Genomic DNA, 49,760 nt, shown 5'->3' with positions numbered 1-49,760 from the left:
GATGAACGAGTTCCTCTTCGTCATCGTCCCCTACCTGTGCCTGACGATCTTCGTGGCCGGTCACCTGTGGCGCTACCGCTACGACAAGTTCGGCTGGACCACCAGATCCTCCCAGCTGTACGAGAACCGCCTGCTCCGGATCGGCAGCCCACTGTTCCACTTCGGCATGCTCGGCGTCGTCGGCGGCCACGTCATCGGTCTGCTGGTGCCGCAGCCGCGACGACGCCAGCCTCGGCAGCCACCGCCCCCGTCGCGGCTGGGATCGGACCCGATGAGAACCAGCCCCGAGCTACGGAGAAGGCCCGGCCGGCCTCAGCGTCGGATCGAGGTCTGGCCATCAGGCCTTACTTCCACGCGCCACTCCACACCGACCCCAGCTGACCGAGCGTCACCAGCTTGGTCGAGCTTGGTGGCCGGTATCCCCTGAGGCTGCCGAGGATCGGATCAATTGGGACACAGTGGGCGTGAACGCTTCCGCATCGCGGCTGCGGTCCAGCGAGCCGAGCACGCCGCCGGCGATGACCTCGAGGCCCGTCAGGGCCAGATTTCCGTTGCTAGGCCTGATCTGCACGTTGTGGCGCTCGGTCGGCAGCGACATCGTCATTCAGGTCTGGCGTTGCCTTTCGGCGGAGAACCAGGGCGGCTCCGATCAGGATGAGGGCGCAACCGATGCCTTCGCTCAGGGTGGCCCGTTCGCCGAGGACGACGACGCCCGCACCCAGCGAGACGATGGGCGAGACGTAGATCGTTATCGACGCCGTGGTGGGGGTAGCTCGCTTGATCAGGGAGAAGAACGCCGTGAATCCTGCAGCACTGCAGGCGAGGCCGAGCACGACAAGCGCTGTCCACGTTTCGGGTGAGGGCAGGACGAAGGGCTCGGACAGGAGCGCGACGAGCAGCAGGATCGGGGTCGCAAGCAGGATCATCGCCGCGGCGATGGTGAGCGAGTCGGTGTCAGGGAAGAGGTGCGGGATCGAGGTCGCGCCGATCGCGTAGCTGAGCGCCGCGGCCACAATCAAGAGCGCTCCGGGCCCGGTGAGGTCGAGTCCCAGGAGGGTGATCACACCGAGGATGCCGACAGCGAGACCGGCCCAACCCGTGACGGTCATGTCGCGCCCGCGAGTCAGCCAGAGCGCGATCAGCGCGACAAAGATCGGCTCGAGTGCGATCAACACACCAGTGGTGCCGGAGGGAACGGTTCGCTGGCCCATGGCGATGAGCGTGAAGGGCAGTGCGACCTCCACGACTGCGAGAAGAAGCAGTGAGGGCCACCGTTCGATGATGCTGCGCCAGCGTCCGTCGCGGAGGAGCAGTGGCCCGAGAGCCAGGCCGGCAATCGCCACCCGGACCACTGCAATCCACAGCGGTCCGATCTGTTGCAGCGCGATGTCATTGAAGAGGTACGGCACTCCCCAGAGTACGGATACCAGTACGAACAGTCCGGCGGACGCGAACTTCGGGTGCCGTGCGGTGGCGCGGTCTTGATCACTGGTCACACCATCACACTAGTGAAGCACGGAACCTGGTTGGAAGACAGTTCGCAAGGTTCCGGGCGCCAATTACTTTACAAATCATCAGTCGCAGTACTCTGGCCTGATGATCCAACTTGACGACATCGATTGGCAGATCATCGCGGCCCTACAAGACGATGCCCGGATGGGATACCGGGAGCTCGGGCGTCAGGTTTCGCTCACTGCTCCCGCCGTCACGAGCAGGGTCCGTCGCCTCGAAGAGGCCGGCGTGATCCTTGGCTACAGTGCCCGGATCGACCCCGCGGCCGTTGGATACGGCATCGAGGGATTCATCCACATCGCCAGCGGCGGCCGGCGGCAGTCGTACGCGATCGCCGCTCAGGCCGAGGCGGAGCCACGGGTACTCGAAGACCATCGGGTGGCCGGCCAGAGCGACCACATCATCAGGGTCGTCGCCGAGAGCCTGAGCGCCCTCGAGCCGTTCGTCGACGCCCTCAACGACGACGGCCGCCCCGTCACGTCGTTGGTCTTCTCCTCCCCGAAACGATGGAGCCCGATCCCCCGCCCGCAAGCCTTGTAGCAGGAGCTCAGTGCTCGATCAACGGGCCGGAGATATCGCCAGCCGCGTGACCAGTACGCCGTCGTCCTGCTCGAGCAGGACAGCAGTGATCGATTCCTTGCGCAGGGCTGTCACCATACGGACCCGAACCACCTGACCGGACGCCCCTGTCACACTCCCGCCCATTCCGCGCACCCCGTGCGCGTCTGTCGCCACCAGCCGGTACGACCTGCCGGACTCCAGGCCGGTGACCGACACGGGGATCTCGGTCCCCCAGGGGTGGGTAGTCATCTTGCCGGCCCTCTCGATGACAGCGGCCGACGGTTGAGTGGCCTCGGGCGCCGCGGATCCGGTCAGGAGGAACCCGCCGACAACGACGATTGCAGCTGCCGCGGCAGTCAGCGCTCTCCAACGGTTGGATCGCCTTCGGCCGACCGACCGTGTTTCCGCGACCGTCGCAGGCAAGAAGGCCGGCGAGGTCGCCAGCCCCAAGGTCACGACTGTCCGCCTGATGCCGTCGGCCTCGGCCAAGCAGTCATCGCAGGTCCGAAGGTGCCGATTGGTGGTTTCCGGAAGGGACAGATCCAGCGTCAGTGCCTCCGCGATGATCGGCCGGGCCTCCCGGCACTCGTCCTTCATTCGGCCAGCCATCCGTTCTTCTCCAGGATCGAGCGCATCGTGCGCAGGCCGTAGTACAGGCGGCTTCTCACGGTTGCGGCAGGAATGCCGAGCTCGCCGGCGAGGTCTGCACAGGTTCGGCCGAAGTAGTGAACCTCGATCACGGTCTGCCGGTGCTCCGGTGTCAGCCGTCGTAGAGCCTCACCGACCTGGATGTTGAGCAGCAGTTGCTCAACCGGGTCATTCTTGACCCGTTCCTCCACCCCGGCCGGCCCGATGTCGGAACGAACCGCGCGCCGGCGTACCGCGTCGACGATTCCGTTGCGCGCGATCGCGAACAGCCAGGTCCGAAGCGAGCCTCGTCGCGGATCGAACCGGTCGGCGGCTTTCCACGCCCGCACGAAGGTTTCCTGGACGACCTCTTCGGCCAACTCCCGATCGGACAGGGAATTCACGGCGAACCCCAGCAGTTCCGCACGGTAACGGCCGTAGGCAGCCTCGACCCCGTCAGCGGTTTGCAGCGTCTCGACGCACTCGGCCGGAGAATCGGACGGTTGTTGCCTGTGATCTTCGGCCCCGAGGTTCGTCATCCCTGCCTTCCGCCGTTGGAGCTGCTGAGGACTACGCATCCGTTGATGAGGCCGTCATGGGTGGGCGCGCTTGTACCAACCACCCGTGATTCCACCCGCTCTTCGTTGCTGTCGGCATCAAGAGGTTCTGGCTCAGCAGCAGCAACACCCTGCCAGCGCCATCGTGGCGGCCATTGCGGCGGCGCTGGCCTGGCCACGACTTTCGATGCCGATCCGTTGACCGGTGAAGCTGCTGAAAGCAAGGACCATCGGTGCGTTGCCTGCGGCATCAGTACTGAAGGTGAGCAGTGCGGTGCGGCGCCCGGTCTGATCGACCGAGTACGCCTGGTAGGTCGTGGCGGCCTCGAGTCCTCGCGCTTGAAGCTGAATCATGTCCACACCGGCAACGGGACGGACGGTGGCTTCGAGCGTCCGGCCATGCACCGGATCGAGGGTTTCACCTGCTCGTCCGTCCGGGAGTGTCGTGGGGACGTTACGCGGCTGTTGTCCCAGGCCCTGCCGACCAAGATTCATTGCTGGTCCGGGCGACGCCGCTCGGGGCGCATAGACGACAGCCTGGGGTTCCTGGCCGCCAGGGATCGTCGCGACGACTCTTTGCCTTGCGGTGTCGATGACGTCGACCTCGTCCGACTTCTCCAGGCCGACGTAGACCCGGCTGCCGTCCCCGCTGGGCCAGACGCCATGCGGGGCATGTCCGTGGTTCGCGATCCGCCGCAGCAGCTCCGGCCGGTCGCCGCGGCGAAAGACCAGGGTTTGGTCCAGGCCACCGATGGTGAGGTAGACGAACTTGCCCGACGGCGTGTCGGCGAACTGAGGATGGTTGGTGTCCGGGCCGGTGGACAGCACGTGTGTCACTTTGCGCTGCCGCAGATCGATGACTGAGACCTTGCCGACCCGCTTGTGCGCTGCCCAGAGTTCCGCTCCGTCCGGCGAGATTGCCTGATCAGAGGAAAAGACGTCCCCAAGGCCCGTGATGTGGTCCACTACGCGACGCGAGGCAGTGTCGACGACAGTGATCTCAGCCAGCGCGATGTGGTTCACGTAGGCGAACCGGCCGTCGGGGCTCATCACCACTTTCGACGGACCGGCTCCCACCACGACATCGGCCTTCAGCCCACCGTTCAGGGCGTCGACCACGCTGACCGTGTCTCGCCCCCGATCAGCAACCCAGAATTCCTTGCCGTCCGCCGTGAAGCTGCCTTCATGGGCAGCACGGCCAACGTCGGTCTTGCTGAGAACCTTGTTGGTCGTCGTGTCGACGATATCGACCGTGTTGCTCGTCACGCTGACAACCGCCAGGCGGCGCGTGACCGGCGAGAAGGCGAGACCGTGCACGCCCACATCGCCCAGGTACTGGGGGCTCAGCGTCGCGCCGACCCGTTGGCCTCCCAAGGCAATGGTCCCCAGGGTCTTGTCGGTCGAAGGGTCGATCACGGTCACCGTGTTGGAGGACTGGTCAGCCGTGTACAGCCGGTCCTGCGCGGTGATCGGGAGTGGCTTGGTGCTGTCGGCAACGATTCCGGCTGAGGCGATGCCGACCGGTGAAGTGTCGCCGAAGGCGGGTGACACCAAAGCGGTGGCGGCCAGGCCCAGCCCCGCCATCACCAGACCGATGCTGCGATGGATTCGCACTTGGTTCCCTCCAGAAGACTTTCAGATACGCAGCGGTATACGGGCGTCGTCGCCCATCTGTTGAACAGTCACCGGAACTCCGTTGGATTCGATCCAGCTGCCGGTCGGTAGCGCCGGCGGGTTCTGGCCGATCGTCTTTCGCTGCGGCGGGTCAGCGCGGGCGATGCCGCCCTCAACGGCGCGCCCATGCTCGCTGCGGCGTCGTGATCTCTTCCGCACTCCGGGGACTGCCGTCGAATGCGTCATTGATCGAGTCAGCGGTGACCTGCACCGTCGCACGGTTGCGCCGCCGCTAGGACTTTCTTTCACCGTCGCGGTTGACGAGGAAGGTCGAGGCAGTACTACCTGCTTGCGCGGTCGGCAGACACCCACCCCTGACTCCACGCGCCGGCGGAGTATCGGGTTAGGCGTACGGCCCGGCCGGGCCGTTACTTGGCGGGGTCGATGGTGCCGAAGTCGCGCTCGAACCAGCGTGTGGTGAGGTCGATGGTCTCCTCCAGGTGGTCGGTGAAGAGTTCGAAGTGCGACTGCGGTATTTCGACCAGGTCAAGCTGTGCGACCGGGCGCAGTGCTTGGCGTGCAGCCGAAGCGGGAGTGATGGCATCGTCCGATGCGAGGATCGCGTGAACTGGCGTGGCGATGGCTTCCAGGTTTCCCGTTGGGTGATAGCCGGCGAGATTCCACAGGGAGGCCATGGTGACCTCATTGCGGTAGGTGGGCGCGTCGGCGGTCATGCGCTCCATCCATTGCCACGCGCCGTCGGATGTCATCGCGGCCACTTCTCCGGGCTTGCCCGTGCTGGCGATCATCTGGGGTTCTTCTCCGGCCGCCTGACGCCGGGCTGCGTCCTCGAAGATGTCAAGCAGTCCGGGGGGCAACTGGGAGGTGTCCAGGCTTGTGAAGGGGATGAGCACGACGGTGGAGCGCACGCGGGTGTCGGAGGAGGCTACAGCCAGGGCGTGGCCCCCGGACATACTGGTGCCGAACACGCCCAGTCTTTCCTCGTCGATGCCGGGGCGAGCGGCAAGGTAGTCCAATGCGTGGCGGTAGGCACGCTGCTGGGCTTCGAGGTCCATGTGCTGCCGGGGCTCCCCGTCACTGCTGCCGAAGCCCGCGTAATCGAAGACCAAGACGGCGATGCCGGCCGCGTTGAGGGACGCGGCGTAGGGAGGCATGAGCATTTCCTTGACGCCACCGAAGCCGGGGGCCATCACCACTCCCGGCACCGGTCCGGCGGGGTTGTCTGGCAGGTAGAGGTCGCCGGCCAGACGGACGCCGTCGGAGTCGAAGGTCACGGGTTCCAGAGTCATCACGTTCTCCTGTGCAATAAGTCGGTCGCGGTTGGGTGTGCACCGTGTGCGCGGCTCCACAAGGCCGTAGGGCACTTGCGATCAAGGTGTGCCGTTGAACTCTTCATGGAGTTGCGGCAGGAACGAAGCGAGGTGGTTCATCTCCGCGCCGCAGTGGTAGAGGAGGTCTTGGCCGAAGGTCGGCCCCAGCACCTTCCTGCCCAGCCGTGGCAGCGCGGAGCCGCCCAGCTTCCGGGCAGTTCTTCCGGTGAGGAGGGTTGCTCCCCGGCCTGGGAGGGAGTGGTCCGGCAGGTCGAGGACCTCGGTGCTGTCGAGGAAGAAGCGGCTGCGCATTTCGGCGCCGGCGGAGGTGGGGCGGACCTGGTGGATGAGCCAGCCCTGGGCGACGGGGTATTGGCTGAGTCCGACGCGCGCGCAGATGACGGCATGGCCGGATCCTGGTTCGTCGAAGCCGAGGCGCTTGGGGTCGGTGAAGCGGATCGCGAGCCGCTGGAGGGAGCCTCCGACGTACTCGTCGACATAGGAGACGTTGTCGATGTATCGCTGGCGGTCGGTGAGGGTGCGGTCGGCACTGCGGTCCTCGCCGAGCGCTGAGAACTGGTGGGCATCGGGGTACCAAAGCTTGTAGCGGGCGGTTTCCGTCGAATGCCAGCCGAACCACCAGTCCCACATCTGACCGGTGACGCCCGGCATGTCCGTCAGGACCGAGATCATCAATCCACCCGGAACGCGCGTCCAACCGGTCTCCATCTTGTGGTAGCCCGGGCGGGACATGATGCGGGCGGCATCTTCGATGCCGTAGGCGTACTCGGTCGGTGCCATGCCCGCGACCACGGCTTCGCGGACGTGGTCCTGAACAGGCCGCGTGTCGAGCTGGAAGTACTTGGCGTACGGCTTGGACTCCTCGTCCAGGCGGTAACCGAGGTAGCGGCGTTCAGTCTTGTAGCTGTGCGGAAAGCAGGCCCGGTCGGCGCGGGTTGTGGCGTATCGGATCATCGGTGTTCCTTTCTCGTGGGGTGGCGCCGCGGGCGGGATCTCGCGCCTGTTCCTGTCGGTGGTCGTCGCTGTGGCGGCGGACGCGGGGTCAGTGCGTGCACCACCCCGACCAGGCCCATGCACCAGCAATCGGGCTGGAGGTGAGGCTCGGCGTGTTCACGCACCGGACTCCGAACTCACATCGCCGGCATCTTCAGCGGGGGTGCTGCTGGCGGTGACGACGGGGAGGCGCAGCACGCAGTCGTGGTCCGCGCCGGTGTGGAGGATGTGCGGAGCGGTGTTGTTCAGGAAGTCGTGGCCGTTGACGAAGTGTTCCGCAGGCCAGCGGTAGATGTCCGCGCCGGCGATGGTCAGGCGCAACGTTTCCCCCGGGTGGAAGTGCGCGGTGATCGGCCAGATCTCGATGTCGAGACGGATCGGGCCGTGCTCGGGCAGGGGCAGATCGCGGCGGTGGGCCTGTACCGGCCGCTCGGCTGTGGACAGGGCGGGGTCGAGTTCGCGGCGGCTGGCGCGCATCCAGCCATAGGCCAAGGGCCCGTCGTCAAGGTAGGCGGCCAGCGGGTAACCGACACGATTCCCGGCTGTGTCGAGCTTGTCGAGCGTGACGAAGACGTCCATGTCAGCCGCGCCCGGCGACTCCGCCCAGAGGATCAGGGAAACGGGGCCGGCCAGATCGGTGGTTGCGTCGAAGGTGAGGTCGAAAACGCTTCTTTGGTCGCCTGCGTGCCGGTTGGGCTCGGTAGGTGACTTGGTGGGGTCGTATCCGGCCGTGGCGGCCCGCGAGGGGCTGCTGGGGAGCATTCGGCCGGTCGAAGCATCGAGGTGGAAAGGGCTGTGGTGGACCCCTGCCGGGGGCCACGCGGTTTCGTCGCGGACCGGGCCGGTCTCGGTGCGATCGCGGTATTCGACGCGAACGGGAGGCCAACTGTCGAGGTCGTTGTCGATGCCCTTGAGGAAGTGGTCGAAGAACGTTCGCTGGCGCTCGACGTTGTCCGGCGTGTAGTAGTAGCGCCACTCCTTGCGCCCGTGGACGTCCAGCCATTTCTGCGAGGAACCCGCACGGCGGTACGCCTCCAGGGTCCCGCGTGTGTGGGTGCCGTGGTTACCCATCGAACACACGAAGAACGCGGGTACCTCGATGTTCTCCAGCTGGAATGCCCGGCTTGCCCAGAAGTCGTCCTGCAGTGGATGCGCGAGCAATTCGCTGAACGCGTCCTCGGTCTTGTTCCGGCCGAAGCCGATCAGTTCACCCATGAGATGCAGGGAGAACTGGGTCTCCAGGATGCCGCCGTGGAAGATCGACTCGCGGTACGTGTCGCTGATCCCCTCGCAAGGGTTGATTGCGGCCAGGTGCGGCGGCCGAGTGGCAGCAACGGCGTACTGGGTCATGGCCAGATAGGACACCCCACTCATTCCGACCTTGCCGTTACTCCAAGGCTGCGTCGCCGCCCACTCGACCAGGTCGTGCCCGTCCTCGGCCTCCTGCAGACTCAAGGGGCTGGCGTCACCTTCTGACCACCAGCAGCCGCGCGGGTCGGCATAGACCACCGCGTAGCCGTGCCGGACCCAGTACTGCGCCACTGGCGCCTCGAAGCGGGTACCTGCCGGGAGCGGCGGTTCGATGTCGGCGCCGGCTGCCAGGATCGGAGGAAAGCCGTTGTGCTTGCCATAGGGGCCGTACGCCAGCAGGACCGGCACCTGACTGGCACCTTCTGGCCGGCAGACGTCGACGTAGACGACGGTGCCATCTCGCATCGGCACGGCCACGTCCCGGTCGTTCCGCATACCGTCCTCCACCCAGCTGCCAGGGCGGAACCCCGGGTAGCCTCCGGTCTGCGGCGGCTTGGACTGGGTGAAGAGGCCCTGGGTCGGCGCGATCGCCATGACATCCTCCAACTAGAGTGCATGCTCTGGTTTTGGCAGAATCAGAGTATCTCCTCTAGTTCTGGGCTGTCACCAGGGCTCGACGAAGAGAGGTAAACGGATGGCAGACCGACAAGCCGGTATGCGACGTCCCCAGCAGGCCCGTAGTCAGGACTCGACCGCAAGAGTGCTCGATGCGGCGCTGGAGATCTTGGGAAGCCAGGGACCTGCAGCACTGACGATCGCAGCGGTCAGCAAGGCCTCGGGGGTCTCCAACGGCGCCATCTACCACCGCTTCGCCGACCGCCGGAGTCTGCTCGTGGCAGCCCAGGACCGCTTCCTGGTCAAGATCGAGGACGCCTGGCTTTCGCGTGCCGCAGCAGTCTGGGATATCGCCGAAGGCGAGACCCTGCTGCGCCGGCTCATCGAGGCGTTCGCCGATGTCTTCACCGAGAATCGGCTGATCTTCCAGGCGTTCATGCTCAGTGGCTACGACGACCCACTGCTGCGGGAGCGCGGCGCGGCGAGCACCCGACAGGCCGCGCGAGAGTTCAGCGCCCTACTGGTCGAACGCTTCGGAACCAGCCCGGAAGCCGCCGACACCGCCTACCGGATCCTGTGGGGGCAGGCCGTGTCCACAGCGCTGTTTGCCGACGAAGAGGTCACGGAGTTCGCCGTCAGCTCACAGAGCCGCCGAGACCACCTGCTGCGAGCCCTACGGGCGGTCATAGGGATATGAGCCTGGATCGAGAGACGGGGTGACCGAGGCCGCTGGCCCTGTCTGGTTCGGGCGGCCCCAGGCGATGAGATCCGAGCTCTGCCCACCCTTGAGCGGCGCGGCGGCCGGTTGGTCAGGGACCCTCGCCGAGCGCGTCTCGGAGCGCGGCGCGGGTGGCGATACCTAGTTCGGGGAAGGCCCGATGGAGATGGCCACTGACCGTTCAAGTAGCCAGTGCTTCGCGCAGTCGGGTCCGTTCCTCACCGATCGCGCGTGCGGCTTCGACTTCTGAATGGACGGCGCCGCCCGTGGCTGGGCCACGGGCGGCGGGTGTCAGCTGCTGGTTTCGTCGTCCTCGGATTCGTCGCCGGAATCCGGGACAACGGCACTCCCTGGAATCTCGCAGACGCCGTCGACGCAGCCGGCGGCGATCGGCACATCGAGTTCGACGAGCCTTTGCTTCCGGTTCTCGGCCACTATGACACCTCCTTGCGTCCCGACAGCTGTCGAAGGATGTCGGCGAATACGGAAGGGTCCTGGGCTCCGGAGACTCCGTAGGTGTTATCGAAAACGTAGTAGGGGACGCCTCTGATGCCGAGCTCTTTCGCGCGCCTCTCCTCCGCACGCACGTCCCGCAGGTAGCGATTCTCGGCGAGAGCTGCCAGCGCCTCCGCCCGGTCGAGTCCGATCCCGGCCGCCAGATCGGCGAGCTCCTCGTCACGGCCCACGTGCCTGCCCTCCGCGAAGTGAGCGGCGAGAAGGCGCTCCACCATGTCGAGTTGGCGCCCCTTGGAGTGCGCCCACCGGATCAGCTGGTGCCCCTTCACCATGTTGGTGTGCCTGAGGATGTCGTAGTCGAAGTCCAGCCCGACCGCTTTCGCGGCACCGGCCAATCGAGCCAGCAACGGCTGCACCTCATCGGCGGAGTACCCGCGGATCTCGAGATAGTCCTGCTCGCTGCCCTCGAATTCCTCGGGCAGATCCGGAGCGAGTTCGTACGCGTGGTACTCGATCTCGACCGCGATGCCGGTGTCGTCGAGGGCCGTCTCGAACTTCCGCTTGCCGATGTAGCACCACGGGCACGCGATGTCGGACCACACATCCACCTTGATCGGAGCCGGCACCGTCGGCGCGTCCGGGACGGGATCGGGATCGGTTGTCTGTGAAAGGGTCATGGGTACTCCGTTCTCGTCCGACATTCGCTTACCGGTTGGATGCGGGGCCGGGGAACGCGTGTCCCCGGGCGAAGATCACCACGATCACGGTGGAGACAACGAGCACCGCGACGGCGAGCAGGAGCGACGCCGACCCGAGGCCGGCCAGAAGGATGCCGCCGATCAATCCGCCGAGGCCGATACCGGCGTTCCACATCGTGACCATGAGGGGCTGCGCGGCGTCGGCATGCTCACGCGAGGCCGCCATCAGGGCGCCCTGGAACAACGTCGCGGAGCCACCGAACGCCAAGCCCCAGGCGCCCACGGCCAGGTAGTCGGCGATCGGGTTCCCCGACCAGAGCGTCAGCGCGACCGCGGCTGCGGCGAAGAAGGTCGTGCTGAGCAGTACCAGGCGGCGGTGGTGCCGGTCGACGAAGACTCCCGTCAGCCAGATGCTGAGGATCGAGGCGATTCCGAAGTCGAGCAAGATCCACTGCACCTGGTCCGCGAGACCGGCACCGGCGAGCACCGGAGCGATGTAGGTGTAGAGGATGGTGTGAGCGAGCACGAAGACACCGGTGACCACCAGGATCGTGCGAAGCCCCTTGATACGCAGCAGATGATGGAGGGGAAGTCGTTCGGCGGCCTGCTGGCCGGGAACGTTCGGCAGCTTCCACAGCGTCCATCCGATGAGGAGCAGGGTCAGCGCCGACATGAGACCGAACGTCGACTGCCATCCGACGGACTGACCGAGGAACGCTCCCACGGGAACGCCCAGCGAGAGCGCCACCGGGGTGCCGGCGAAGGCGAAGGCCATCGCCCTGCCCTTCAACGCGTCGGGTGTGATGCGCTGCGCATAGCCGCCGAGAATGCTCCACGTCACCCCGGACGCCGCGCCCGCGATGAACCGCGCGATCATCGTGATCGTGTAGCCGAGCGAGATCGCCGTCACGACGTTCGCGATCAGGAATCCGACGAGCGCGACGACCATCAGATGGCGCCGCGGCCAGCTCGTCGTGAGAATCGAGACGGGGATCGCCGTCAGAATCGTGGCGACCGCGTAGATCGTCACGGTCTGGCCGGCCACCGATTCGGAGACACCGAGCGCACCGCTCATCTGCGGTAGTACCCCGGCAGGCAGTGCCTCGGTGAGGGTGGTGATGAATCCTGCGGTGAACAGTGCGATCAGACCGGCTACGGGAAAGCGATCGGCTTTCTGAGCCCTTAACTGAGTGTCCCGGACTGTAGTCATTGCTTCTTCCTCTTGATCGACCGGGCAGAGCGTGAAGAACTCCACCCGGACCGCGTTTCGGTGCCCGCGATCGCGGGACCTCGACGAGTGTGAAACGTTGACATCAATGTGAACGCAAGGCGGCTCGGGCCTACTCGTGAAGAGGCTTGCCTTCACATTGATGTGAAGGTGTGAGGGTTGCCCTCATGACCGTCTCTGACCTCCTCGAACCGCTGCCCCTCCTGCACGGACCGGCGATGCGAAACCGGTTCATGATGGCGCCCCTGACCAACCAGCAGAGCGAACCGGGCGGCTTCCTGTCCGAATTCGACCAGGACTGGATGCGCCAGCTCGCCCGCGGTGGCTACGGGCTCATCCAGACCAGCGCCACCATCGTCGAGGCGGGTGGGATCGCCTGCGCCCGGCAGCCAGGCATCTTCAGCGACGCACACATCCCTGGCCTCACGGAAATGGCGACCTCAGTCCGGGACGGAGGCGGGCTCTCGGCGGTACAGCTTCACCACGCCGGTCACCGCGCGAACCCGTACTACGGAGGCGTGCCTTCGCCGGCATCCAGCTACACCCTGCCAGGCGTCTCGGCGCTGTCGACGGCCGAGGTCGAACGCATCCGCGACAGCTTCATCGCGGCCGCGCGGAGAGCTGAGAGGGCGGGCTTCGACGGGGTGTCGGTTCACGGGGCCTTCGGCTGGATTCTGTCCGAGTTCATGTCACCGTTGCTGAACGACCGGACGGACAAGTACGGCGGCAGCCTCGAGAACAGGGCGCGCTTCACACTCGAAGTGATCGAAGGAATCCGCCGCGCCTGCGGGCCCGACTTCCAGATCGGCTGGCGACTGTCGATCGAGCGGTACGGTCTGCGACTGGAAGAGCTACGCGAGATGACCGCCGAGATCCTCGACCGGGAACTGATCGACTATCTGGACCTTGCCCTGTGGGACTACAACCAGATCGTTGCCGAAGGCGCCTTCCGCGGACAGACGATGCTCAGCGTCTTCGCCGAACTCCCGCGCAAAGGCGTCCGGCTCGGGGCCGCGGGGAGAATCCGGAGCGCTCACCGTGCCGCGCAACTGCTCGACGACGGCTGCGACTTCGTCCTGATCGGAAGGGCCGGCATCCTCCAGCGGGATTGCCCCGAGCAGGTCCGATCAGACCTCTCCTACGAGAGCCCGGCCCTTCCCGTTCCCGCCGAATTCCTTCGCAGGGGTGGCATCAGCGAACGCTTCATCAACCACCTTCGAGGCTGGGGAGACTTCGTACAGCCCGGCAGCCGGTAGCCGTCAGGCGGCAGCTCCGGGCGAGCGCTGGTCGCCGACCGCGTTCAGGTAGTCGTCCAGTGCCTTCAGGTTCTGCGACAACACAGTGACGCGTTCCTGCAGCCGGTCTCGTTCGCGTGCGATCCGGGCAACGAACTCGGGGTCGTTGTACTTGGAGCACGCCGCCTCGGCCAGGCAGGGCAGGACGTCACGGATGATCTCCGTCGTCAGTCCCACCCCTAGCAGGCCACGAATCTGCTGCACCCGCGCCACGGCGTCGTCGTCGTAGAACCGGTAGCCGTTCTCCTCGCGTCGCGGCGAGAGGAGTCCCTGCTCCTCGTAGTACCGCAGCAGTCGGGTCGAGACGCCTACTCGCTCGGAGAGCTCCTTGATTCTCACCCGTCCATCCCTCCGCGCCTGCCATCACATGGATGTGAAGGTTCGACCCTAGTCTAACCGCCGCATCAACAACGCAACGGAGAGCGTCACATGACCGTGTCCGATCTTTTCGAGCCACTCACCTTGTTGCACGGCCGGTCGATGCCCAACCGGATCATGCTGGCGCCGCTGGTCACGCAGCAGAGCGATTTCGACGGCTCCGCGTCCGAATTCGACCTCGACTGGTACCGCCAGCTGTCCGAAGGCGGCTACGGACTGATCCAGACCGGCGCCACCACGGTCGAAGCAGGCGGAATCGCCTACGGGCGACAGCTCGGAATCCACGACGACAGGCACCTCGTCGGCCTGCGCCAGATCGCAACATCCATCCGGCAAGGCGGCGGCCTGTCGGCAGTGCAACTCCACCACGCCGGCCACCGCGCCGATCCCGACTTCGGAGGAGTGCCCGCCCCCGCCTCCGGCGCCACCTTGCCAGGAGTCGCGGCGCTCACCACGGAGCAGGTGGAGCGAATACGCGACAGTTTCATCGAGGCGGCTCTTCGCGCCGAGCGGGCCGGGTTCGACGGAGTCTGTCTCCACGGGGCGTTCGGGTGGGTGCTCTCGGAATTCCTCTCTCCCGTCCTCAACGATCGGTCGGACCGGTACGGCGGCAGCGTCGAAAATCGAGCGCGTCTGACGACCGAGGTACTGGAGGGCATCCGGCGAGCGTGCGGTGCCGACTTCCAGATCGGGTGGCGACTCTCGATCGAGCGCTACGGGCTGCGCTTGGAGGAGCTGCGCGAAATCACGGCAGAGATCCTCGACCGCGAAATGATCGACTACCTCGACCTCGCGCTGTGGAACTCGGCGCAACTGGTTACGGAGGGCGCGTTTCGCGGGCAGACCATGCTCAGTGTCTTCACGACGCTGCCCCGAAAGGGAGTGCGGGTCGGCGCCGCCGGCAAGATCAAGACCGCTGAACGAGCAGCCCAGATTCTCGACGAGGGGTGCGATTTCGTGCTGATCGGCCGAGCCGCGATCCTGCAGAGGGACTGTCCCCGCCAGGTTCACGCGAACCAGAGCTACACGAGCCCGCCCATTCCCGTTCCCGCGCGGTTTCTCCGGGACGGCGGACTGAGCGAGCGCTTCATAAACCACCTTCGAGGCTGGCCCTACTTCGTCAGCTGAGCCCGCTGACCGGAACTCGCCGGCAGCTCCGTGAGGCTCACGTTCGAGTTGCATCCCGTCCGCTGGGCCTGCGCGAGCAGGGCCTCGATCTCTGCATGCCTTCGGCGCCGCCCTGCGCGGCGACCTCGTCGGGATCGCTGATGCGCTGGTGATCGGTCTTACGAGTCGCGCGACAGGTATGCGGTCCAGCCGCGGGCGGCCTGCAGCAACGATTCGTGGGAGGCGTCGTCGAAGGCGCTCAGCTTCAGGAAGTGCTGCGTGATCGTCAGGCCGAGGATGCCGCTCACCGTGATCAGGGCGCGCAAGCGTGCGTCGTCGCCGTCCAGGGATCTGGCGAGGTTGTCGACGCGTTCGTCGAGATAGGCCCGCATCGAGTCGGCGGCTTCCGGCACCGTGAGCATGGACCGGACCAGTGCGCTCGTCTCCGGAGGCAGATCGCGCAGCCGGTTGGCCAGTACCTCCAGAAGGTGCTCGGCGGCGCTCTCGGCGTCGTCGCTGGGCAGCTGAACAGCAGTGGTGAAGAGCGCCGCCTTCGAGCCGTAGTGCTGCATCACCAGCGAGGCATCCACTCCCGCGATACCGGCGATGCCCCGGATCGTCGCGCCGTCGAAGCCCTTGGCTGCGAATTCCTGCCTGGCGGCATCGAGGATCCGCTGTGCGGTGCGGGCGCGTTTGGCGTCACGGGAGGTCTCGTTCACCACTTCACTCTACAGCGTTGAGCGATTCGTGTATGGTCTCACTCAACAGCGTTGAGCAGAATGCCCGCACCGGATCGGAGGGCCCGCCGTGGTGTTGATCGCGATCGAAGAACACTGGAATCTGCCCGAGCTCACGTCGGCGGTGAAGGCGCTCCCGCAGGACCGTGGTGACGCGAGCGTCGTGTTCGACGAGATGGGCGACAATCTCGAGCGCCTCGACGACATCGGCGACGCCAGGATCGCGGCGATGGACGCCCAGGGGGTCGACCTGCAGATCCTCTCCCTGACGCCACCGGGTAGTCAGCCACTGGATCCAGCGGACGCACGAACGCTCAGCAGGCGGGCCAACGACATCGCCGTCGAGGCCGTCGGCCGGCACCCCACGCGGCTGCGAGCCTTCTCCACCCTGCCGATGGCGGATCCGGAGGCCGCCGGCGCGGAGCTCGAACGTGCTGCCGGTCTCGGGTTCGTCGGAGCGATGGTCTACGGGCGGACCGGCGAGATCCCGCTGGACGACCCCCGGTACGACGACCTGTTCGCCACCGCCGCGGCCCTGCGACAACCGATCTTCATCCACCCGCAGATTCCCTCGCGGGTGATCCGTCAGGCCGTCTACAGCGGCTTCGACCCCGCGACCGACCTGGCCCTGGCGACTTTCGGCTGGGGCTGGCACCTGGAGGCGGCAGTGGCCGCTTTGCGCCTGATCGTCCGTGGCACCTTCGACCGCCATCCCGACCTGCAACTCGTGCTCGGCCACTGGGGCGAACTGTTGCTGTTCTGGACCGACCGCGCCGACAGCCTTTCGAGCATTGCGGGCCTGGATCGGAAGGTGTCGGACTACGTCCGCTCCAACATCCACATCACCGCCTCCGGAATGCTCAATCCCACGCTGCTGCGCCATGCCCTGGAGGTAACCACGCCCGATCGGCTGTTGTTCTCGACCGACTATCCCTTCCAGCAGCCGGACAACACCGACATCGAAAAGTTCCTCACCGAGTTCCCCACCGACCAAGACCGCGACAAGTTCACCGCAGGCAACGCCTGCTCCCTGTTCGGTATCGACATCGCATCACGGAAGGAACAGCAATGACTCTTCAAGGAAATGGCTCACCCACCCGCACGGTCGTTCTCGGCGGCGGCGGAACCGTCGGTGTCGCCTGGCAGACGGGTCTGCTCACCGGGCTACGCGACGCCGGCGTCGATTTGGCAGGAGCCTCGGCAATCGTGGGAACCTCCGCGGGATCCCTGGTCGGCGCGCTGTTGTCCAGCGGCCGCGACGTGAGCGATGCGCTCGCCGTCCTCGCGGAGGTTGGGAAGAAGCTCGACTTCGACAGCTTGGGGGCGGGTTCGCAAAGCTTCCTGGACGCGTCGCGCCAAGCAGTCTTCGCTGCCGACCCGCAGCAAGCGCTGCGGGCGATCGGCTCCGCAGCACAGGAAGCGTCGACCACACTCACCGAAGACGACTACCTCGGCCTGCTCGAGATACTCGACGGCGTCGCCTGGCCCGCCGGGTTCCGCTGCACAGCGATCGACACCGGCACCGGCGAACTTGTCGTGTGGAGCCAGGCATCCGGCGTGCCGCTGCTGCACGCGGTCGCTGCCAGCTGCGTCGTACCGATGCTGTTCCCCACCGTCACCATCAACGGAAACCGCTACATGGACGGCGGAATCGTGAACCACCTGAACGCCGCGGCGGCGCCACCGAGCGACGTTCTCGTGGTCGTGTCATGCCTTCCTGTCGGGGCCCAAGAAGGCGGAGCCGACAGCAATCGATCCGCCTCAACCATCAAAGCCGACGCCGAAATCGCCCAACTACGCGAAACCACCCGACTGGTAGCCATGGAGCCCGATTTCAGCGACATCGAAACGCCAGTCAAAATGCTCGACCCGGAGACCGCCGGCCGAGCCCTCCACATCGGCAAACGCCAAGCCGAACATGAAGCCGCAGCGATCCGGGCCGCCTGGGACTTCTGACACTCCAGCAGGAGCCGTTCTGTCACCGGCGGGTTGGGCGATCCAGCGCTTGCTGACGGCGCAACCCGACGGACACGAATGCAGTTCTGCCCCTGCGCTCAGTCCTCGGCGCCGAGCTCTTCGAGCCGCTTCCGCACCTTGTCTCCGATGGCAGTGAGGGTCTCGAGCTCCTCGGCCGTGAGGTGGTCGATGAACGTGGTACGTACCTCTGCGACGTGCAGCGGAGCGGCTGCCTCGATCAGCGCACGGCCCTGCGCTGAGATCACGATGACCGCGCCGCGCTGATCGGTGAGACAGCGCTCGCGCGCCACGAGGCCGCGCTTCTCCATCCGGCTCAGGTGCTGCGACAGCCTGCTCTTCTCCCAGTGCAGCAATCGGCCCAACTCGAACGGACGCAGCCGGCCGTCTGCTGCCTCTGACAGGTGCGCCAGGACCTGGTAGTCCGGCGTCGACAGGCTGGACCGGGTCCGCAGCTGCCGGTCGAGGTACTCGGTCAGGCCGTCCTGCATCGCCATCAGGCTCCGCCAGGCGCGGTCCTCCCGCTCGTCCAGCCACCGTGTCGTCGTCACGAGACGATCGTACACAACCTGGTTGACATGTGAACTACTCATGCTACGTTTAGTTCACACGTTAACTACATGGAGGAGATCATGACTGCTGTACCTCGGTACTCGATCGTCGGCAGCGGGAACGTCGGCTCGGCGTTGGCCCGGCTCTTCGCCCGGGCGGGTATCGAGGTGAGCATCGCGAACACCCGCGGACCTGACTCGCTCCGTGAGCTCACCGACGAGCTCGGCGCGGGCGTCCACGCCGTACCTCTCGACCAGGCACTGGCGAGCGACGTCATCTTGATGGCGATCCCGTTCCCGGCGATCGCGGAGTTCGGCCGCTCACTGCCGGACTGGACCGGCAAGACCGTCGTCGACGCGGCCAACGCGCACTACGCATCCGACGCCGAGCACATCCTCGGCGGCCTGCCGTCGTCCCAGTACGTCGCAGCGCAACTGCCCGGCGCGACGGTGGTCAAGGCATTCAACCAACTGCCGGCCAAGGTGCTGTCCGAAGCGCTCGACCCCGCCGTCGGACGGCGCGTCGTCTTCGTCGCCTCCGACGACCAGGAGGCCGGCGAGCGGGTCGCTGAACTCGTCAACTCGCTCGGCCTCTCACCGGTCGAGGTGGGACGCCTGGCCGAAGGAGGCCGGCTGATCGAGGCCCCCAACGCGCTCGTGCTGCGAAACCTGGTCGAGCGCCCACTTTCCTGACGTCGAAAGGCATTGAACGATGAACCCCGAGGACCACACGGATCCGGACCCGCTACGGCTCGGCCGGCTGGGTGAGCAGGCCAAACGCGTCCTGTTCACCGAAGCCCGGACCGCGAACACCTTCGCGGACACCCCGGTGCCGGACGCGGACCTGCGCGATATCTGGGAGCTGGCCAAGTGGGGTCCCACCTCGGCGAACACCCAGCCGTTGCGCGTGCTCTACGTGCATCCGGGTGAAGCGCGGGAACGGCTGGTCAAGCACATGAACGAGGGCAACCAAGCCAAGACCGCGTCCGCGCCGGCGGTGGCCGTCCTCGCGACCGACACCCGGTTCCACGAGCACATCCCGGCGGTGCTGCCGTTCCGGCCGGAGCTGAAGGACACCTTCGCGGCGAACGCGGAGCTGCGCACCGAGGCCGCGAAGTTCAACGCGATCCTGCAGGCCGGCTACTTCATCCTGTCGGTCCGCGCGCACGGCCTGGCCGCCGGCCCGATGGGCGGCTTCGACGCCGGCGGGATGGACAGCGAGTTCTTCCCCGACGGCCGGCTGCACTCGATCCTGGTCGTGAACATCGGACACCCGGGCAAAGCCCCGTGGCTCCCCCGTCTACCCCGGCTGTCGCATCACGACGTACTGCAGTGGGCGTGACAGTTCGACGGTCGGCGGATGGGATTCACCTCGATGGCGGTCGCCCGCACGCCCACCCTGGCCATCGCCTTCGAGCAGACCGAGGGGCTGGCTGCAACCAGCTTCGCCGGGGAGGGGCACCGGGCTAACGTGTGCGGTGTGACCGGGACCGCGGCGGAAAGCGACGAGTTCGTGCTGCGCGCCGATCAGTACCGGCCGGAACTGCTGGCCTATTGCTATCGAATGCTCGGATCGTTGGCCGATGCCGAGGATGCGGTGCAAGAGACTTACGTGCGCGCCTGGCGAGCCTTCGACTCGTTCGAAGAACGGGCGTCGCTGAGGACCTGGTTGTACCGGATCGCGACGAACACCTGCTTGAGCGCCTTGAAGCACCACGGCCGGCGGGTGCTGCCGTCCGGCTTGGGCGCTCCGAGTCAGGACTCCTCCGCGCCGCCGAACTCGGTGGATACGAGTGTGACGTGGCTGCAGCCGTTTCCAGATGACCGATTGCCGGACTCGAACGATCCGGCCGCGATCGTCACCGCCAGGGACACGGTGCGGCTCGCGCTCGTCGCCAGCCTGCAGTACCTGCCGCCCCGCCAGCGCGTAGTGCTCATCCTTCGCGAGGTGCTCGCCTGGAGTGCCGTTGAGGTTGCCGAGCTGCTCGACATTTCGGTGGCAGCCGTGAAGAGCGCTCTGCAGCGGGCCCGGGCACGGCTGGACGATGTGGCGCCGGTCGCGGACCAGGTAGGCGAACTGACCGAGCCGCAGCAGCGCGAGCTACTGGACCGCTACGTCGCCGCCTTTGAGAAGGCCGACCCCGCAGCACTCGAACGGCTGTTGCGCGCCGACGCGACGCTCGAGGCTCCGCCGTTGCGGCGCTGGTACTCCGGGATCAGATACTGCATGCCCTACATGGGACAGCACGTGTTGGGTTCGCCCGGGCATTGGCGGATGCTGCCGGCCAGCGCCAACGGGCAGCCCGCGGTCGCCGCCTACCACCGCGGTGCGGACGGCGGCTATCTCCCTTACGGGATCGTGGTGCTCACAGCGGACGCGGAGGGGATCTCACGCATCACCGCGTTCGGCGACGCAGATCTGGTCACCGCATTCGGGTTCCCGGCGGTCCCGCCGGACGCATGACCCGCCATTGGGCCGCCATGCGGGGCTGAACAATCGGCGGACGCGGAATTTCCTGGGCCAGACCGATTCCTTCCGGCCGCGCGGTCGGTCTGTAGTGCGACGGTTGCCGAAGGGTCGGCAACCCCACACACGGAGGTTCGTCATGCGAAAACTGACCGTTTCGACCCTGGCCTCGCTCGACGGCGTCATCCAGGACCCAGGCGGGTTCGGTGAGACCGACCAGGGCGGCTGGGCAAACCAGTACTTCACCGACCAGGCGCAGCAGGAGGCGCTTGGCCGCTTGCTGGCCAGCGACTACTTCCTGATGGGGCGGACCACCTACGAGCTGATGTACCGGTCCTGGGGCAACATCAAAGGCGGCGGCCCGTACCTCGACCGGACGAACGAGATTCCCAAGCTCGTCGCATCGAGAACGCTGACCGGGTCGCTGCCCTGGAACGCGACGGTGATCCAAGGCGACGTGGCCGGGGAGATCGCCCGGCTCAAGCAGCAAACCGGTGGGGACATCGAGGTGTACGGCAGCTCCACGCTGGTACAGACGCTCATGAAGCACAACCTGATCGACGAATACCGGGTCGCGGTTCACCCGCTCGTTCTCGGCGGAGGAACGCGGCTGTTCACCGATGGTGGTGTCCGGGCCACGCTCCAGCTCAGCGATGCACGGAAGCTCGAATCCGGCGTGGTCGAACTGGTCTATCTGCCGGCAGGCAAGGAGTGAACAGGATGCCCAACGGTGTGATCATCACAGCCATCAACTGGTCCGACACGGCAACTCCGCTTCGCCGACGACAGTGTGCTCCGCCAATAGCTCGTTCTCGCTGACCTGTCGGTGGGCGCGGATGATTCCGGCGGCCGCCGCGATCAGGATCAGGGCGACTTCCAGGGCGCCGTACGCGACGGCTGTCGGTTCGAGGCCGAAGCGTTCGGCGGCGAGTCCGGCAGCCAGTGCGGGCATGCTGAAGGCGAGGTAGCTGACGATGTACATGGTCGCGAACACCTCCCCGCGCCGGCTGTCCGGCGCGGCCTCGCCGAGTGCGTGGACGGCGAAGCGGAATGCCGCGCCGAAGCCCAGTCCGGCGATTGCCGAACCGGCCACGTAGAGCGGCAACGTGGTCAGCAGCATCGCCACGATCGTGATCAGAACGCCGAGCGCGAGTGTTCCGTACCCGAGCCACTCGCGCCAACGCGTCGGCGAGACTGACGAGACCACGGTGCCGGCCGCCCCGGCGGCGAAGAACACTCCGAGCACGATGCCGACGACGAAATGACTGTGCACCTCGAGGACGTTGCCGAGCACGGACGACCCGAGCGACAGGTACAACCCGGCGAGCGCCCACGTCGCGGCCATCGAAGGAACCAGGGCGAAGAAGACCGGCCGCACGGCCGGCGGGAGCCCGGCGCTCGGCCGCAGCGACCGCCAGAGCGACTCCCGCGCGGCCGGCTTCGGACGGGCGCTCTCAGGGATCAGCCAGACGAGCGCTGCGAGTACCAGGTAGACCACGGCGAGGATCCAGAAGACGAGTTGGCGAGGCAGCGGCGCGAACTCCACGAGCGCACCGGCGAGGACGGCTCCGATCACGATGCCCAGGGACGGTACCGCGCTGCTGACCACCGAACCGAACCGTGGGTTCGGCGCCGAGTCCATGATCATGGCCGTCGTCGTACCGGTGGCAGCGCCGACGGCAAGACCCTGCACGATGCGCGCGACCACGAGGCCGCCGGTACCTCCGGCGATCGCAAACAGGACCATGCCCAGCGCGAGCAGCACCAGCGCTCCGGACGCGACCGGACGACGACCGACCCGGTCGGAGAGCGAGCCGACGGTCAGCAAGGCGCCGAGCAACGCGAAAACGTAGACGGCGAAGACGACCGTCAGCACGAACGCGGAGAACCCCCACAGACGCTGGTAGACGGGATAGAGCGGCGACGGCGCCGACGCGGCGGTCAGCGTCGCGGCGCCGGCCGCCCCGGCAACGACGAACGAGACTGAGCGGCTGAACACGGGAACCCTCCATCCAAAAGCAATGATCTTTGCTCTAAGGACACTAGCGCCCGGATCTTCGTAAAAGCAAACTTCTTTGCTTAGAATGGCGGCATGCTCGACCGACCGAGTCGCCCTGGAGGGCGGAGCAACCGGGTGCTGACCGCGATCTATACCGCCGTCGGCGAGCTCGTCGGTCAGGGCGCCGACAAGATCAGCTTTCCGGTCATCGCCGAGCGCGCCGGGGTCAACCCGACGACGCTCTACCGGCGCTGGCCCGATGTCAACGCACTACTCGAGGACGTCGCCATCGCAGCCCTGACGCGGGACGGCGAGTCCGTACCCGACACCGGCTCCCTCGAGCAGGACCTGACGGACTGGGCCAACATCATCGCCGGCGACATCACCCGGCCCGAGCGAGCCCGCTACCTGCGCGCGATGGTGGCGGCCCGCGTCGACCTCGTCACGAACTGCGCGGTCACCGACGCCCGCCACGAGCAGGCAGCGCAGATGACGCGGCGCGCCAGCGAACGAGGCGAGCAGACGCCGACCGTCCAGCAAATCCTCGACCACATCGTCGCGCCGCTGTACTACAACGTCATCTTCGCCCTGCCACTCGACGACGACCACCCCAGGCGCCTGGTCCGCGACGTACTCGCAATGACCCGTTGAACCCGTCCGGCACGACCCGGCGTCCCCGCGTCCCCTCACTCACCGCGTGGCCGTCAATGCTGCGAAGGGGTTACTCGCCGAAGAGTGGGGAGCCTGGGGCGGCCCAACCGTGGTAGGTGGGGTCGTCGAAGGACACTGGCAGCTTGCCGCGTGGCTGGATGACGGTGGAGAGGCCGGTGGCGTGGCCGACGGCGTACAGGTAGCCCGAGTGGGTGTTCTTGTCGACGCCGAGCAGTAGTACGCCGTACTGGCCGCAGGCGGCGACCATCAAGGACTCGAAGACCTGCCAGGTGGTACGCCGGACCAGCTTGACCACCGGGTGCATCGGCGTGGAGGTCGGGATGTGGATCGTGTACAGCGCCCCACCACGAGTAGTCGCCAGCAAGGTGTCGTACGTCGCGGTCTCGCTGATGATCGCGAACGCCTTGACGGCCGCGAACCCGGGGTACGACGTCTTGCCCTGCCAGACGCCGGACGGCGCGATGGTCCACCGGAACAGCACACCGTCGGAACGCAACCCGTAGGCACTAGTCCGGCCACGACCGGTCGTGGGGACATAGAGCGCCTCGTCGAAAGCGGTGAAATCACCCCAGCCGCCACCGACCCGGGTCAGCCGCACCGGTCCCGTTTCCGGCTCCCACCAGTTGGCCGCGTACGCCGTCGAGTACATCACCGACCCGATCACAAGGTGACCGCTCACGTCCGGCCCGGCGGCGTTGGGATCGGCCACCATCGAACCGCTCAGTCTGGTCTGGCCGGCCGGAAACGCCTGGTACTGAAGAACATGGTCCAGGATCCGCGTCGGGGGAACAGTCGCCGAGAAGTACTGCTGACGATGGTCACCGCCCGATGTCACCGAACCGGCCACCACCCCACAGGCCTCCGTCACCTGACCTTGTGATGCCGAAGCCGGCCCAGGCAGCAGCCAACTCACCAGCCCGACGCCCAGCACCACTGTCAACAGCCGAGACTTCATGTCGCACCCCCAGCGAATCGCTGACCGAATGAAGCAGAGGCCCCCAGCCTGATCGGCCCCGTCCCACCCATCCAGGGACACAGGTCCCACGACCCCGGGCCAACCGTCCTGAACACCGACCATTACCGCGTGCTCGCTCGGGCGGGTCGCCACCTGCGATTCGTGGTGCCGTGTGCAGTCCGAGATTCCCCCGGTGCGGGGCTACCGGATCAGCTGTTCAGCGGCCTTGCGGACGTGATCGGGCATGTGGTCGGTTCTCGAAGGATGAGGCCGCCCGAGGCGGTCGACCGGGCCGGGGGTAGACCTAGTTGTCGACCGGCAGTGCTGCCGTACTGGCCGTGAGTACCCGCGTCGTTGACAGCGACCGCGTGCTGGGTACCGGCGCAGATTGCCGGTGGTCAGCTCGCAGATCGTGGCCGGGTCGAACTCGGACTGCACGGTCAGCAGGGGGCCGAGGCGGCGCGGGTCGGGGTTCGGGAGTTCTGTGCGGGCAGTTTCCGGTAGGGGCAGACCTCTTGGGCGAGGTTGTAGGCAGCCAGTTCTCGGCCTGGTGTTCTAGGCGACTTCTGCGGCTGGGTGTCCCCTCACATCATTGTGTGAAGCCTCCCCGGACTGTGCTGGGGCCGGCTGAGGTTCGGGCTTGGGCGTAGTAGGTGTCGCGCTTGGGGTTGCGGGTGCCGGTGGCGTGGTTGTACTGGGCTGCGAACACATGCTGTCCGGCCGGCACGATGCGGCCCGGCATGAGGAGCCAGCGGTAGAGCAGTGCACCGCCGGTCTCCTGAACGGTGACGGTGAAGTCCTCGCTCGGCAGGGTTTGCCAGTAGCCGGTCGTCCGCACGTCGCCGGTCTGGGCGATGCGCAGTTCCACGGTGAGCGAGGTGAGCGGCTGAGTGGCCTTGAGGGTGAGGTTGTTCTGGGCCCAGTAGATGGTGCTGTGCGCGTCTATCGAGCCTTGGGACCACAGCGGTCCGTTCTGGAAGCGGCTGGTGGTCGGCGGGGTCGGGTGTGGGCTGCGCGGGGTGGTGGTCGGGGCAGGGCGGGTGGCGGTGGCGGTGCTGGTGGTGCGGGTGGTGCGGGGGGATGGCGTCGGAGTGGCGGTAGCGATCGGGTGCGGGACCGTGGGAGTCGGGGCGACAGCCGGCAGCGAAGGAGTTCCGCCGATGGCGGCTACGGCCAGACCACCGGTCGCCAGGGTGGCGGCGGCGACCAGACCGACGATCGCCGCCTGCTGCCAGGACCTCGCGATCGAAGGTGTGCGGTGCCGGACGGTGGGGTCGGCCGCGCCGCGCTCGACACGCGCCAGGATCCTTGCACGGTTGGGCTCGTGGGCCTCGGCGGCCTCTCGCAGCCGTCGGCTGATCTCCTCGTTCACCGGTTCCTCCTTCCTGCCGCGAGTTCGCCGACTGCTTCTGCGCCGAGCAGCGATTCCAGCTCGGCCATCCCCTTCGAGGTCTGGCTTTTCACCGTACCGACCGAGATGCCCAGCGCGGCGGCGGTGTCCTTCTCCGACAGGTCGAAGGCATGACGCAGGACCACACACGCCCGCTTGCGAAACGGCAGCCGGCTGAGCGCAGCCCGGACGTCCAGCACGACCGCAACGTCGGGCCCGTCCACCGGTTCCGTACCGCGTGACCAGAACAGCCCGACTCGCCGTCGCTCGCGGACCGTACTCCGGATCCATTCCCGAGCCAGATTGGCCACCACGCCGCAGGCGTAGGCGACCGGGTGTTGCGCCGCCCGCAACCGGTCCCAGCGCTGCCACAGGGCGACCAGCGCATCGGCGGCGAGGTCGTCGGCCACGTCCTTCTCACCGGTCAGGAGGTGGGCGAGACGAGCCAGTTCGGCGTGGTGGCGTTCGAAGAAGTCGTTGAACTCCTCGGACGCGTCGTCGAGGAGCATCTCCCGCGGTCGCCCTCTCCCTGCGATGTGCGCGTTAACAATCGGCTCGAGCGTAACAGCGCCCCTGATCGGCTGCCGGACGGCGATCGCCCGTGGAGGGCGGCGTCCTGACGATGGACAGGCGGCACGGTCAATGCCGGCTGAACTGGACCCGGGTCGGCTGCGCGACGTCCGGCTCGAGTGCGATCCCGTCGATGGTCAGCCGCTCGCCGTAGATGTCGGTGAGCCTGATCGCTTTGCCGCATCCGCTGCCGTCAGTGGAGAGGAAGTAGTTGTAGTCGGTGCGGTGCAGCTTCCGCCAGCCTTTGGTGGTCCGGACCTCGAGCGCGGCCACCGGGTTGCGGTGACCGATCGCCTGGATGCCGCACCAGTACTGACTGGACCCGGTCTTGTACCGGATGGAGATCTTGCCGGACGCGGCGGGGCTCAGCAGCGTCCAGGTGATCGGGAGCCGGCCGACGGAGAGTTTGGCGAGCCTGGCGAAGGCCTGCTGGCTGAGGTCGATTTGCCCTGGGGCGCAGGGCAACGGGCACTCGTTGACGATCCGTACCGTGATGGAGGCCCCGTTGGCGGCGCGGACCAGTACGTACGCCCCGCATGCCTTGGCCGACTCGTAGTCGGTGTGGTTCATCGCCGCGATCATCATGTCGCCGGACGGGCCGAACAGGCAGGCACCGTTACCGTCGCCTGCCTCGTAGGCGGTCGCCACGCCGTGGTACCGGACGGCGGGCTTGATCCGTCCCGCCAAGGATCCCGAGGTTCCCGAGGACGCTGTACGCGGGGTGCTGGATGAGACGCCCGGGCTACGAGTAGCTGCTGGCGAAGTGCTGGAGGTCGGGCGGGGGCTGCGAGTGGAAGCCGGAGGCTTGCGCACGGTCGAGGACGACGGAGGAGGCTTGCGCGCGGTCGAGGACGACGGAGTATGGCGCGACGGCGGCAGGCTCGCGGCGGGCGGCCGCGTCGGTGCGGTGGTGGCGTCGGCCGTCGCGTCCGCAGAGCCGGAATCGGGTGGCACGCCGGCCTCGGCAGCCGCAACGGACGCGTCAGCGGTACTGCTCGGGGTAGCTCTTCCCCTGGTGAGGAACGCAGCGGCCAGGCAGACCACTAGGCCGACAGCCAGCAGGGCCAGCGGAATGCCGACGGCCCGCCGGCGCTTTTTCGGCAGTTGCGCCCCACCGTGCTTCGTTGTCCTCATCTATCCATCCGTTCGGTTGATCGAATCGCCGTCCACCTCCCAGTTGCCGCCGGAGGCGAAAAGGTTGCCGCCTGTCGAAGAGTTGATGTGAGCGCTAACATGCAGTGGGTCGAGAGTCTGGAGCCACAGATGAGCGTTCAGGAATCACCGATCGGTACCCAGGGGCCGGTCGTGCCGCGGAAGGCCGCACGGTTGACTCCGTTGGCATTGAGCGGGGTGCGGCTCGACCCTGCGTCGTTGCTGGGTGGCTGGCAGGAGGTCAACGCCGCGGCCACCATTCCGCACTGCGTGGAGAACATCGAGCGCACGGGTGTCATCGAGAACTTCCGTCGGCTGGTCGGCGTACCAGGCGCTCCTGAGGGCAGCTTCAGAGGGATGTGGTTCGCCGACTCGGATCTCTACAAGACGCTCGAGGCGATAGGCTGGGAGATGGCGCGGACCGGTACCGGCCGGTGGGCCGGATTGCTGTCCGAGATGGCCGAGCTGCTGGAGCAGGTGCAGACCTCGGACGGCTACCTCAACACTCGTGTGCAGGGGATGCCGGACCAGGAGCCGTTCAGTCAGCTCGAGCACAGCCACGAGCTCTACTGCGCCGGTCATCTCATCCAGGCTGCCGTAGCGATCCACCGTGGTGGTGGCGATCCGCGCTTCCTCGCGATCGCCCGGAGATTCGCCGACCTGATCGCCCGCACCTTTACTGCCGACGCCGGCCCGCGGATCGATGGGCACCCGGAGGTGGAGACAGCGCTGGTCGAGCTCTACCGCGAGACCGGCGAGGAGTCCTATCTCCGGGCGGCCGAGCTGCAGATCGAACGACGTGGGCACGGCGCACTGCCGCCCGGGCACTTCGGATCCCAGTACTACCAGGATCACCTGCCGGTGCGGGCCGCCACCGAGGCCACCGGGCACTCGGTGCGGCAGCTCTATCTGGCCGCCGGCGTCACCGATCTGCAGTTGGAGAACGGTGACGAGACACTGCTGCACGCGATGACGCAGCTCTGGGACAGCGCCTTCGGTACGAAGATGTACATCACCGGAGGACATGGCTCGAGACATCGGGACGAGGCGTACGGCGATCCGTTCGAGCTACCTCCTGACCGCGCCTACGCCGAGACCTGCGCCTCGATCGCAGCCCTGCAGTGGTCCTGGCGAATGCTTCTGGCAACGGGACGGGCACGGTACGCCGAGGAGATGGAGCGTGCGCTGCTCAATGCCGTCGCGGCTGCGATGACAGCCGACGGCAACTCCTTCTTCTACTCCAATCCGTTGCAGTTGCGCACCGGACACGACGGCTCCCACGAGGATGCGCCCAGCGAGCGGCTGCCGTGGTACGAGTGCGCCTGCTGTCCGCCCAATCTCGCCCGCCTGCTCGCCTCCCTGCACGGCTACGCCGCCACCTCGGACGCCTCCGGGCTCCAGTTGCATCTCCTCACGGCAGGGTCGTTCACGGCGGACACCCTGACCGCGGTGGTCGAAACCGGTTATCCGTGGAGCGGCGAGGTACTGGTGACCATCCGCGGCCGAGGGGAGCTCGCAGTCCGCATCCCCGCCTGGGCCACGGGCGCGACCGCTGCCGCGACGGGCGCGGAGATCCTGGCGGAGCCGACACCGGGCGACTACCTGCGAGCGTCGTGCGAGGACGGCGCGACCGTGCGGATCACCTTGCCGATGAAGCCGCGCCTCATCCGCGCGGACCGGCGTGTCGATGCCGTCCGCGGGTGTGTGGCCATCGAGCGCGGACCGATCGTGTACTGCGTCGAGCAGGCAGACCTTCCCGACGGCATCACGGTCGAGCAACTGGCGCTGGACCAGTCAGGCGCCATTCTCGAAGAGGTACCGCAGCACGGCGCCGCTCCCGTCCACCTCCGGTTGCCCGCGGTCGCCACGCCCCTCGACACGACTCTCTACCAGCCATACCCGCCGGCCTCGACCGCCAGTACTCCGGTCATCGTCACCGCGATTCCCTACTACACCTGGGCAAACCGCGAGCCCGGCGCCATGCGCGTCTGGCTCCCCCTGGCCTGACCGAGCACGGCGGCAATGACCTCCTGGCTCTTGACGGCCCAGACTCCTGCCCCGATAGTCGAAGCGCTTCGACACTTCTCCGAAAGGGAACCGCCATGACCTATCGGCATCGATTCGGGGGCGCTCTCCTGGCCCTGCTGCTCGTCCCCGCGGTCTTGGTGGGGCAGCCCGCGCGGGCCGAGCCCGTGCCGGAGTTCCGCAATCCCGGCCTGCCGTTGCAGGTCCGGCTGAACGACCTGACCAGCCGTCTGACGCTGGACGAGAAGGTCTCGCTGCTGCACCAGTACCAGCCCGCGATCCCGCGACTGGGCATCGCCTCCTTCAAGACCGGCACGGAGGCGCTGCACGGCGTTGCCTGGCTGGGTGAGGCGACCGTCTTCCCCCAGGCCGTTGGACTCGGCAGTACCTGGGACCCGGCCTTGATCAAGCGGGTCGGTTCAGCCGTCGGAGACGAGGCGCGGGCGTTCAACCGGATCGACCCGGCGAAGAACGGGCTGAACCTGTGGGCGCCGGTGGTGAACCTGTTGCGTGACCCCAGGTGGGGCCGCAACGAGGAGGGCTACGCCGAAGACCCGTTGCTGACGAGTGAGATCGCGACGGCGTACGGGCACGGTCTGCAGGGCGACGACCCGCGCTACCTCAAGACAGCTCCGACCCTGAAGCACTTCGCCTCCTACAACGTCGAGACCGATCGTGCCGTCGTGTCAGCGAGCGTCCGGCCCCGGGTACTGCGTGAGTACGAGTACAAGGCCTTCCAGCCGGCCCTTGCCGCGAAGGCGGCTACCGGCGTGATGGCGTCGTACAACCTGCTGAACGGCAGGCCGACGCACGTGTCGCCCGAACTCGGCGAGACGGTGCGCTCCTGGTCGGCCGATGATCTGATGATCGTCGGGGACGCCTCGGGCGCGGGCAACGTCAGTGGCATCCAGCAGTACTACCCCACGGCCGCCGAGGGTGCTGCCGCAGCGATCAAGGCGGGCCTGGACAGCTTCACCGAGAACGACAGCAACAGCGGCCCGACCGTCGCCGCGGTGAAGGAAGCGCTGGCGAAGGGTCTGCTCACCGAAGCGGACATCGACAAGCCGGTCAGGCACCTGCTGTCGATCCGCTTCCGGCTGGGCGAGTTCGACCCGGCCGGGCTGAACCCGTACGAGCAGATCGGGCCGGACAGCATCGACAGCCCGGCCCATCGGGAACTGGCCCGTGAAGCGGCACGCGAGCAACTCGTCCTCTTGGAGAACAAGCACCACGCACTGCCGCTCGATGCCACCCGGACCAACGACGTCGCGGTGATCGGTCCGTTGGCCGACACCCTGTACGAGGACTGGTACTCGGGCACGATGCCGTACCGGATCACCCCCCGGGCCGGTATCGCCGAGCGTCTCGGCGCGGGCGGCACGGTCACGGCGACCGAGGGCGTGGACCGGATCGCGCTCCGTTCCATTGCCACCGGCAAGTATGTGACCGCCCCGGCCGGCGCCACGGGTGGCGCGCTGGCCGCCGACGCGGCGACGGCGGGCGCGGCTCAGTCGCTGGACGTCTTCGACTGGGGCGGCGGCAAGCTCGCCTTGCGCTCGGCCGCCAACGGCAAGTTCGTCTCGCGCAGTGGCAACGGGCTGGTGAACGACCAGGACAAACCCAACGGCTGGTTCGTCCAGCAGCAGTTCGGCCTGGAACAACTTGCTAACGGCAACTACGTGCTGCGGTACCGCGGCAACGAGGTCAAGGAGCCGTGGAACGGACCGAACCAGTACATCGTGCTGACCGGCGACGGGAAGCTGGCCATCGGCGCGGCCACCGCGGACACGGCAGCCCAGTTCTCGCGAGAGGTTCTCATCAGCGGTACGGCGGCAGCCGTAGCGGCCGCGGAGAAGGCGGACACGGCGGTCGTCGTGGTCGGCAGTGATCCGTTCATCAACGGTCGCGAGGACAACGACCGGCAGGGTACCGCTCTGGCCGCCGGCCAGCAGGCGATCGTGAAGGCCGTCACCGCTGCCAATCCCAACACCATCGTGGTGCTGGAGAGCAGCTACCCGTTGACGGGGAACTGGTCGCAGGCGAAGGCGGTCCTGTGGACGTCGCATGCAGGCCAGGAGACCGGCCGGGCGCTTGCGGACGTACTGTTCGGCGACTACTCGCCGTCGGGGCGGCTCCCGCAGACGTGGTACCGCACGGACAAGGAACTGCCGGATCCGCTGGACTTCGACGTGATCAAGGCCGGCTGGACCTATCAGTACCACCGCGCGCGTCCGCTCTACCCCTTCGGCCACGGCCTGACCTATGGCACCTTCCGCTACTCAGGACTGCGGGTCGGCTCCCCCGTCCTCGCGCCGAACGGGCTGCTCGACGTCAGCGTCGACGTGACCAACACCAGCCGGACCGCGAGCGACGAGGTCGTCCAGCTGTACACCGCTCAACGCACCTCGCGGGTGGCCCAGCCGGTCAGGACGCTTCGCGGGTTCCAGCGACTGGCCTTCGCCCCCGGGCAACGTCGTACCGTCTCCTTCGCGGTGAAAGCGAAAGACCTGGCGTTCTGGGACGTGACCCGGAACAAGTGGGTGGTCGAGTCGGCCGTCCAGGACGTGCAAGTGGGCAGTTCGTCGGCCGACATCAGGGCCCGTACGTCGGTAGCGGTCCGTGGTGAGGTGATCCCGGCCCGGGACCTCAGCAGGCGGACAGCGGCCACGGATTTCGACGACTACTCGGGGATCGAGCTCATCGATGCCGCCAAGGTGCGCGGCGACGCAGTCGGCAAGACGGCGACGGGCGACTGGATCTCCTTCCAGGATGTCCAGCTGGGCCGTGGCGCGACCCGGTTGGAAGCCACCGTCTCGCGAGCTCCGGCAGGAACCGCCAACGTGGAGATCCACCTCGACAGCCCGGCCGGACCGCTCGCAGGCACACTCACCAGCCCTGTCACCGGCGACCGCTACACCTGGGCCGCGACCACGAGCCGGCTCGACCCACGACTGGCCCACGGCGTCCGCGACGTCTACCTGGTCTTCACCGGAGCCGGCACGAACATCCGCGACCTGACCATCAGCTAGGTCATTGCGCGGGCGCTTCGCCGATGACGCCGGGAGGGAGCCTCGGCGTCATCGGCGGAGCGGCCTCACCTTCCGACCGATCGCATCCACGAACGGAGCTTCATGACGTTTCATTGGCAGACTGCCGACCTGACGCTGACCTTCTGCTTCGACGACGGCCCGGTCCGGCTGGATTCGATCCGGCCGCGTGACGAGCCGGGCGACGGCTCCGGGACGACGGATCAGCCTCTGGTGGAGGTGTCGGCGCTCGGCCACGGGCGCTCACCGAGCACGTTCCGGCACGTCGAGACGACGATCGGGAAGCGGCTGCGGTACCAACGGCACGAGCAGAGCGCGGATATGCTCCGGATCGTCCAGCACGACGACGTGACCGGGCTCGAAGTCATTAGCTGTTTCAGGGCGCTGGCAGGCGTTCAGACCTGGACCGAGGCGACGCTCACGGGTGCCGGGCGGCTCGAACTGGACTTCCTGTCATCGGCGGTGATCGGTCTCGGCTCGGTGGACTTCGACCTGCTGGCCGGGGACAACGACTGGATGGCGGAGAGCCGCTGGAGCCGCTCGCCGCTGCGCAGTACCGGCTTGCCCGACATCCGGACCGCGGTGCATCGTCCACCGCCGCGCACGCGCCGGGCCGTCACCTGCAACGGCTCGTGGTCGACCGGTGAGCGACTGCCGACCGGGGTGCTCCTGGCACACGACGAGCCGTACTCGCTCGGCTGGCAGATCGAGCACAACGGGCCCTGGCACTACGAGGTCGGCGAGACGCGGCAGGGTGGATACCTGTTGCTCAGCGGTCCCACCGACGCCGAACACCAGTGGACCACCTCGATCAGCGCCGACGACTCGTTCAGCACAGTGCCCGTGTCGCTGGTCGCCGGCCACGGACACGACGACGCCTTCGCGGCCCTGACCCGCCAGCGCCGCGCACTGCGCCGGCGCCGCCCGGTCGACGACCGGCTGCCGGTGGTGTTCAACGACTACATGAACACCTTGATGGGCGATCCGACCACGGCCAAGCTGCTGCCGCTGATCGACGCCGCCGCGGACGCCGGCGCGGACTACTTCTGCATCGATGCCGGCTGGTACGCCGAGGGCGACTGGTGGAGTACGGTCGGCGCCTGGCAACCGTCGGCGACCCGCTTCCCGAACGGTCTCGGCGAGGTGATCGACCGGATCCGCGACCGTGGCATGGTGCCCGGACTGTGGCTCGAACCCGAGGTGATCGGTGTCGACTCGCCGCTGGCCCGGGAACTGCCCGACGAGGCGTTTATCAGCAGGCGTGGGGTCCGGTACGCCGAGAGCGGCCGGTATCTGCTCGACCTGCGCAGCGCGGCGGCCCGCGACCATCTCGACAGCACCGTCGACCGGCTGGTCGCGGAGTACGGGATCGGATTCTTCAAGCTGGACTACAACACGATGACCGGTCCGGGCTCCGACCTCGGCGGGAAGTCACCCGGACAGGGGCTGCTCGAGCACAACCGGGCGCACCTCGACTGGCTGGACGGCGTACAGGCGCGTCACCCGGAACTGTTGCTGGAGAACTGCGGGTCGGGTGCGCTGCGGATGGACTACGCGCTGCTGTCCAGGCTGCACCTGCAATCGACCTCGGACCAGCAGGATCCGTTGCTCTATGCCCCGATCGCAGCAGCCGCGGCCGCGTCGGTCCTTCCCGAACAGGCCGGCCATTGGGCCTACCCGGAGACCGGCACGTCGACGGAGAGATTCACTCTCAGCCTGGTGAACGGAATCCTCGGCCGGATGTACCTGTCGGGCTACCTGAACCGGATGACGACGGACGAGCTCGACCTGGTCCGGGCCGCGGTTTCGGCGCATCGGCAGGTACTGGCGCAGATCGAGGAGCTGACGCCGTTCTGGCCGCTGGGCCTGCCCGGCTGGACCGACGAGTGGGTCGCCTTCGGCCTGGCGGGTGCCACCTCGTCGTACTTGACGCTGTGGCACCGTGCCGCCACTCCTGGCCGGCTCGACCTCCCCCTCGGTGGGCTGACCGTCGAGAGCTTCTTCCCGGCCCAGCCCGGTGACTGGACCTACACCAGCACCGGCCAGATGCTGACCGTCACCACCTCGTCCTGCGAACCTTCCGCCCGCGTCATCGAACTCGGTGCCGTCATCCGCGGGGAAGAGGGTCGCGGATGACAGAATTCAGCCGGGGCGACGATCGGAGAGGTGAACGTGGTGAAGGGTTCGGACGTCGGGCACCAGCCGGTGGCGTCGTCGGCCCGGCGGCATCCGAGCCTGGCTGATGTCGCCGTGCTCGCGGGGGTGTCCCACATGACGGTGTCCCGGGTGATCAACGACAGCGGCGTCGTCCGGCCGGCGACGCGTGAGCGGGTGCTGGCCGCGATCGAGAGCATCGGGTACCGGCCGAACACCGCCGCCAGAGCCCTGGTCACCGGGCGGACGGGCACGCTCGGGGTGGTGACCCTGGACTCCACCCTGTACGGACCGGCCAGCACGCTCTACGGCGTGGAGCGCGCGGCGCGGGATGCCGGTTTCGCGATCACCGTGGCGAGCATCAGCCGGCCGGGTGGCCAGGCGATCGCCGAAGCAGTCGAGTCGTTGCAGCGCCAGGCGGTCGAAGGCATCGTCGTGATCGCCCCACACGTCGCAACGGCCAAGGCACTGGAGTTCGCGCCGCACGGCGTGCCGCTCGTCGCGGTCGGCGGCGCGGCTTCACCGGTGCCGGCCGTCTCGGTCGACCAGTACGACGGCGCCCGCCTCGCGACGGAGCACTTGCTGTCGCTCGGTCACAAGACGGTCTGGCATGTCGGCGGGCCGGCGGACTGGCTCGAGGCGGCCGAACGCGAGCGCGGCTGGCGGGAAACGCTCAAGGCCCACGGCGTCCGCCGGCCCCGGCTGACCCGGGGCGACTGGAGCCCGCGCTCGGGGTACCAGGCCGGTAAGGCGCTGGCCGGCGAATCCAGCCTGGGGGCCGTGTTCGTCGCCAACGACCAGATGGCTCTCGGCCTGCTGCGGGCGTTCACCGAGGCCGGAATCTCGGTGCCCGGCGACGTCCAGCTCGTCGGGTTCGACGACATCCCGGAGGCCGAGTTCTTCAACCCGCCGCTGACCACCGTGCGGCAGGACTTCGACGAGGTCGGCCGGCGGACCTTCCACCTGCTGTCCGAGCAGATGAACGGCGGCCGGCCGGGCAGTGAGCAGATCCCCGCCAGGTTGATCGTGCGCGAGAGCTCCGGCGCTGCCTGATCGCCGTCAGGTCTGCCTTCTGGTCAACAGGCGCTGGATCACCACGAAGATCAGCAGCAGCACTCCGATGGAGATCTTCGTCCACCAGGAACTCAGCGTGCCGTCGAACGAGATGAAGGTCTGGATGGTGCCGAGCAGCAGGACCCCGGCCATCGTGCCCAGCACCAGGCCCCGGCCGCCAGTCAGCAGCGTCCCACCGATCACCACCGCCGCGATCGCGTCGAGCTCCATCCCGACGGCGTGCAGGCTGTACCCCGACAGGGTGTAGGCCGCGAAGAGCAGCCCGGCCAGCGCCGAGCACAGGCCGCTGATCGTGTACACGCCGACCTTGACCAGAGCGACCCGCAACCCCATCAGATGCGCGGAGCTCTCGCTGCCACCGACGGCATAGACCGTGCGCCCGAAGCGGGTCAGGTGCAGCACCCACGCGCCGATCGCGAAGACCACCAGGGCCACCACGACGCTCGGGGTGACGTGGTACCCGCCGGGCAGCGGGACGGTTCCCTGAGCGAATCTGGTCAGACCGGGATCGCGGATCGGGATCGACTCGACGCTGATCAGGTAGCACAGCCCACGAGCCAGGAACATCCCGGCCAGGGTCGCGATGAACGGCTGCACATCGAAGTAGTGGATGACCAGGCCCATCAACGTACCCAGCAGCGTCCCGGCCACCAGGACGGCGATGACGGTGGCTGCCACCGGCCAGCCCGCCTCCAGCGTCGACGCCGCGATCATCGTCGACAAGGCGACCACCGAGCCGACGCTCAGATCGATGCCGCCGGCAAGGATCACGAACGTCATCCCGACCCCCAGCACCAGCAGGAAGGCGTTGTCGACGAACAGGTTCAGGATCACCTGAGGATCCGCGAAACCCTGGTAGCGCAGCGACCCGGCGCCGAAGATCCCGATCAGCAGCGCGACAGCCGCCGTGACCGGCAGATAACGGCGGGGCGGACTGTACCGACGGATCCGGGCCGCCACCGCGGGCGACAGGGCCGGCGCGCTCATGCTGTTTCCGTCCGTACGGTGGGGGTGGCCCGGCGAGGCCGGCGGCTGCGCAGCGCCGCCCGCGCCTTCGGCGACTGTAAGAGGCAGACCACGATCACGACGACCGCCTTGAAGAGATAGTTGGCCTCGGCCGGGATCCCGATGGTCGGGATCGTGGTGGCCAGGGTCTGAATGAACATCGCGCCGACCAGCGTCCCGGTCAGGGAGAACTTTCCGCCGGCCAGCGAGGTGCCGCCGATCACGACGGCCAGGATCGCGTCCAGCTCGATCCACAGGCCGGCGTTGTTCGCGTCCGCCGCGCTCGTGTTCGACGCGATCATCAGCCCGGCGACGCCGGCACAGAAGGCGCTGAACACGTAGACGGTCCAGGTGATCGTCCGGGCGCGGATCCCGGCCAGCCGACTCGCTTCCGGGTTGATGCCGACCGACTCGATCAGCAGGCCCAGCGCGGTCCGCCGGGCCAGTACGGCCGTCAGCGCGAAGACCGCGAGGGCGATCAGGATCGCCACCGGCAGGGTCGCGACGAAGCCGGCCCCGATCACCTTGAACCCGGGGCTCACGACTGTGGTGATCTGGCCGTCCGTGATCAGCATGGCCAGTCCGCGGCCGGCCGTCATCAGCACCAGGGTGGCGATGATCGGCTGGATGCCGATCACCGAGACCAGGAAGCCGTTCCACAGGCCGAGCAGCAGGCAGACGCCGACCGCGATCGCGACCGCGGTGAGCAGTGTCGAGGTCGCCGCCTGCTGCGGTGAGCCGGCGATGTGCACGCAGGCGGCGGCGCCCGCGATCGCGGCCACCGCACCTACCGAGAGGTCGATCCCCCGGGTGGCGATCACCAGCGTCATGCCCAGCGCCACCAGGAGCACCGGAGCGCTGTTGCGGAGGATGTCGATCAGGCTGCCGTACAGATGACCGTCCTGGATCCGTACCGACAGGAACGCCGGGGTCACCACCGCGTTCAGAGCCAGCAGCAGTACCAGGGCGAGGACCGGCCAGAACAGTGGCCGGCGGACGAGGTCACGCATCGGGATTCCCTTCGGCTGCCGGACCGCCGGCCGCGATGAGCTCGAGGATCGCGGCCACCGTGACGGTGTCGTCGTTGGGCCGGTCCGCGATCTTCGCCCGGTCCCGCATCACCAGCACCCGGTGGCTCAGCCGGAGCACCTCTTCGAGTTCGGCGGAGATGAAGACGACGGACAGGCCGTCCGCGGCCAGCTTCGCGACGAGTTGCTGGATCTGTGTCTTGGCGCCGATGTCGATCCCACGGGTCGGCTCGTCCAGGATCAGCAGCTCCGGCTCGGTGATCAGCCAGCGGGCCAGCAGGACCTTCTGCTGGTTGCCACCCGACAGGTTGCGCATCAGCGCGGCTGGGTCGGGCGGCCGGATGTCCAGGGCCTTGATGTATTCGGCGACCAGCCGCTCGCGGGTCCGGACCGGTATCGGCCGGAGCCAGCCCCGGGAAGCCTGCAGGGTGAGCAGCAGGTTGTCCGCGACGGTCAGATCCTCCACCACGCCTTCCGCGCGACGGTCCTCGCTGGAGAACGCGATCCTGGCGCCGATGGCGTTCCGCGGCGTACGGAACCTTCGCCGCGTACCGCGTACGTCGATCGAGCCGGTGTCCGCGGTGTCGGCCCCGAAGAGCAGCCTGGCGAGTTCGGTTCGTCCCGACCCCAGCAGACCGGCGATACCGATCACCTGACCGTCGTAGATCTCCAGGTCGACGGCTTGCAGGCTGCCGCGGCGACTCAGGCCCAGTACCTTCACCAGCGGTACCCGGTCTTGCGGCACGTCGGCCGCCGCGTGCTGTTCGAGCTTGTCCAGCGTCTCCAGTTCGCGACCGATCATGGCCTCGACCAGCTCCAGCTGGCTGACGCTCCCGGTCGGGTACTCCCCCACCAGCTTGCCGTTGCGCAGAACGGTCATCCGGTCGGAGATCTCGAACACCTGGTCCAGGAAGTGCGAGACGAACAGGATCGCCACGCCCTGGCCGCGCAGCGTCCGCATCACCGCGAACAACTTCGCCACCTCGTCCGCGTCGAGACTCGAGGTGGGCTCGTCGAGGATCAGCACCCGCGCGTCGAGGTCGAGCGCCCGCCCGATCGCGACCAGCTGCTGGATCGCGATCGGGTGGTCGGCCAGCGTCGACCCCGGATCGATCGCCAGGCCGAGACGGTCCAGGATCGACCCTGCGCGGGCCTTCATCGCCAAGCCGTCGATCCGGCCGAACCGCCGCGGTTCGCGGCCGAGCAGCATGTTCTCCGCGACGGTCAGATTCGTGCACAGGTTGACCTCCTGGTACACGGTGCTGATCCCGGCGGCCTGCGAGTCGGCCGGTGAGCCGAACAGATGCTCCGCGCCGGCCACCGCCACGGTGCCCTCGTCGATCGCGTAGACGCCGGTCAAGGCCTTGATCAGGGTCGACTTGCCTGCTCCGTTCTCACCCATCAGGGCGTGAATCTCACCGGGGAGCAGCCGGAAGTCGACCTGCTGGAGCGCTTTGACACCGGGGAAGCCGATGCTGATCCCGCGCATCTCGACCACCGGCGGGGTGAGCGCCGTCGATGGGGCGGGAGTGATCGCCTGGGTCATCGCGGGATCAGTACTGCCGTGCGGACAGCGCCGTCTTGGCGGCTGCCTGGTCGAAGACCGTCTCCTCGGTCAGTACCCGCGCCGGGACCTCCTCGCCGGCCACGACCTTCTTCGCCAGCCCCATCAGTTGCGGGCCGAGCAGCGGGTTGCACTCGACGATGTAGTTGATCTTCCCGTCGGCCAGCGCGGTCATCCCGTCCTTCACCGCGTCGATGGTGATGATCTGGACGTCCTTGCCCGGCTTGAGACCGGCGGCCTCGATCGCCTCGATGGCGCCCAGGCCCATGTCGTCGTTGTGCGCGAACACCACGTCGATGTCCTTCTGCGACTTCAGGAACGACTCCATCACCTTCTTGCCGCCGTCGCGGGTGAAGTCACCGGTCTGCGAGGCGGCGATGGCGATCTTCGGATTCGCCTTCATCGCCTCCTCGAAGCCCTCCTTGCGGTCGATGGCCGGCGCGGCGCCGGTCGTACCCTGCAGCTCCACCACCTTGATCGAGCCGTCGTGGTTCACGTCCGCGGCGTCGCCCTGCTTCACCAGCCACTCGCCGGCCTTCTTGCCTTCCACCACGAAGTCGGAGCCGAGGAAGCTCTTGTAGAGCGTGGTGTCCTTGGAGTCGACCGCGCGGTCGGTCAGGATGACCGGGATGTTGGCGCGCTTGGCCTCCATCAGCACGGTGTCCCAGCCGGTCTCGACCACCGGACTGAAGGCGATCACGTCCACCTTCTGCTGGATGAACGACCTGATCGACTTGATCTGGTTCTCCTGCTTCTGCTGCGCGTCGGAGAACTTCAGCTCGATCCCCGCGGTCTTGGCCGCCTCCTGGACCGACTTCGTGTTCGCCGTCCGCCAGCCGCTCTCGGCGCCGACCTGGGCGAAGCCCATCGTGATGCTGTCGCTCGCCGCCTTCGACTCGGGTTTGTCGTCCCCGCAGCCCACCAGGCCCCCGACGAGCACCAGCCCCGTCGCCACGGCCATCAGTCTCTTCATCACGGCAGTTCCTCCATCCAGCGCTGTTTGCGCTGAATGTTAGCGCTAACGTCCCGTGCGTCAACAGTTCCCGACGCTGAATTGTTAGCGCACACATTTATCGGCCGAGGTCTTGCCGGGAGTTTTTCTGACGGTTAGCTTAACCACCACTCAAACCCCAAGGAGGACTGTGCGATGGCGATCGACAGGACGCGTCTGACGCGTCGCGGTTTTCTCGGCCTGGGCGCGGCCGCCGGCGTGATCACCCTCACCGCCTGCGGTTCGGACAGCGACAAGGCCTCGGGCAGCTCCACCGCCGCCGACCTGGTGATGACGGTGTGGGGCGGCGAGAACGACAAGACGACGTACCAGCAGCGGATCGACCTGCTGGTCAAGAAGTACCCCGAGCTGAAGGTCAAGCTGCAGCTGATCCCGAACGACGGGTACGCGCAGAAGGTGCAGACGATGATTGCCGGCGGCAAGGGCCCGGACATCATGCAGGTGGCCGAGAGCGTCAACGTCTACTCGAGCAAGAACCAGATCCAGCCGCTGGACGAGCTGGCCAAGAAGGCCGGGCTCGACCTGGAGAAGCGGTTCGGGTCGATCGGCAAGCTGTACTCGTACCAGGACAAGGTCTATGCGATCCCGGACCGGTCCGGCGCGATGATCGTGTACTACAACAAGGGTCTGTTCGATGCCAAGGGCATCAAAGCCCCGACGGCCGACTGGACCTGGGACGAGACCCTGGCCGCGTTCAAGGAGCTGACCGTCCCCGGCAAGCAGTGGGGCTACTCCGGCGGCGGCTGGTGGGCCCAGTGGTGGAGCTTCGTCTACCAGAACGGCGGCAAGATCATCGACGACTCGGGCAAGCCGTCGGTGGCCACCGACGAGGTGATCGACGCGCTGCAGTGGACCGGCGACCTGGTCTTCAAGCACGGCGTCGTCCCAACCAAGAAGCAGTACGCCGACATGGGCGCGGACGTCGGCGGCGACGGCGCGTTCGCGAACGGCAAGGTCGCGGTCAACACCACCGGGTTCTGGGGGATCAGCGGCCTGACGAAGAGCAAGATCGAGTGGGACATCGCGCCGCTGTGGCGGGGCAAGGACCAGGCGGTGACCGCGTTCGGCAGCGGGCTGGCCATCTCCCGGACGGCGAAGAACCCCGACGCCGCGTTCAAGGCGATCGACTTCCTCACCTCGGCCGAGGCGCAGCAGAAGATCATCGCCACCGGGCAGGACGTGCCGGCCAGCCTCGAGGTGCAGAAGAGCGACGCGTTCCTCAAACCGGCCTGGATGACCAAGCCGGTGAACATGGACGTCTTCGCCGAGTCCAGCGCGTTCGTCTACCGGGCGCCTTTCATCCCTGCCTGGAACGAGATGCAGAAGGCGTTCGACGACGGGCTGGCCGACTTCTGGCTGGGCAAGAAGGACGCCCGGACCTCGCTGACCGCGATCCAGCAGCGGCTCGAGTCCATCATCAAGCCCGCGGGCTAGGCGATGTCGAGGCTCCGGCGCCGGGAGGCGCTGTGGTTCTACCTGTTCGCCTCGCCGTGGGTGATCGGCTTCATCGTGTTCCTGCTCGGCCCGATGATCGCGTCGATCTACTTCTCACTGACGGACTGGGACTCCTTCACCCCGCCCAAGTGGGTGGGGCTGGACAACTACGTCCGGCTGCTGACCGACGATCCCGTCTTCTGGAAGGCGTTGTGGAACACCTTCTACTACGCGGCGGTCTCGGTTCCGCTCGGTCTGGTGCTCGGCCTGTGGCTGGCGAACCTGCTGAACAAGGGAATCCGGCTACGCAAGCTGTTCCGGACGCTGATCTACCTGCCCACCCTGGTGCCCCTGGTGGCCACCGCGATGATCTTCAAGATGGTGCTCGCACCGTCCGGCCCGCTGAACGACTTGCTGGGCGTGTTCGGCATCCCCGGACCGTCGTGGCTGCTGGAAGCGGTCTGGGTGAAACCGGCGCTGATCCTGCTGTCGGTCTGGGGCGCCGGCGCGGCGACCGTACTGTTGCTGGCAGCAATGAAAGGCATACCCCGTGAGCTCTACGAGGCGGCCGAGGTGGACGGTGCGAGTCCGGTCCGGCAGTTCTGGAGCATCACCGTCCCGCAGCTGACCCCGATCATCTTCTTCAACCTGATCATGGGCCTGATCGGGGCGTTCCAGGTGTTCTCCCAGGTGTACATCCTGACCAAGGGAGGCCCGGACAACGCGAGCCAGACGATGGTGCCGCTGTTGTTCGACCAGGCGTTCTCCTACTACCACCTGGGCTACGCGTCGGCGATCTCCTGGCTGTTGTTCGCGGTGATCCTGGTGTTCACCCTGATCGCCTTCCGCAGCGCCCGGCGCTGGGTGTTCTACGAGACCGAGGTGAAGTGATGGCCACCGCTGTTTCCACCGCCGCCGCCACGCGGCGGGTGCGCAGTACCGAACGGACGGTCGGCGCCAAGCGGTCGACGCCGTTCAGCTACGCGACCCTGATCATCGTCTCGGCGGTGCTCTGCGTGCCGCTGGTGTTCGTCGTGTCGATCGCGCTGTCCAGCGACCAGACCGTCAACGCGAACACCTTCACGATCATCCCGCGCGAGTTCCACTGGGAGAACTTCACCCGGGTGTTCGGCACCGAGCTGCCGATGCAGCGGTTCCTGCTGAACTCGGTGATCATCTCGGCCGGCGCGGTGGCCGGTCAGGTGCTGTCCAGCGGGCTGGTCGGCTACGCGTTCGCCCGGCTGCGGGCACCCGGCAAGAACGGGCTGTTCATCGTCGTCATCGCGACCATGATGATCCCCGCGCAGATCACGATGATCCCGCAGTTCATCCTGTTCAAGGACCTCGGCTGGGTGAACACCTACCTGCCGCTGATCGTGCCGAACTTCTTCTCCAACGCCTTCAACGTCTTCCTGGTCCGGCAGTTCGTCTCCCGGCTGCCGAGCGAGATCGACGAGGCCGCGATGGTGGATGGGCTCGGCTTCTTCGGCATCTACCGCCGGATCATGCTGCCGATGCTGAGCCCGGTGCTGATCGCGATCGCGATCTTCACCCTGACCGCGACCTGGGGCGACTTCATGGGCCCGCTGATCTACCTGAACGACGAGTCCAAGATGCCGCTTGCTCTCGGCGTGCAGTACATCACCAGTACGTCGCAGGCGCTGCAGGCTCCACCGTGGAATCTGGTGATGGTCGGCTCGATCCTGCTGACGCTGCCGATGATCCTGGTCTACTACCTCGGCCAGCGGTACCTGTACGAGATGGACATCAGCGGCGGAAGCGCGGGGGTCAAGTGACCATTGTCAGTACCGGTGTCGAGCTGGACGCCTCCGGCATCCGGATCGACGGCCGTCCGAAGCTGCTGCTCTGCGCGTCGCTGTTCTACTTCCGGCTGCCGCGCGAGCAGTGGCGGGCCCGCCTCGAACAAGTCCGGGCGTCGGGCTACACCTGTGTCGACGTCTACCTGCCCTGGAACCATCACGAGCTCTCCCCCGGCCGGTGGTCGTTCGACGGCCGGCGTGACGTCGCGGCCTTTCTGGACCTGGCGCATGAGGCCGGTTTGTCCGTCATCGCCCGGCCCGGGCCGTACATCTGTTCGGAGTGGGACGGCGGCGCGCTGCCGGCCTGGCTGGGTCTAGATCCCGAGGTACGGGTCCGTCAGAACGAGCCGCGGTACCTCGCCCAGGTGGCGGCCTGGTTCGACCAGGCGCTCCCGATCCTCGCCGAGCGCCAGCATCCGGCCGGTCCGGTCATCATGGTCCAGCTGGAGAACGAGCTGGACTTCTTCGACTGCGCGGACCGTACCGGCTACCTGACCGCCCTGCGCGACCAGGCGATCGATCACGGCATCACGGTGCCGTTGATCGCCTGTGCCGGGCAGGGCGACATCGCCGGGGCCACCGGGGACGTCCCCGGAATCGTTGCTGCGTGCAACTTCTACCCCGACGACGGCTCACCGCACATCGAGGAGGAGGTACGCCGCTACGCCGGGCTGCTCGCCGATCGCGATCTCCCGTTGCTCGTCACCGAGACCAACCGGCGGCACCGGACACTGCGGCGGCTACTGGCGAGTGGCGCGTCGCTGGTCGCGCCTTACCTGCAGTCGTCCGGCTGGAACTTCGGCTACACCCCGTCGAGCGGCAACTGGGGCGACCCGGGCAACTTCATGAGCCACGACTACGACTTCGGTGGCTACGTCTCACCCACCGGGCAGGAGCGTCCGGAGTACGCCGAAGCGAAGGTGCTCGCCCACGTACTGACCGCGCTGGGATCGCGGCTGGCGCTGGCCACCTCGACGGTGCCGCGCCCGGAGGTGACGGCCGACTTCCCCACCAGCTCGTCGTTGTCGGCTCTCGACCTGCACGGTGGCGGCCAGCTGATCGCCCTACCGAACCTCGGCGACAGTCCCGGTCGTGGGGTCGTCGGCGGAGTCTCCGTCGCGGTCGCCGGCGACTCGTGCCCGCTGATGCTGGTCGATCTGCCCTTACGTGGCAAGACGTTGACGCTCGCCTCGGCGGACCTGGTCGCGCGGACGGACACCGTACTCGTGTTCTCGTCGGCCGTACCGGTGACCGTCGTACTCGGCCGGACCCGGGTCGAGATCCCCGCGACCGCCGGGCGCGCCGAGCACCAGGTCGTCGACGGGGTCACTCTCGTCGTACTGACTCCTGAGCAGGCCGCTCGACTCGAGTCCGTCCGTCCGGACGGCACGGTCGAGCTGGCCGGCGTACCGGACGAAGCCGTTCCTGGGCCGTCGACCGAAGTGCGGGCGGTCCGGCAGCGATCGGCGACGGCTCCCGCGACAGCGGCCGGCACCCATCGGCTGCCGCCGTCGCTCGAATCGCTGGGCGCCTACCGGGGCCGTGGAACCTACTCCGCGTCGGCGAACCTGACCGGCGTCGACGAACTCCTGCTGATCGGTGCGTCGGACCTCGTGGACCTGTCGATCGCGGGGCTGGCCCAACCGACCATCGCCGGTTTCGGCGCGATCCACCGGCTCGACGTGCGTGCTGTCGAAGGTACCGCCGACCTCGAGGCGACGGTCGAGATCTGGGGGCACGCCAACTTCGACGACGCGCGGCTGCCGGCGCTCCGGCTGGGTTCGCTGCGGGGGCTCGGCCGGCTGTGGAAGGTGCGAGGCGTTCAGGATCTCGCGGCCTCGTGGACGGTGGAGGGTCATTGGGCGGGTCAGCCGGCGCCGCTGCGGTCGCTCGGCGGCTGGAGCAGCACGCGCGTCGGCGTACCGATCACCTATTCACGCCGTCTCGCCCTGACGACCACGTCGGCCCTTCACCTGATCGGCGTCGACCAGCCGGTCAGGGTGAGCGTCGACGGCGGTGAGCCGGTCACCGTCCATCGGGAGAACCCGTGGGTGATGCTGCCCGCGGCCTTCGTCAGCGAGGTCTCGGTCACGCTGATCCATCATCCCGGTGGCGCCGGCCTGCACGCGGAGTTGCTCAGCCTCGCGCCGGTGACGGACTGGACCTGTGCGGTCCAGAACGACGAACTGCTGACCGACTTCGCCATCCACGAAGCCGAGACCACCGACCTCGAACTACCGCTGAGTCTCGAACCAGGGCACGAGGTCTGGCTCGACGTCGACGTGCCTGCCGGCGACGAAGAGCGGCTGCTGAGGCTCGATGGTATGCAGATACGGGTGACCGCCTGGGCCGGTGGGGAGTGCCTCGGCCGGATCTGGACCGGTGACCGGGCGAGGTTCTCGGGTGGCGACCCGGACGTGTTGTGGCTGCCCGCGGGATGGTCCGGCCTGACCCTGTTGGTGCGGGGCCTCGCGGGTTCCGGTACGCCGGTACTTCGTACGCTTCAGCTAGGTGCATCCACCAGCAGAGGGGGCCGAGGTGCCGCGGCAGACGTCACGTGATCTTCGCAACGAGAGCCGGTTCGAGGTCCTGCACGCCTTGTTCGGGCTGGGTCCGTCCACCCGGCAGGAGATCGCCCGGCACACCGGGCTCAGTACCGCGACCGTGGCCACCCTCGTCACCGAGTTCCTGTCCGAAGGCGTGCTGCGGATCGCCACGATGGAACGCCGGACCGTCGGCCGGCCGTACGAGCGGCTGGCGATCGACCCCGATCGCGGCCGCATCGTCGGTGTCGACGTCGCCGAGACCTATGTGGCGGCCACCGTCTTCGACATCGCCCTCACCCCGGTCAGCCACGGCGAGGTGACGCTGGACGAGCACGAGAACAGTCAGGCCTACGTCGTGGACGGCATCGTCCGGGCGGTGGACGCGGCCATCGGAACCGGTGACCGGGACCGGATCCTCGGCGCCGGCGTCAGCATGCCCGGTCAGGTCAGCCCGGCAGCCGGCGTCTCGGTCTTCGCGCCGAACTGGGACTGGCACGACGTCGAGATCGAGGAACTGCTCGCGCAGAGCCTGCGGATCCCGGTGAACGTCGACAACCCGCTGAAGGCGGTCACGCTGTCCGAGATGTGGTTCGGCGTGGGGCGGGTGACCGAGAGCATGGCCGTGGTCAATCTCGGCACCGGCGTCGGCGCGGGGATCGCCATCGACGGAGCGCTGATCCGCGGCGCGAACAACAACGCCGGCGAGTGGGGCCACACCCTGCTCCAACTGGACGGCCGGCGGTGCCGCTGCGGCCGTCGCGGCTGCGTCGAGGCGTACCTCGGCGTGCACGGCATCGAGACCTCGCTCGCGGAGATCGACCCGGCGCATCCCGCGCTGCGCCAGCCGCTGCAACGTGGCTTCGTCGAGGCGGTGGCCGACGGTCTCGCGACCGGTGACCCGGTCCTGGCCGAGCTGGCCGAACGGACGTCCCACTACCTGGCGGCCGCTCTGGGCGACCTCGTCAACCTGCTCGACATTCCGTACATCACCCTGACCGGCTGGACCTCGGCCGCTTTGGCTGAGTGGCTCGTACCGGCCGTCCGCTCGGAACTGCCGGATCACGTTCTGCCCGGTTCGCTGCCGAACCTCACCGTCGAGGCATCCCGTGTTCCCGGCAACCCGGTCGCGCTCGGGATGGCCGCGTTCGCGCTGGAGCACTTCCTCGGTCAGCTCGGCCTGGCCAGCCCGGCCAGTACGCCGATCGCCCGCCGCCGCCCCCGCTCGCACTCCTAGGAGAAGCATCTTGTCCACCGAATCGCGGATCGTGATCGACCTCGACGTCCCCGGCCCGACCATCAGCCGGCACCTCTACGGACACTTCGCCGAGCATCTCGGCCGCTGTGTCTACGACGGCTTCTACGTCGGCGAATCGTCCAGTCTGCCGAACGAGGGCGGCATCCGGCTCGACGTGGTCGATGCGTTGCGGGCCCTGAACATCCCCAACCTGCGCTGGCCGGGTGGCTGTTTCGCCGACGAGTACCACTGGATGAACGGCATCGGCCCGCTGGCCGACCGGCCCGGAATGGTCAACACCAACTGGGGAAACGTCGTGGAGAACAACCACTTCGGTACCCACGAGTTCATGGCGCTGTGCGAACTGCTCGGCGCCGAGCCGTACGTGAACGGCAATGTCGGCAGCGGCACTGTGCAGGAGATGAGCGACTGGGTCGAGTACCTCACCCGCGACGGCGACAGCCCGATGGTCCGGCTCCGCCGGGCCAACGGACGCGACGAGGCCTGGAAGGTGCCGTACTGGGGAATCGGCAACGAGGCCTGGGGATGCGGCGGCAACCTGAGCGCCGAGGCCTACGTCGAGCTGGCGCGCCGGTACGCGACCTTCTGCAAGGACCACGACGGCAACAAGCTGTACCGGATCGCCGCCGGCGCCTCCGACCACGACCTCGCCTGGACCGAAGCCCTGATGAAGGCGATCAGCAGCCTCGGCGGCGAACCGCGAAACCTCTTCCAGGCGGTCTCGGTGCACTACTACACCGTGCTCGGAACGTGGGAGCACAAGGGCAGCGCGACCGACTTCGACCTCGACGACTACTACCGGACCATGATCAAGGCCCAGGACATCGACCGCGTGCTCACCGGACACTCGACCGTGATGGACGCCTACGACCCCCAGCGCAGGATCGGCCTCGTCCTCGACGAGTGGGGCACCTGGTGGGACGTCGAGCCGGGCACCAACCCGGGATTCCTGTACCAGCAGAACGCCTTGCGCGACGCGCTGGTGGCCAGTCTGCACTTCGACGTCTTCCACCGGCATGCGGAGCGACTGGTGATGGCCAACATCGCCCAGACGGTGAACGTCCTGCAGGCGATGCTGCTGACCGACGACACCGGCGGGCTGGTGCTGACACCGACGTACCACGTCTTCGAGATGAACAAGGGCCATCACGACGCGACGTCGGTACCGGTCCATCTGGTCGACCGGCAGGCGCCGTACGAACTCGACGGCAAGAACCTGGAGCTGCTCTCGGCCTCGGCCAGCGTGAAGGGTGACCACGCCCTGGTGTCGATCACCAATCTCGACCCGGCCGCGTCCGCCGAGGTCGTCCTGGACCTGCGGGGCGCGACGATCCGCGACCACCGCGGACGGTTGCTCACGGCCCCCGAACTCCAGGCACACAACTCGATGGCCGATCCGCAAGCCGTCGTACCGGTGGCGTTGACCGGCATCGCCGAAGACGATCGAGGGCTGCGGCTGACCCTCCCTCCGCACTCGTTCGCGACCATCGACCTGGACCTCTGAGGATGCCCACCGCACCGGCTAGCCGGTGCGGGCGACCATCAGCCAGCTGACCTGGATGTCGGGCGACCTGGTCGGTGCGATCGTGACGGAGATCTTGCCGTCGGCGCCGACCGTGACACCTTCGTACGCCGCTGCCTCGTTGGTGCCGGCGAACAGGCGTTGCTGGTCGACGACGGCACCGTTGATGGTCACCTGCGCCGCCCGGTTGGCCCAAGGCCAGGGATCGAAGTACCCGGCATGCACGGTGTACGTCCCCGGTTCCAGGCCCCCGAAGGTGTAGGTCAGCGGTTCGTGGTTCTTGGCGTATCGCAAGGTGCTGTAGAGGTCGCCGTTCGCAGTACCGGATGGTGCACTCGCACCCGTGTAACCCCAGGTCGTCCCGGTGACGGGATCAGTTCCCAACGCCAGCTCCGCGCTGGAGTTCAGCAATGAGGCGTTCTTCGCCAGGATCTGCCAGTCGGCGGTGGCCACCCCGCCGGCGTTGACCGCGTACCGCAGCTCACGTGGCATCACCACGATCGACCGGGTGAAGGTCCGTCCGTCCGCCAGCGTCCCCCGGAGATTGGTGGGTCCTGGCCGCGCGACACTCGCCGCGTCCCAGGTCACGGCCACTTGCGTCGACCGCGAGCCCGTCTTCACCGTCACCTCGGCCGGCAGGGTGCTGGTGTCACCGAGCCAGGTGTGGTCCGGCAGTTGGGTCTCTACACTCCACCGCTGGTACGGCGCCAAGTCGTCCAGTGTCCACTCCTGGTCCGGGCCGATCGACAGGCTGCCGCTCTCCCCCAGGGACATCGGCATCCAGACGTACGGAGCGTTCTTCAGGTCGCTCGGCGTCCAGCGGTCGGCCATGAAGACGAACTTGT

At 67.4% G+C, this 49,760-nt stretch carries 45 protein-coding genes (1 of these 45 only partly in view); 22 read left to right on the top strand and 23 right to left on the bottom strand.

From position 1 onward, the window contains the following. Window positions 1-427: respiratory nitrate reductase subunit gamma (locus ABD116_RS24115; protein WP_343974410.1), on the top strand; the 427-nt coding region annotated here is incomplete at its 5' end. A 127-nt stretch (window positions 428-554) separates the two neighbouring features. Here ABD116_RS24115 and ABD116_RS24110 read toward each other — a convergent pair. Continuing rightward, entirely contained in the window at window positions 555-1,496 is a 942-nt protein-coding gene (locus ABD116_RS24110; protein ID WP_343974408.1) for a DMT family transporter, read from the bottom strand. A gap of 100 nt (window positions 1,497-1,596) precedes the next feature. Here ABD116_RS24110 and ABD116_RS24105 point away from each other — a divergent pair, with 100 nt between their 5' ends. Continuing rightward, window positions 1,597-2,052 carry an Lrp/AsnC family transcriptional regulator gene (locus ABD116_RS24105; protein ID WP_343974405.1) on the top strand — a complete coding sequence of 152 codons (456 nt, stop codon included), beginning with the start codon at window positions 1,597-1,599 and terminating at the stop codon, window positions 2,050-2,052. An 18-nt stretch (window positions 2,053-2,070) separates the two neighbouring features. Here ABD116_RS24105 and ABD116_RS24100 read toward each other — a convergent pair whose 3' ends face one another. From ABD116_RS24100 to ABD116_RS24075, 6 genes are all read right to left on the bottom strand, one after another. After that, entirely contained in the window at window positions 2,071-2,682 is a 612-nt protein-coding gene (locus ABD116_RS24100) for an anti-sigma factor (RefSeq protein WP_343974402.1), read from the bottom strand. Then, window positions 2,667-3,239 (bottom strand): sigma-70 family RNA polymerase sigma factor, encoded by a 573-nt coding sequence (locus ABD116_RS24095; RefSeq protein ID WP_343974399.1) that lies wholly within the window; start codon window positions 3,237-3,239, stop codon window positions 2,667-2,669. Before ABD116_RS24095 ends, ABD116_RS24100 begins: the two co-directional genes overlap by 16 nt. Window positions 3,240-3,371: 132 nt before the next feature. Continuing rightward, complete coding sequence (locus ABD116_RS24090) at window positions 3,372-4,841, bottom strand: beta-propeller fold lactonase family protein (protein ID WP_343974422.1); 1,470 nt, start codon at window positions 4,839-4,841, stop codon at window positions 3,372-3,374. Between the two features lie 458 nt (window positions 4,842-5,299). Continuing rightward, entirely contained in the window at window positions 5,300-6,184 is an 885-nt protein-coding gene (locus tag ABD116_RS24085; RefSeq protein ID WP_486336012.1) for an alpha/beta hydrolase, read from the bottom strand. Window positions 6,185-6,262: 78 nt separating this feature from the next. After that, the gene (locus ABD116_RS24080; RefSeq protein WP_343974393.1) at window positions 6,263-7,177 is read right to left on the bottom strand and encodes a DAPG hydrolase family protein; all 915 of its coding nucleotides are present in this window, start codon (window positions 7,175-7,177) and stop codon (window positions 6,263-6,265) included. A gap of 156 nt (window positions 7,178-7,333) precedes the next feature. After that, a complete protein-coding gene (locus ABD116_RS24075; RefSeq protein ID WP_343974390.1) occupies window positions 7,334-9,061 on the bottom strand; it encodes a CocE/NonD family hydrolase in 1,728 nt (575 codons plus the stop codon). Window positions 9,062-9,161: 100 nt separating this feature from the next. Here ABD116_RS24075 and ABD116_RS24070 point away from each other — a divergent pair, with 100 nt between their 5' ends. Continuing rightward, window positions 9,162-9,779, top strand: a complete 618-nt coding sequence (locus tag ABD116_RS24070) for a TetR/AcrR family transcriptional regulator (protein WP_343974387.1) — start codon at window positions 9,162-9,164, stop codon at window positions 9,777-9,779. Window positions 9,780-10,091: 312 nt separating this feature from the next. Here ABD116_RS24070 and ABD116_RS24065 read toward each other — a convergent pair whose 3' ends face one another. The 3 genes from ABD116_RS24065 to ABD116_RS24055 are packed head-to-tail and all read right to left on the bottom strand — an operon-like array spanning window position 10,092 to window position 12,164. Next, window positions 10,092-10,235, bottom strand: a complete 144-nt coding sequence (locus ABD116_RS24065) for a hypothetical protein (protein ID WP_343974384.1) — start codon at window positions 10,233-10,235, stop codon at window positions 10,092-10,094. Continuing rightward, entirely contained in the window at window positions 10,235-10,933 is a 699-nt protein-coding gene (locus ABD116_RS24060; RefSeq protein ID WP_343974381.1) for a DsbA family oxidoreductase, read from the bottom strand. The genes ABD116_RS24065 and ABD116_RS24060 overlap by 1 nt, the downstream gene beginning before the upstream one ends. A gap of 28 nt (window positions 10,934-10,961) precedes the next feature. Further along, window positions 10,962-12,164, bottom strand: a complete 1,203-nt coding sequence (locus ABD116_RS24055; RefSeq protein ID WP_343974379.1) for an MFS transporter — start codon at window positions 12,162-12,164, stop codon at window positions 10,962-10,964. A gap of 185 nt (window positions 12,165-12,349) precedes the next feature. Here ABD116_RS24055 and ABD116_RS24050 point away from each other — a divergent pair, with 185 nt between their 5' ends. Then, entirely contained in the window at window positions 12,350-13,438 is a 1,089-nt protein-coding gene (locus ABD116_RS24050) for an NADH:flavin oxidoreductase (RefSeq protein WP_343974376.1), read from the top strand. A gap of 3 nt (window positions 13,439-13,441) precedes the next feature. On the opposite strand, the gene ABD116_RS24045 is transcribed toward ABD116_RS24050, so the two are convergent. Further along, window positions 13,442-13,816, bottom strand: coding sequence for a MerR family transcriptional regulator (locus tag ABD116_RS24045; protein ID WP_343974373.1), 375 nt, complete (start codon window positions 13,814-13,816; stop codon window positions 13,442-13,444). 90 nt (window positions 13,817-13,906) lie between these two features. Between ABD116_RS24045 and ABD116_RS24040 the strand changes: the two genes are divergently transcribed. Beyond that, window positions 13,907-14,983 carry an NADH:flavin oxidoreductase gene (locus ABD116_RS24040; RefSeq protein WP_343974370.1) on the top strand — a complete coding sequence of 359 codons (1,077 nt, stop codon included), beginning with the start codon at window positions 13,907-13,909 and terminating at the stop codon, window positions 14,981-14,983. 158 nt (window positions 14,984-15,141) lie between these two features. Here ABD116_RS24040 and ABD116_RS24035 read toward each other — a convergent pair whose 3' ends face one another. Next, window positions 15,142-15,681: a TetR/AcrR family transcriptional regulator gene (locus tag ABD116_RS24035; RefSeq protein WP_343974367.1), complete on the bottom strand. Its 540-nt coding sequence runs from the start codon at window positions 15,679-15,681 to the stop codon at window positions 15,142-15,144. Between the two features lie 88 nt (window positions 15,682-15,769). Between ABD116_RS24035 and ABD116_RS24030 the strand changes: the two genes are divergently transcribed. Together ABD116_RS24030 and ABD116_RS24025 are read left to right on the top strand one after the other, a co-directional pair. Then, on the top strand, window positions 15,770-16,771 hold the full coding sequence (locus ABD116_RS24030; protein ID WP_343974364.1) for an amidohydrolase family protein: 1,002 nt from the start codon (window positions 15,770-15,772) through the stop codon (window positions 16,769-16,771). After that, window positions 16,768-17,655, top strand: a complete 888-nt coding sequence (locus ABD116_RS24025) for a patatin-like phospholipase family protein (protein ID WP_343974361.1) — start codon at window positions 16,768-16,770, stop codon at window positions 17,653-17,655. Before ABD116_RS24030 ends, ABD116_RS24025 begins: the two co-directional genes overlap by 4 nt. A gap of 98 nt (window positions 17,656-17,753) precedes the next feature. On the opposite strand, the gene ABD116_RS24020 is transcribed toward ABD116_RS24025, so the two are convergent. Then, complete coding sequence (locus ABD116_RS24020) at window positions 17,754-18,224, bottom strand: MarR family winged helix-turn-helix transcriptional regulator (RefSeq protein ID WP_343974358.1); 471 nt, start codon at window positions 18,222-18,224, stop codon at window positions 17,754-17,756. Between the two features lie 81 nt (window positions 18,225-18,305). Here ABD116_RS24020 and ABD116_RS24015 point away from each other — a divergent pair, with 81 nt between their 5' ends. From ABD116_RS24015 to ABD116_RS24000, 4 genes are all read left to right on the top strand, one after another. Further along, entirely contained in the window at window positions 18,306-18,917 is a 612-nt protein-coding gene (locus tag ABD116_RS24015) for an NADPH-dependent F420 reductase (protein ID WP_343974355.1), read from the top strand. A gap of 19 nt (window positions 18,918-18,936) precedes the next feature. After that, window positions 18,937-19,566 carry a malonic semialdehyde reductase gene (locus tag ABD116_RS24010; protein WP_343974352.1) on the top strand — a complete coding sequence of 210 codons (630 nt, stop codon included), beginning with the start codon at window positions 18,937-18,939 and terminating at the stop codon, window positions 19,564-19,566. Window positions 19,567-19,584: 18 nt separating this feature from the next. Then, window positions 19,585-20,688 carry a sigma-70 family RNA polymerase sigma factor gene (locus ABD116_RS24005; protein WP_343974349.1) on the top strand — a complete coding sequence of 368 codons (1,104 nt, stop codon included), beginning with the start codon at window positions 19,585-19,587 and terminating at the stop codon, window positions 20,686-20,688. A 142-nt stretch (window positions 20,689-20,830) separates the two neighbouring features. Then, window positions 20,831-21,406 carry a dihydrofolate reductase family protein gene (locus ABD116_RS24000; RefSeq protein WP_343974346.1) on the top strand — a complete coding sequence of 192 codons (576 nt, stop codon included), beginning with the start codon at window positions 20,831-20,833 and terminating at the stop codon, window positions 21,404-21,406. 33 nt (window positions 21,407-21,439) lie between these two features. Here the strand turns inward: ABD116_RS24000 and ABD116_RS23995 are convergent, their stop codons facing one another. Further along, on the bottom strand, window positions 21,440-22,690 hold the full coding sequence (locus ABD116_RS23995; RefSeq protein ID WP_343974343.1) for an MFS transporter: 1,251 nt from the start codon (window positions 22,688-22,690) through the stop codon (window positions 21,440-21,442). A gap of 93 nt (window positions 22,691-22,783) precedes the next feature. On the opposite strand from ABD116_RS23995, the gene ABD116_RS23990 reads away from it, so the two are divergent. Beyond that, the gene (locus ABD116_RS23990; RefSeq protein ID WP_343974340.1) at window positions 22,784-23,341 is read left to right on the top strand and encodes a TetR/AcrR family transcriptional regulator; all 558 of its coding nucleotides are present in this window, start codon (window positions 22,784-22,786) and stop codon (window positions 23,339-23,341) included. Between the two features lie 70 nt (window positions 23,342-23,411). Here the strand turns inward: ABD116_RS23990 and ABD116_RS23985 are convergent, their stop codons facing one another. The 4 genes from ABD116_RS23985 to ABD116_RS23970 all read right to left on the bottom strand — a co-directional run bounded on the left by ABD116_RS23985 (window position 23,412) and on the right by ABD116_RS23970 (window position 27,411). After that, a complete protein-coding gene (locus ABD116_RS23985) occupies window positions 23,412-24,317 on the bottom strand; it encodes a hypothetical protein (protein ID WP_343974337.1) in 906 nt (301 codons plus the stop codon). 589 nt (window positions 24,318-24,906) lie between these two features. Then, window positions 24,907-25,689 (bottom strand): hypothetical protein, encoded by a 783-nt coding sequence (locus tag ABD116_RS23980; protein ID WP_343974335.1) that lies wholly within the window; start codon window positions 25,687-25,689, stop codon window positions 24,907-24,909. Further along, window positions 25,686-26,216, bottom strand: a complete 531-nt coding sequence (locus ABD116_RS23975; RefSeq protein ID WP_343974332.1) for a SigE family RNA polymerase sigma factor — start codon at window positions 26,214-26,216, stop codon at window positions 25,686-25,688. Before ABD116_RS23975 ends, ABD116_RS23980 begins: the two co-directional genes overlap by 4 nt. 130 nt (window positions 26,217-26,346) lie before the next feature. Then, window positions 26,347-27,411: an expansin EXLX1 family cellulose-binding protein gene (locus ABD116_RS23970; RefSeq protein WP_343974330.1), complete on the bottom strand. Its 1,065-nt coding sequence runs from the start codon at window positions 27,409-27,411 to the stop codon at window positions 26,347-26,349. Window positions 27,412-27,540: 129 nt separating this feature from the next. On the opposite strand from ABD116_RS23970, the gene ABD116_RS23965 reads away from it, so the two are divergent. The 4 genes from ABD116_RS23965 (at window position 27,541) to ABD116_RS23950 (ending at window position 35,708) form a co-directional block, all read left to right on the top strand. Next, the gene (locus ABD116_RS23965) at window positions 27,541-29,436 is read left to right on the top strand and encodes a glycoside hydrolase family 127 protein (RefSeq protein ID WP_343974327.1); all 1,896 of its coding nucleotides are present in this window, start codon (window positions 27,541-27,543) and stop codon (window positions 29,434-29,436) included. Between the two features lie 95 nt (window positions 29,437-29,531). Next, window positions 29,532-32,483 carry a glycoside hydrolase family 3 protein gene (locus tag ABD116_RS23960; protein WP_343974324.1) on the top strand — a complete coding sequence of 984 codons (2,952 nt, stop codon included), beginning with the start codon at window positions 29,532-29,534 and terminating at the stop codon, window positions 32,481-32,483. Between the two features lie 102 nt (window positions 32,484-32,585). Next, window positions 32,586-34,637, top strand: a complete 2,052-nt coding sequence (locus ABD116_RS23955; protein ID WP_343974321.1) for a glycoside hydrolase family 36 protein — start codon at window positions 32,586-32,588, stop codon at window positions 34,635-34,637. A gap of 30 nt (window positions 34,638-34,667) precedes the next feature. After that, the gene (locus ABD116_RS23950) at window positions 34,668-35,708 is read left to right on the top strand and encodes a LacI family DNA-binding transcriptional regulator (protein WP_343974318.1); all 1,041 of its coding nucleotides are present in this window, start codon (window positions 34,668-34,670) and stop codon (window positions 35,706-35,708) included. Between the two features lie 6 nt (window positions 35,709-35,714). On the opposite strand, the gene yjfF is transcribed toward ABD116_RS23950, so the two are convergent. The 4 genes from yjfF to ABD116_RS23930 are packed head-to-tail and all read right to left on the bottom strand — an operon-like array spanning window position 35,715 to window position 40,299. Continuing rightward, window positions 35,715-36,716, bottom strand: a complete 1,002-nt coding sequence (yjfF, locus tag ABD116_RS23945; protein ID WP_343974315.1) for a galactofuranose ABC transporter, permease protein YjfF — start codon at window positions 36,714-36,716, stop codon at window positions 35,715-35,717. Next, the gene (locus tag ABD116_RS23940) at window positions 36,713-37,744 is read right to left on the bottom strand and encodes an ABC transporter permease (RefSeq protein ID WP_343974313.1); all 1,032 of its coding nucleotides are present in this window, start codon (window positions 37,742-37,744) and stop codon (window positions 36,713-36,715) included. Before ABD116_RS23940 ends, yjfF begins: the two co-directional genes overlap by 4 nt. Further along, entirely contained in the window at window positions 37,737-39,308 is a 1,572-nt protein-coding gene (locus ABD116_RS23935; RefSeq protein WP_343974311.1) for a sugar ABC transporter ATP-binding protein, read from the bottom strand. The genes ABD116_RS23940 and ABD116_RS23935 overlap by 8 nt, the downstream gene beginning before the upstream one ends. Before the next feature lie 7 nt (window positions 39,309-39,315). Beyond that, the gene (locus ABD116_RS23930) at window positions 39,316-40,299 is read right to left on the bottom strand and encodes an ABC transporter substrate-binding protein (RefSeq protein WP_343974308.1); all 984 of its coding nucleotides are present in this window, start codon (window positions 40,297-40,299) and stop codon (window positions 39,316-39,318) included. Window positions 40,300-40,473: 174 nt separating this feature from the next. Here ABD116_RS23930 and ABD116_RS23925 point away from each other — a divergent pair, with 174 nt between their 5' ends. From ABD116_RS23925 to ABD116_RS23900, 6 genes are read left to right on the top strand one after another with little or no spacing between them, the layout of a single operon-like run. Continuing rightward, window positions 40,474-41,772 (top strand): extracellular solute-binding protein, encoded by a 1,299-nt coding sequence (locus ABD116_RS23925; protein WP_343974305.1) that lies wholly within the window; start codon window positions 40,474-40,476, stop codon window positions 41,770-41,772. Window positions 41,773-41,775: 3 nt separating this feature from the next. Continuing rightward, window positions 41,776-42,663: a carbohydrate ABC transporter permease gene (locus ABD116_RS23920; protein WP_343974302.1), complete on the top strand. Its 888-nt coding sequence runs from the start codon at window positions 41,776-41,778 to the stop codon at window positions 42,661-42,663. Then, window positions 42,663-43,568 (top strand): carbohydrate ABC transporter permease, encoded by a 906-nt coding sequence (locus tag ABD116_RS23915; RefSeq protein ID WP_343974299.1) that lies wholly within the window; start codon window positions 42,663-42,665, stop codon window positions 43,566-43,568. The genes ABD116_RS23920 and ABD116_RS23915 overlap by 1 nt, the downstream gene beginning before the upstream one ends. Then, window positions 43,565-46,153 carry a beta-galactosidase gene (locus ABD116_RS23910; protein WP_343974297.1) on the top strand — a complete coding sequence of 863 codons (2,589 nt, stop codon included), beginning with the start codon at window positions 43,565-43,567 and terminating at the stop codon, window positions 46,151-46,153. The genes ABD116_RS23915 and ABD116_RS23910 overlap by 4 nt, the downstream gene beginning before the upstream one ends. Next, a complete protein-coding gene (locus ABD116_RS23905) occupies window positions 46,104-47,372 on the top strand; it encodes an ROK family transcriptional regulator (RefSeq protein WP_343974294.1) in 1,269 nt (422 codons plus the stop codon). The genes ABD116_RS23910 and ABD116_RS23905 overlap by 50 nt, the downstream gene beginning before the upstream one ends. Window positions 47,373-47,382: 10 nt before the next feature. Next, the gene (locus ABD116_RS23900; protein ID WP_343974292.1) at window positions 47,383-48,897 is read left to right on the top strand and encodes an alpha-N-arabinofuranosidase; all 1,515 of its coding nucleotides are present in this window, start codon (window positions 47,383-47,385) and stop codon (window positions 48,895-48,897) included. A gap of 18 nt (window positions 48,898-48,915) precedes the next feature. Here the strand turns inward: ABD116_RS23900 and ABD116_RS23895 are convergent, their stop codons facing one another. Further along, window positions 48,916-49,760, bottom strand: partial view of a glycoside hydrolase family 43 protein gene (locus ABD116_RS23895; RefSeq protein ID WP_343974290.1) — the 3' portion only. It continues 1,087 nt past the right edge of the window; the window shows 845 of its 1,932 coding nt (coding positions 1,088-1,932); its start codon lies beyond the right edge, outside the window; it ends in the stop codon at window positions 48,916-48,918.

It is taken from the genome of Kribbella koreensis, assembly GCF_039525325.1.
In the GTDB taxonomy this organism is placed as follows: Bacteria; Actinomycetota; Actinomycetes; order Propionibacteriales; family Kribbellaceae; genus Kribbella; species Kribbella koreensis.
The sequence above is the reverse complement of the archived record's forward strand: the minus strand, read 5'-3'. Positions and strand labels throughout refer to the sequence as shown.

Excerpts from the sequence above, each read along its gene's own strand:
- ABD116_RS24105 (WP_343974405.1), top strand. The coding sequence starts at position 1,597 with ATGATCCAACTTGACGACATCGATTGGCAGATCATCGCGGCCCTACAA.
- ABD116_RS24100 (WP_343974402.1), bottom strand. The coding sequence starts at position 2,682 with ATGGCTGGCCGAATGAAGGACGAGTGCCGGGAGGCCCGGCCGATCATC.
- ABD116_RS24095 (WP_343974399.1), bottom strand. The coding sequence starts at position 3,239 with ATGACGAACCTCGGGGCCGAAGATCACAGGCAACAACCGTCCGATTCT.
- ABD116_RS24090 (WP_343974422.1), bottom strand. The coding sequence starts at position 4,841 with ATGGCGGGGCTGGGCCTGGCCGCCACCGCTTTGGTGTCACCCGCCTTC.
- ABD116_RS24080 (WP_343974393.1), bottom strand. The coding sequence starts at position 7,177 with ATGATCCGATACGCCACAACCCGCGCCGACCGGGCCTGCTTTCCGCAC.
- ABD116_RS24075 (WP_343974390.1), bottom strand. The coding sequence starts at position 9,061 with ATGGCGATCGCGCCGACCCAGGGCCTCTTCACCCAGTCCAAGCCGCCG.
- ABD116_RS24070 (WP_343974387.1), top strand. The coding sequence starts at position 9,162 with ATGGCAGACCGACAAGCCGGTATGCGACGTCCCCAGCAGGCCCGTAGT.
- ABD116_RS24060 (WP_343974381.1), bottom strand. The coding sequence starts at position 10,933 with ATGACCCTTTCACAGACAACCGATCCCGATCCCGTCCCGGACGCGCCG.
- ABD116_RS24055 (WP_343974379.1), bottom strand. The coding sequence starts at position 12,164 with ATGACTACAGTCCGGGACACTCAGTTAAGGGCTCAGAAAGCCGATCGC.
- ABD116_RS24050 (WP_343974376.1), top strand. The coding sequence starts at position 12,350 with ATGACCGTCTCTGACCTCCTCGAACCGCTGCCCCTCCTGCACGGACCG.
- ABD116_RS24040 (WP_343974370.1), top strand. The coding sequence starts at position 13,907 with ATGACCGTGTCCGATCTTTTCGAGCCACTCACCTTGTTGCACGGCCGG.
- ABD116_RS24025 (WP_343974361.1), top strand. The coding sequence starts at position 16,768 with ATGACTCTTCAAGGAAATGGCTCACCCACCCGCACGGTCGTTCTCGGC.
- ABD116_RS24015 (WP_343974355.1), top strand. The coding sequence starts at position 18,306 with ATGACTGCTGTACCTCGGTACTCGATCGTCGGCAGCGGGAACGTCGGC.
- ABD116_RS24010 (WP_343974352.1), top strand. The coding sequence starts at position 18,937 with ATGAACCCCGAGGACCACACGGATCCGGACCCGCTACGGCTCGGCCGG.
- ABD116_RS24005 (WP_343974349.1), top strand. The coding sequence starts at position 19,585 with ATGGGATTCACCTCGATGGCGGTCGCCCGCACGCCCACCCTGGCCATC.
- ABD116_RS24000 (WP_343974346.1), top strand. The coding sequence starts at position 20,831 with ATGCGAAAACTGACCGTTTCGACCCTGGCCTCGCTCGACGGCGTCATC.
- ABD116_RS23990 (WP_343974340.1), top strand. The coding sequence starts at position 22,784 with ATGCTCGACCGACCGAGTCGCCCTGGAGGGCGGAGCAACCGGGTGCTG.
- ABD116_RS23985 (WP_343974337.1), bottom strand. The coding sequence starts at position 24,317 with ATGAAGTCTCGGCTGTTGACAGTGGTGCTGGGCGTCGGGCTGGTGAGT.
- ABD116_RS23975 (WP_343974332.1), bottom strand. The coding sequence starts at position 26,216 with ATGCTCCTCGACGACGCGTCCGAGGAGTTCAACGACTTCTTCGAACGC.
- ABD116_RS23970 (WP_343974330.1), bottom strand. The coding sequence starts at position 27,411 with ATGAGGACAACGAAGCACGGTGGGGCGCAACTGCCGAAAAAGCGCCGG.
- ABD116_RS23965 (WP_343974327.1), top strand. The coding sequence starts at position 27,541 with ATGAGCGTTCAGGAATCACCGATCGGTACCCAGGGGCCGGTCGTGCCG.
- ABD116_RS23960 (WP_343974324.1), top strand. The coding sequence starts at position 29,532 with ATGACCTATCGGCATCGATTCGGGGGCGCTCTCCTGGCCCTGCTGCTC.
- ABD116_RS23955 (WP_343974321.1), top strand. The coding sequence starts at position 32,586 with ATGACGTTTCATTGGCAGACTGCCGACCTGACGCTGACCTTCTGCTTC.
- yjfF (WP_343974315.1), bottom strand. The coding sequence starts at position 36,716 with ATGAGCGCGCCGGCCCTGTCGCCCGCGGTGGCGGCCCGGATCCGTCGG.
- ABD116_RS23940 (WP_343974313.1), bottom strand. The coding sequence starts at position 37,744 with ATGCGTGACCTCGTCCGCCGGCCACTGTTCTGGCCGGTCCTCGCCCTG.
- ABD116_RS23935 (WP_343974311.1), bottom strand. The coding sequence starts at position 39,308 with ATGACCCAGGCGATCACTCCCGCCCCATCGACGGCGCTCACCCCGCCG.
- ABD116_RS23930 (WP_343974308.1), bottom strand. The coding sequence starts at position 40,299 with ATGAAGAGACTGATGGCCGTGGCGACGGGGCTGGTGCTCGTCGGGGGC.
- ABD116_RS23925 (WP_343974305.1), top strand. The coding sequence starts at position 40,474 with ATGGCGATCGACAGGACGCGTCTGACGCGTCGCGGTTTTCTCGGCCTG.
- ABD116_RS23920 (WP_343974302.1), top strand. The coding sequence starts at position 41,776 with ATGTCGAGGCTCCGGCGCCGGGAGGCGCTGTGGTTCTACCTGTTCGCC.
- ABD116_RS23915 (WP_343974299.1), top strand. The coding sequence starts at position 42,663 with ATGGCCACCGCTGTTTCCACCGCCGCCGCCACGCGGCGGGTGCGCAGT.